This window comes from Klenkia terrae (assembly GCF_037083865.1).
GTDB classification, from domain to species: Bacteria; Actinomycetota; Actinomycetes; order Mycobacteriales; family Geodermatophilaceae; genus Klenkia; species Klenkia terrae.
In genome coordinates this window covers 1-56,983 of record NZ_JBAPLV010000007.1, presented here as the reverse complement: position 1 = coordinate 56,983, position 56,983 = coordinate 1, and the positions used below count along the sequence as shown (strand labels likewise).

Sequence of the window (56,983 nt, the reverse complement as noted above, 5' to 3'; positions counted from 1 at the left end):
GCTCGCCGGCGATCAGGTCGGCGGCGACCACGTGGCCGACCGAGCTGCGCCAGTCCGCGCCTGTGCCGACGACGACGGTGCTGCCGTCGGCGGCGGTGAGGTGCAGCTGGGCCAGCAGCGCCGTCCGGTCGCCCCACTGGTCGGTGGCCCGGGTGATGCCGACCTGTCCGCGGAACCAGCCGTCGGCGAGGACGACGGCCAACGCGTGCCGGCCCGGGGCCAGCGGGCCGACGTCGTGCGTCTGCACCTGCAGCCGGGCGTCGTACTGCGTGTAGCCCGGGGTCAGCTCGGCGTCGCCGACCCGGCCGCCGTCCAGGAACGCCTCGTAGAGCCCCTGCGCGGTGGCGTGCAGCCGGCCCACGACGACGGGTGCGTCGACGTCGAACTCCACCCTCAGCAGGGCCGCCGGCCGGTCGCCCGCCGGGCCGGTCGGCATGGTGCCCGGCTCGACCCAGACGGCCGACCAGTCCTCGGCCCAGAGCAGCCCGGTCTCGAACCACGCGGGTGCCGACGGCGGGCTCTCGCCCAGGTCGGTGCGGACCTGCACCTGCCAGGTCACCCGCTGCCCGGACACCAGTGGCGGCCCGGCGTAGGGCACCAGCAGCTGCCGGTCCGAGTCGACCCAGCCGGTGTCCCAGCCGCCGTCGGTGGTCAGCCGGTAGGCCTGCTGCCCGGTCGCGCCGGCCGGCAGCTGCCAGGACAGCCGGGGTGCGGTGGTCTGGACGCCGAGGGCGGTGCCCAGGTGCCCGGTGCGGAGGGTGTGCGGGGCGGTCACCGGACCAGCAGCTCCGCCGAGACGAGCTGGTCCCCGGCCGACGGGCCGCTGGACAGCACGACCGTGCCCGGGTCGACCGCCCAGCCGCCGGTGCCGACGTCCCAGTGCCGCAGCGCACGCGGACCGATCTCCACCGCGACGTCGACCACCTCGCCGGGGCCGGCGTGCACCACGGCGAACCCGGCCAGCCAGCGCACCGGCCGGTCCAGCGCGGAGTCCGGACGAGCGGCGTAGACCTGCACCACCTGCTTGCCGGCCCGCTCGCCGGTGTTGCGCAGCCGGACGGTCGCGGTCGAGCCCTCGACGGTCAGCTGCTCCCAGGCCCAGGTCGTGTAGCCCAGGCCGTGGCCGAACCAGTACGCCGGCGTCGTGCCCGCGCGCAGGTAGCCGCGGTGCCCGATGTGCAGGCCCTCCGGGTAGTCCAGCCGGCCGTCGGTGGGCACGACCTCGGTGACCGGCGCGTCGGCCAGCGCCGCCGGCCAGGTGGTCGGCAGCCGGCCACCGGGCTCGACCGCACCCAGCAGGACGTCGGCCAGCGCGGAGCCGGCCTGCATGCCGGGGAACCAGCACACCAGGACGGCGGACACCTCGTCGCGCCACGGCAGCTCGACCGGCGCGCCGGCGTTGACCACGACGACCGTCCGGCGGGCGACCGCGGCCACCGCGCGGACCAGCTCGTCCTGCCGGCCGGGCAGCCGCAGGTCGGTGCGGTCGGTGCCCTCGCTCTCCACCGCCTCCGAGGTGCCGACGACCACGACGGCGACCTCGGCGTCCCGCGCCAGGTCGACCGCGCGGGTCAGCTCGGCGTCGTCCCCGGCCCAGGGACCCTGCACGACCAGGCCGCCGAAGAGGATGAACGCCTGCGGGTCGGGCACCCAGTGCAGCGCCACCTCGACGTCCTCGCCGGCGCGCAGCGCGATGCCGGCCGACGCCTGCGCGGGCGAGCCGAACAGCAGGGCGGGGTCGCGGGGGGCGTCCAGGTGCGCGCGGTGCAGCAGCTCGGTGCCGGCCACGGTCAGCCGGTGCTCCCCGGCGCCGGAGACGCCCAGCTGCCACTCGCCGTCCTGGTCGGGCCGGAACCGGCAGGTCAGCTCCAGGGCGACCGCGCCGGCCGGGAACTCGGCGGTGATCCGAACCAGGTTCGCCGTCGCCGCGCCCTGCTCGGCGACCACGGCGCCGTCGGCGTCCAGCCAGCGCACGGTGACCTCGTCGACCAGCTCGTCGGGCCGCACCTGCCGCAGCCCCTCGGCCAGCAGGCAGCCCGGGGCGGTGACGACGTCGACCCCGGCGGCGCGCAGCCCGGCCAGTGGGGTCACCAGGTGCGGCGGGAAGACGATGGCCGAGCCACCGCCCAGCGCCCGGATGTCGGCGGCCCCGGGGCCGACCAGGGCGACCCGGCCGGCGCCGGTCAGCGGCAGCACGCCGTCGTTGGTCAGCAGCACCGACCCGGCCGCGGCGGCCTCCCGGGCCAGCGGACTCAGGTCCTCGACCCGCCCGGCCGTCGGGCGGTCCGGCGCCGGGGAGCCCTCGAGCGCCCCGGTGCGGGCGGCCAGCAGCAGCAGGCGGCGGACCGCGTCGTCGACCGCGGACCCCGGCACCCGGCCGGCCCGCACGGCGTCGGCCAGGCCGGCGTACCGCGGCTCGGGGCCGGGCATCGACAGGTCGGTGCCGGCGGTGACCGCGCGCTCGCCGTCGTAGACCGCGCCCCAGTCGCTGACCACCAGGCCGTCGAAGCCCCAGCTGCCCTTGAGCGGCTCGGCCAGCAGGTCGTTCTCGGTCATCGGGGCGCCGTCGACCCCGTTGTAGGCGGCCATGACCGTCCACGGCGCCGCGTCGGCCACCACGGTCTCGAACGGGGCCAGGTACAGCTCGTGCAGCGTGCGCTCGTCGACGAGGTTGTCCACCGACATGCGGTCGGTCTCGGCGTCGTTGGCCACGTAGTGCTTGGGGCAGGCGCCGATGCCGGCCTGCTGCAGACCGCGCACGTAGGCCGCGGCCAGCTCGCCGGTCAGGTGCGGGTCCTCGGCCATGCACTCGAAGTGCCGGCCGCCCAGCGGGGTGCGGTGCAGGTTGATTGTCGGCCCGAGGACGACGTCCACGCCCTTGCGCACCGCCTCGGCGGCCAGCGCGGCACCCAGCCGGTGCAGCAGCTCGACGTCCCAGCTGGCCGCGGTGGCCGAGCCGGACGGGAAGGCCGCCGAGGCCGCCCAGTCGTCCCGGCTGGTGCCGCGGACGCCGACCGGGCCGTCGGACACGCTGATCTCCCGCAGCCCGATCGCCGGGACGGCGGCCGTCGTCCAGGCACCTGAGCCCGACAGCAGCAAGATCTTGGTGTCCAGGTCGAGCTGGTCGAGCAGGTGGTCCAGGTTCACGCGGTGAGCTCCTCGGCGTGGTGGCACGCGGTCAGGCTCGCGCCGACCGGTCGCAGGGCGGGGCGCTCGGTCGAGCAGATGTCGGTGGCCAGCGGGCAGCGCGAGGCGAAGGGGCACCCGGTCGGCGACGGCGCGGCGGCCCCCGCCGTCCCGATGCCCAGCGCCTCGTGCGCGGCGCGGCGGGCGGCCTGCTCGGCCGGCCTGGGCACCGGCGCGGCCGAGGTCAGCGCCGCGGTGTAGGGGTGCCGGGGGTGCAGCGTCACGTCGTCCACCGGTCCGGTCTCCATGACCTGGCCCCGGTACAGGACCACGGTGCGCTGGGCCAGGAACCGGACCACGCCGAGGTCGTGGGCGACGAAGAGGAACGCCAGCCCGTGCTCGTCGCGCAGGTCCGCGAGCAGGTTGAGCACCTGGGCCTGGGTGGACAGGTCCAGCGCGGAGACCGGCTCGTCGAGCACGATCACCTGCGGCCGCACGACCAGCGAGCGGGCGATGGCGATCCGCTGCCGCTGGCCGCCGGAGAACTGGGTGGGGTACCGGTCCACGGCGTCGCCGGGCAGGCCGACGGACTCCAGCGCCTGCCGGGCCCGGGCCATCGCGTCGGCCGTACCGCGGGGCAGCGGCTCGACCAGGGTCTGGCCGATCGTGCGCGCCGGGTTCAGCGAGGAGTACGGGTCCTGGAACACCACCCGCAGGTCCGCGGCCAGGCCGCGGCGCTTGCGCAGCGGCAGGTCGGTGATGTCCCGGCCCTGCACCAGCACCCGGCCCGCGGACGGCGGCTGCAGACCCAGGATCGCCTTGCCGATCGTGGACTTGCCCGAGCCGGACTCCCCCACCAGCCCGAGGGTCTCGCCGGGGGCGACGGTGAAGCTGACCCCGTCGATCGCCGGGGTCGCCGCGCGAGCCTTGCGCCCCGAGCCGTACCGGACGACGAGGTCGCGGACCTCCAGCGCGGGGGTGGTGGTGGCCTGGTCCTCGCGGACGGGGGCGGCGGCGGTCATCGGGCTCCTCCGGCGGTGATCTCGGTCGGGACGACGTCGACGGCGGCGATCTCGGCGCCGGCCTCCTCGGGTGTCCAGCTGATCCGGTGCAGCGCCAGGTCCTCGACCCGGACGCAGCGGACCAGTCCCCCGCCGTGCGCAGGGACGGCGGGGAACGGCGTCCGGCAGTCATCGGTGGCGAACATGCAGCGGCCGGCGAACCGGCAGCCGGTGGGCCAGGTGCCCGGGGAGGGCACCGTGCCGGCGATCGAGGCCAGCCGCTCGGGGACCGGCTCGCCGTCGGGCACGTGCGGGTCGGCGCCCAGCAGCGCCATCGTGTACGGGTGCCGGGGCTGGTCGAGCACCGCGGCGGTGGAGCCGGCCTCGACGACCTCGCCGGCGTACATGACCGCGACGTCGTCGCAGAGGTCGGCGACCACGCCGAGGTCGTGGGTGACCAGCACGACCGACAGCCCGGTGTCGCGCACCAGGGCGCGCAGCAGGCTGAGGATCTCGGCCTGCACGGTGACGTCCAGGGCGGTGGTCGGCTCGTCGGCGACCAGCAGGTCCGGCTCGCCGGTCAGCGCGAGGGCGATGCAGACCCGTTGGGCCATGCCGCCGGACAGCTGGTGCGGGTAGCTGCCCAGGATCCGGTCGGCGTCCACGATGCCCACGTTGCGCAGCAGCTGCGCGGCGACGGTGCGGGCCTCGCCGCGCCCCACCCCGCGGTGCCGGCGGATCGGGCCGGTGAGCTGGGCGGCGACGGAGAAGGCCGGGTCCAGGGCGACCATCGGCTCCTGGGAGATCAGCGCGATCCGGCTGCCGCGGTAGCCGCGCAGCTCGCCCTCGGGCAGGCCGACCAGGTCGGTGCCCTGGAAGGTGATCGAGCCGCGGGAGACCTCGACGCCGTCGGGCAGCAGGCCCAGCAGCGACCGGGCGGTCATCGACTTGCCGCAGCCGGACTCGCCGACCAGGCCGAGCACGGTGCCGCGACGGACGGTCAGCGAGACCCCGGTGACCAGGTCGGGGCCGTCGACGACGCTGACCCGCAGGTCGCGGACGGCGAGCACGGCGTCCTCGGGCACCGGCGCGGGATCCGCAGCGGGGACCGCCGAGGGCGCCGGGGCGGGCGTCGTCGTCCGGGCCCGGCGGGAGCGGCGGTGGGCACCGGCGCCGCCGCGGGCGGCGAGGGCGTCGGCGAGCTCGTTGGCCGCGACGACGGTGAGCGCCAGGACCAGGCCGGAGGGCACCAGCAGCCACGGGCCGTCGAACAGGTACGAGGAGGCGTCGTTGATCATGAAGCCCCAGCTGGGGTCGGGCTCGCCCGGGCCGAAGCCGAGGAAGGCCAGCCCGGCGACGACCAGGATGCCGATGCCGAACAGCTGGGCGGCCTGCACCGCGATCACGGTGCCCATGGCCGGCAGCACGTGCCGGACGTTGACCCGGACCGAGCCCAGGCCGTCGACCCGGGCGGCGTCGACGTAGAGCCGCTGCCGGACCGACTGCGCGACGCCGAGCATCACCCGGTAGACCGCCGCGGACAGCAGCACGCCGAACACGGCCATGACCAGCGGGATGTCGTTGCCGACGATGCCGACGACGGCCAGCAGCAGCACGGTGGCCGGCAGCGCGAGCAGCACCTCGGTGGCCCGGCTGATGAGCCGCTCGGTGCGGCCCGGGCGCTCGGCGGCGACCAGCGCGAGCGGCAGGCCGATGCCGAACGCGACGACGAGCATGAGCGCCGAGGACAGCAGCGGCAGCGAGCCGGCGGTGGCGATCCGGGAGAGCAGGTCGCGGCCCAGCGGGTCGGTGCCCAGCAGGTGGTCGGCCGAGGGCAGCGAGAGCCGGTCGCCGAGGTCCTGGGCGGTGACGTCGTAGGGCACCCACAGCGGCGCGGTCAGCGAGGCGAGGACGACGACGACCAGCCAGGCCGCGCCCAGCGCGCCGCCGGGGCGGCGGAGGAACGCTGGCACCCCGCGCCGGCGGGGCGGCGGGGCGACCTCGGTGGCCGGCTCGTCCGGGGTCAGCAGGTCGGCGTCGGGCAGGGGCTGGGGAGCGCTCACGCGGCACGCACCTTGGGGTCGAGGGCTGCGGTCACCAGGTCCAGCAGGAGGTTGACCAGGACGACGACGACGGTGGCGACGACGACCACCCCGACCAGCGCCGGGAAGTCACCGGAGCTGGCCGCCGCCTGGCTGGCCTGGCCGAGCCCGGGCAGCGCGAAGAGGTTCTCGATGATCACCGAGCCGCCGAACAGCGCGATGAACTGGATGCCCAGCACCGCGACCACCGGGACGGCGGCCGAGCGCAGGGCGTGCACGTAGCGGATCCGCCACTCGGGGGTGCCGGTGGCCCGCAGCGTGCGGATGTGCTCGGCGCCCAGCACCTCGCGCATCGAGGCGGCCGAGGTGCGGGCCACGATGGCGGCCCCGCCGATGGTCAGCGCGAGCACCGGCAGCGCGACGCTCTGCAGCCAGCGGCCGGGGTCGGCGCTGAAGGGCACGTAGCCGGTGGCCGGCAGCAGGCCGGCCTGCAGGGAGAGCACGAAGACCAGCAGGACGCCGACCCAGAACTGCGGCAGCGAGAGGGCGATGCCGCTGCCGGTGGAGATGGCCTTGCCCAGCCGGCCGCCGCGCACCGCGGCGGTCACCCCGAGCAGGACGCCGACCACGCCGGACAGCAGCGTGGCCAGCACGGCGACCGACGCGGTGACCGGCAGCCGCGAGGCCAGGTCGGCCTCGATGTCGCGGCCGTCGATCAGCGAGGTGCCCAGGTCCAGGCGGACCAGCTGGGCCAGGTAGTCCCCGAACTGCTGCCAGAGCGGGTCGTCCCACCCCAGCCGGGCGTTCTCCGCGGCGATGTCGGCCGCGGTGGCCCCCGCCCCGAGCCGGACGGCGCCGGGGGTGGTGTCGCTGGCGTGCACCAGCAGGAAGCTGATCAGCACGGCGACGAGCACCGTGACGACGGCGAACGCCAGCCGGCGTGCGACGAAGGCGAGCATCGGGGGCTCCAGTCGGGAGGGGGTGGGTGCCGGTGGCCGGGCCTGCTGCGGCCCGGCCACCGGCGGTTGCGTCAGGCCGGCTGGATGGCCGAGAGCACCAGGTAGTTGTTCGTCCCGGCGAAGGAGGGCTCGCCCATCGAGTCGGCGTTGTAGCCGGCGTAGGTGAAGTCCTCGTAGACCGGCACGTACCAGCCGCGCTCGGTCAGCAGGGTGTTGAGCTGGGTGAGCGCCTGCGCCTGGGTGTCACCGGTGGTGCCCAGCGAGGCGCCCAGGGCCGCAGAGATGTCCGGGTCCTGCGCCTGCTGCAGGTTCATGAACCCGCCGACGACGACCCCGGCGACGAAGCCGGCCGGGTTGGCCCCGATGCCGAAGGGCCCGAACAGGATCGGGTCGGTGGAGACCGCGGCGAAGGCCTGGTCGGTCGACGTGGCCGTGACGAAGGTCAGCGTGATGCCGACCTCGGCCCACTGGGCCTGGATGGCGACGGCGTCCTCGTCGGGCTGGCCCAGCACGGTCAGGTTGACCTCGATGCCGTCCGGGTAGCCGGCGTCGGCCAGCAGCTGGCGGGCCTTGTCCGGGTCGTAGGCGTACTCGGTGTCGATGCCGGCGTCGAAGCCCTCGGTGCCCTCGGGGAACAGCTGCGAGGTGGCGCGGGCACCGGGGTGCAGGTCGTCGACCAGGGCCTGCCGGTCGGTGGCGTAGATCAGGGCCTGGCGGACCTCGACGCTCCCGAACGCCGGGTTGATCGCGCCGGTCTTGTCGGTGACCGGGAAGCCGACGATGGTGCCGCCGACGCTGACCGTCTTCTGCCGGGACTCGACCAGGTCGATGGTGGAGGGGTCGAGGATCGTGGCGACGTCGGCCTGGCCGGAGACGACCGCGTTGGCGAGGGCCTGGGCGTCGGTGATGACGGTGAAGACGATGGTGTCGTAGGACCAGCTGTCGGCGTCCCAGTTGTCGGCGTTCTTCGTCACCGTGTACGAGCTCGCCCGGGTGCTGGCGTCGGCGTCCAGGGTGTACGGGCCCGAGCCGTCGGGGGTGGTCTCCAGGGTGTCGGGATCGGCGACGCCGTCCGGGCCGACGATGGTGCCCTGGGTGTCGACCAGCGTGTTCTCCGGCGTGGCCTGCGGGGCGGCCCAGGTGACGACGACGGTCTGCGGGTCGGTGACCGCGACGTCGGTGATCTCGCTGGCGCCCCCGGCGGCGAAGGCGCCGTAGGCCGTGAGGTCGGCGTCGGTGCGCCGCTCGAGGTTGGCCTTGACCAGGTCGGCGTCCAGGCTCGAGCCGTCGGTGAAGGTGACGTCGTCGCGCAGGGTGATCGTGGTCTGCAGGTTGTCCGCGCTGTTGGTGTACCCGGTGGCCAGCGAGGGCTGGGAGACGCCGTCGGTGTCGGTCTCCCACAGCGCGTCGTACATCGAGCTGAAGAAGGTGAACTGGCCCTGCGAGTAGAGCAGCGGGTCGTAGCCGGTGGGCGCCGCGTCGGCGTCGAACGCCACGGTGAGCGTGCCCTCGGCGCTCTGGCTGCTGCTGCCCCCGCCGCTGCCGCCGCCGCAGGCGGTGAGGCCGAACGCGGCCACGGCGGCGAACGCCACCCCGGTCGTGGTCCTGGAACGATTCATAACGGGATTGGGCTCCTTCGCCGACGTCCTGCGGGGGTGACCGGGGTGGAACCCGGCTGGCGTCGACGATGGAGGTCCAGGTCACGTGACGTCAGGCACAATGCCGGTCAATGGCACACGAGATCCCGACCCCCGAGCCCCGGGTCCGCGGCAAGCGCCCTCCGCAGGGTGATCCCGTGGTCGACCGGGCCCTCGCCCTGCTGGGCGCCTTCGACGCCCGCCGACGCTCGCTGACCCTGGGTGAGCTGGCCCGGCGCAGCGGCATCCCGACCAGCTCCGCGCTGCGGCTGGCGGGTCGGTTGGTGGCCTGGGGCGCGCTCGAGCGGGATGCCGAGGGCCGGTTCTCCATCGGCCTGCGGCTGTGGGAGGTGGCCTCGCTGGCCCCGCGGGCGCAGGGGCTCAAGCAGGTGGCGATGCCCTACATGGGCGACCTGGAGGAGGTCACCCGCCAGCACGTGCTGCTGGCCGTGCGGGACGGCGACCAGGGGCTGCTGGTCGAGCGGCTGTCCTCGCACCTGGCGATGCCGGTGCTCTACCGGGTGGGCGGGCGACTGCCCCTGCACTCGACCGGCGTCGGGCTGGTGCTGCTGGCCCACGCCGACACCGACTTCCAGGAGGAGGTGCTGGCCCGGCCGCTGGTGCACGAGCCGGAGAAGGTCGCCGTCTCCCCCGCCGCGCTGCGCCGCACGCTGGCCGCGATCCGCCGCGAGGGCTCGCACACGCTGCGCCGACGCGCCCCGCAACCGCTGGTGAGCGTGGCCTGCCCGGTGTTCGGCGACGACGACCGGATCGCCGCGGCGCTGTCGGTGGTGGTGCCGATGGAGCACGCCGAGCCGCGGCTGCTGGTGCCCGCCGTGCGCACCGCTGCCCGGGCGATCTCCCGCGGTCTGGGCGCGCAGCGCTCGATCGGCCTGGTCCCCGCGCCCTGAAACCGTGCCGGTGGATGGCACCGGCCTGGGGTGTGCGCGGCCGGTGGTCCAAGGTCGGGGCCTGCACCCGTGGCGTGCGTCACGGGGCCGACCACCCAGGAGCTGCCGTGCCCGTCCACCCGTCCCAGGCCTCGCGGTTCGCCCTGCTCGACGGGCTGACGTCGTTCGAGGCGGCGATGGCCGACCCGGCGTCCCGGGCCCGGCTCGACGCGTTCATGTCCCTGGGCGAGGCACCGCCGGCCCCCGACGTGCACGTCCGGGACACCGTCGCCCCGGGCCCGCACGGCGACGTCCCGGTGCGGGTCTACTCCCCCGCCGCCGACGGCACCGGCCGGCCGGGCTTCGTGTGGATGCACGGCGGCGCCTTCCGCGCGGGTGACCTGGACATGCCCGAGGCCGACCGGACCGCCCGCGAGGTCTGCGCCCGCGCCGGTGCGGTGGTGGTGAGCGTGGACTACCGGCTTGCGGTGGACGGCGTCACCTACCCGGTCCCGCACGACGACGTGGTGGCCGCCGTCCGCTGGGTGCGCGACGAGGCCGCCGCGTTGGGCGTCGACCCGGCCCGGATCACCGTCGGCGGCGCCAGCGCCGGCGGCAACCTGGCCACCGGGGCGACCCTGCGGCTGCGCGACGACGAGGGGTGGCAGCCGGCCGCGCTGGTGCTCGCCTACACGACGACGCACGCCGTCCTGCCGCCTGCGTCGGCCGAGCTGACCGCCCTGATGGCCGAGGTGCCCGTCCTGCTGCGCTTCCCGCCGGCGGCCCGGGCCGGGATCACCCGCAACTACGTCGGCGGGGCCGAGAGCCGGGCCGACGGGTACGCGATGCCGGCCGGCGCCGTCCTGACCGGGCTGTGCCCGGTGGTCGCGCTGACCGCGGAGTACGACGACCTGCGGGTGTCCGCCGAGCACTTCACCGCGGCGCTCGCGGTGGCCGGGGTCGACGTCCGGCAGGTGCTGCTGCCGGGCATGCTGCACGGCTTCCTCAACCTGCCGGCCACGATCGGGCCGGTGGACCGGGCGCTCGCGCTGATGAGCGAGGTGGTCGCGTCGTGAACCCGGCCCTCCCGGGCTTCCACCCGGACCCGAGCATCGTGCGGGTCGACGGCACCTACTACCTGGTGACCTCGACGTTCGAGTACCTGCCCGGGCTGCCGGTGCACCGCAGCACCGACCTGGTGTCGTGGGAGCTCATCGGGCACGTCGCCGTGCGGCCCGAGCAGCTCGGGCTGGACGACGTCCCGACGCCGGGCGGCACGTGGGCGCCGACGATCCGGCACCGTGACGGCACGTTCTTCGTGGTGGTCACCGTGATGCTGGGCGGCCGCGGCTGCGTGGTCTTCTCGGCCACCGACCCGGCCGGGCCGTGGAGCGACGGGGTGCCGGTGCCGGCCGTCGAGGGCATCGACCCCGACCTCGCCTGGGACGACGACGGCACCGCGCTGATCACCTTCGCCGGCTTCCCGCACCCGATCCGCCAGGTGCCGGTCGACCTGTCGACCGGGCAGGCGCTGGGCCCGGTCCGGGAGATCTGGGCCGGCACCGGGGCCTTCGCACCGGAGGGCCCGCACCTGTACCGCCGCGGCGGGCACTGGTACCTGCTGGTCGCCGAGGGCGGCACCGACCGCGGCCACCGGGTGAGCATCGCCCGCGGCCCGTCCCCGTCGGGACCCTGGGCGGCCGCACCCGGCAACCCGGTGCTGACCGCGGTCGGCACCGAGCACGCGGTGCAGAACACCGGCCACGCCGACCTGGTCGACACCCCGGACGGCGGGACGGCGATGGTGCTGCTCGGGGTACGCCCGCTGGGTTTCGCGAACGCGTTCTCCCCGCTGGGCCGTGAGACCTTCCTGGTGCCGGTGACCTGGGTCGACGGCTGGCCGCAGGCGTCGCTGCCCGAGGCCACCGGCACCCCGGACGAGGACGTCGCCGGCGGGGACGACTGGATCGCCGTCCGGCGCACGCCGTCGTCCCTCCTCGGCGGGGACGGTCTGGTGCTGACCGGCGAGGGCACGACGCTGGCGGACCGGCGACCGGTCTTCGTGGGCCGACCGCAGCGGCACCTGGGCTGCACCGTCGACGTCGTGGTGGACGCCTCCGCCGGGCGTGGCGGCCTGGCCGCGCGGCACGACGAGCAGCACTGGTTCGGCCTGGAGGCGACCACGGACGGCGACCGGACCGTGGTCACCGCGCGGGCCGTGCTCGCCGGGCTGGAGAGCACCTGGACCGCGGCGTTCCCGGCCGGTCCGGTGCAGCTGCGCATCGAGCAGCAGCTGCCGCCGGGCGGGTTCGTGCCCGCGGCGATCGGCGGCGGGGTGGTGCGGCTGCTGGCCGCCTGGGCCGACGCCGACCCGGTGCTGCTGGCGGAGTTCGACGGCCGGTACTGGTCCTACGAGGTGGCGAAGTCCTTCACCGGCCGGGTGTGGGGCCTGTTCGCCGTCGACGGCACGGTGTCCTTCACCGACCTCCGCTACCGCGGCAGCGACTCGGCCTGACCGGCCCGGCAGACTCCCGTCGTCCAGGGGTGTTGTGCCCCTGCAGGGCGTGGCCATCCCTGCACGGCGGGAGTCTGCGGGTGGTCGGGTCAGCCGCTGGTGGTGTCGTAGCGGGAACGCAGGGCGGCCAGCAGCTCGGCGGTGGGTTCCTCGCCCGCGGCGACGGCGGCGTGCACGTCGCGGAAGTACTGCTCGTAGCCGGCCGGGGTGTACATGCACAGCGCCCGCACCGGGTCGGTGCCGCTGTCGTTGCGGTAGCCGTGCGCGGTGCCGCGCAGCGCGCCCGCGGTGTCCCCGGGGGCGAGGACGACGTCGTCCCCGGCGGTGCTCAGCGTGAGCTCCCCGGACAGGACCACGAAGTACTCGTCGTGCGAGCCGTGCACGTGCGGCCGGGCGCCGAGGGTGCGCGGCGGCAGCGTGAACTCCTCCAGCCCGAACCGGCCGCCGGTCTGCTCCCCGGTGAGCGCGAACAGGTGCGCGATGCCGCCGGCGTCGATCGCCTCGCCCCCACCCGCGCGGACGACGAGCGGCTGGTCCCCGGGTGCCGTGGTCACCGCCCGCACGCTAGCCGGAGCCCGGGGCCGACTGCGTCGGCAACTCCCGGGACGGGCCGGCCCATCGGCGCTACGGTGCGGCCGTGTCCGAACCGCCTGCCGTGACCCTCCGCGCGCGCACCGACGCCGACCTCGACGTGCTGTTCGAGATCGCCGCCGACCTGGACACCTGGGAGGAGCGGAACCCCTCGGCGCCGGCACCCCTCACCCGGGAGCGGTTCGACGCCCGGCATGCGGCCCGCACCGGGGGCGACGACGTGGAGTTCGTGGTCGACGTCGAGGGCCGGGCCGTGGGCACGGTCGCCCTGTTCGGGTTCGACGCCTTCGCCCGGCACGCCGAGGCCGGGATCAGCCTGCTGCCCGGGGCCCGCAGTCGCGGGATCGGCACGGCCGCGCTGGTCCAGCTGGTCGAGTTCGGGTTCACCCGGCGCAACCTGCACCGGATCCACCTGCAGGCCATCGCCTCCAACACCGGCGGCCTGCGCGCCTACGAGAAGGCGGGCTTCGTGCTCGAGGGACGGCTGCGCGAGCACGCCTGGGTCCGCGGCGGCTACGAGGACATCGTGCTCATGGGCATCCTGGCGCCCCGGCGATGACCGTCGTGGAGACGGACTACCTGGTCGTCGGCGCGGGAGCCACCGGGCTGGCCTTCGTCGACACCCTGCTGGACGAGACCGACGCGCACATCACGGTCGTCGACCGGCACGGCGCACCGGGCGGGCACTGGAACGACGCCTACCCCTTCGTCACCCTGCACCAGCCGTCGGCGTTCTACGGGGTCAACTCCCTGGAGCTCGGTACCCGGCGGCTGGACACCGCCGGGCTGAACCAGGGCCTGTACGAGCTGGCCTCTGGTGCGGAGATCACCGCCTACTACGACCGGCTCGTGCGCACCCGACTGCTGCCCAGCGGCCGGGTCGACCACCACCCGCTGAGCGAGTACGAGGCCACCCCGGACGGCGGTCACCGCTTCCGCAACCTGCTGTCCGGCGCCACCACCGAGGTCCGGGTGCGCCGCAAGGTCGTCGACGCCACCTACAGCAGCCCGTCGGTCCCCTCCACCCACCAGCCGCGGTTCGCCGTTACGGACGGCGTCGACCTGGTCCCGCCGAACGCGCTCCCGGGCCTCGCGCACCGCGCCCCGGCGCGGTTCGTCGTGCTCGGCGGCGGCAAGACCGCGATGGACACCTGCGTCTGGCTGGTCCAGCACGGCGCCGACCCGGACGCGATCACCTGGGTGGTGCCGCGGGACTCCTGGCTGATCAACCGGGTCACCACCCAACCCGGGCCCGAGTTCTTCCACGAGGCGATCGGTGGCCAGGCCGACCAGATGGAGGCCTTCGCGACCGCGACGGACACCGCGGACCTCTTCCGCCGGCTGGAGCGCTGCGGCGCGATCACCCGGGTCGACCGGGACCGCGCACCCGGCATGTTCCACCTGGCCACCGTGGCGCCCGGCGAGGTCGAGGTGCTCCGCGGGATCCACGACGTCGTCCGGCTCGGCCGGGTCCGGGAGCTGCAGCCCGACGCGATGGTGCTCGACGGCGGCACGGTGCCGGTCGCCCCCGGCACGGTGTTCGTCGACTGCACGGCCTCGGCCGTCGAGCGCCGGCCGGTGCAACCGGTCTTCCAGGGCGACCGGATCGTGCTGCAGCTGGTCCGGCTTCCGCAGCCCGCGTTCAGCGCCGCGCTCACCGCCTACGTCGAGGCGCGGTACGACGACGACGAGCACCGGAACCGGCTCTGCGGCACCGTGCCCTTCCCGTACGACCTGGACGACTACCCGGCGACGATGCTGGCCACGATGTGGAACCAGTTCCACTGGGGCCAGGACGCCGAGCTGCGCCGGTGGATCCGCGCCAGCCGGCTCGACGGCTTCGGGAAGCTGATGGCCGAGGCCGACCGGGACGACCCGGCGCAGCGCGACGTCCTCGCCCGGATCCGGGAGCACGCGCCCGGCGCCGTGGGCAACCTGACCCGCCTCGTCGAGGCCCGGAGCGCGTCGGCCTGACGTCCCTGGGAAGCCGTGCCGCTCAATGGCAGGGTGCTGCCCCGCGGTGACCGCCGTCACCGATGCTCAACGGAGTCGACGCCGACCCCGCGCCTGGAGGCAGCCATGAGCTTCGAGTACCTGATCGACCCCGCGAACGGTCCGCAGTGGCAGGGCCAGCTGCCCGGCAAGCCCGAGCCCTACGTGCTGCGCCGCGGCGAGGGCGAGCACGCCAAGCTGTTCGGCGACCTGTTCACCGTGCTGCTGTCCGGCGACGAGACCGAGAACCAGTTCGGCGTCATCGTGGCCGACTCCCCCGCCGGCGACGTCATCCCCACCCACAGCCACGACGCCACCCACGAGACGTTCTACGTGCTCGAGGGCAAGGTCCGGCTGTTCTTCGAGGACACCGAGGGCGCCCAGCAGACCCGCCTGCTCGCCCCCGGCGACTTCGGCTTCGTGCCCGCCGGCTACGCCCACGCCTACCAGGTGGTCGAGGCCAGCCGGATGATGGGCACGCTGTCCGGCGGCTTCGAGCGGTTCTTCCAGCACATGGGCACCCCGACCGACCACACCGGCGACCAGCCGCCGTTCATCCCGGACTTCCCGCGCATGCAGGCCGCGGCCCAGCAGCACCGCATGAAGTTCCTCCCCGAGCACCGCTGGGACGTCCAGGAGTGACGCTGCCACCCCCGGCGCACAGCGCTCCGCTCCCCCCGGCCCGGACGACGGCCGACGGCGTCCGGGTGCTCGCCGGCGTCCCCTACGCCGCCCTGCCCGGCGCCCGGCCGCTCGAGCTCGACCTGTACCTGCCCTCCGGCCCCGGCCCGGTGCCGGTCGTGGTCTTCCTGCACGGCGGCGGCTGGCGGCTGGGCAGCCGGCACTCCGCCGGCCCGCAGTTCACCGGCAGCGCCCCGTTCGAGCGGCTCGCGGAGGCCGGCATCGCCGTGGCGGCGCTGGACTACCGGCTCTCCGGCGAGGCGGTCTGGCCGGCCCAGCTGCACGACGCGAAGGCCGCCGTCCGGTGGCTGCGGTCGCGCGCCGACGAGCTGGACGTCGACCCCGACCGGGTCGCGGCCTGGGGCGAGTCGGCCGGCGGCCACCTGGCCGCGCTGCTCGGCCTGACCGGCCCGGACCTGGACGGAGACGTCGGGGTCACCGGGCCGTCCAGCACCGTCTGCGCCGTCGTCGCCTGGTACCCGCCGACCGACCTGGCCACCGTGCCGGCCGACCCGTCCGACGCGACCACCCGGGAGGCGCAGCTGCTCGGCGCCGCCCCGGCCGACGTCCCCGAGCTCGCCGCGCAGGCCAGCCCGGTCACCCACGCCGGACCCGCCGCGCCACCGTTCCTGCTGCTGCACGGGGACCCCGACCGCATGGTCGGCCACCGGCAGAGCGAGCTGCTGCACGCCGCGCTCACCGCCGCCGGCACCCCGGTCGAGCTGGTCACCCTGCCCGGCGCCGACCACATGTGGCTGGGCTCCCCCGACGCAGCCGCCACCGCACTCACCCGCACCACCGCGTTCCTGACCCGGCACCTCCTCGGGGACCACCAGTGACCGGCCCCCGCCCCACCGCGCCCCGGCACGTCCCGGTGCTGGTCGCCGGCGGTGGCCCCAGCGGTCTGGCGGCTGCGATCGAGCTGGGCCGGCGCGGCGTCCGGGTGCTGGTCGTGGAGCCCCGCGAGGTCCTCGACCCGCTGCGTGCCCGGGCCAAGACCACCAGCGTCCGCACCATGGAGCACCTGCGCCGCTGGGGCCTGGCCGACGAGCTGCGCCGCCGCGCGCCGCTGCCGGTCGCGCACGCGCAGGACGTCGTCTTCTGCACCTCGGTGTTCGGCCGCGAGCTCACCCGGTTCCCGCACGCCTTCGGGCTCTGGACGGAGCCCCGGGACATCGCCGCCGAGGCCGGCCAGCAGGTGCCCCAGCCGGTGGTCGAGCAGCTGCTGCGCGACGCCGTCGCCGAGCTGCCCTCGGTCACCCTGCTGCTGGGGTCCCGGGTGACCGAGGTGGTGGACGGCCCGGACGGCGTCCGCGCCGTGGTCGCCGGGCCCGACGGCACGACCACCGAGGTGCAGGCGGACTACCTGCTCGGCGCGGACGGCGGCGCCGGGGTGTCCCGCGCGGCCATCGGCGCCCGGTACGCCGGCTCGTCGGGCACCGCTCCCAACCTGTCGCTGGCCTTCCGCTCCCGCACCCTCGACCAGCGGCCAGCGTGCGCGCTGGGCGTGCACTGGTGGGTCGTCGGCGGCGAGCGCGGCGGGCTGATGGGCCGGCTGGACCTCGACGGCCTGTGGTGGGCGATCGTGCAGGGTGTCGACGTGTCCCGCGAGGACGTCGACCCGGTCGAGCTCGTCCGCGCCTTCGCCGGGGACCCCGAGTGCGACGTCGAGGTGCTGGTCACCGACCCCTGGTCGGCCCGGATGCTGCTGGTGGACCGCTACCGCGGCGAGCGGGTCTTCCTGGTCGGGGACGCCGCGCACCTCAACCCGCCGTGGGGCGGGCACGGGTTCAACACCTGCGTCGGCGACGCGGTGAACATCGGCTGGAAGCTGGCCGCCGTGCTGCAGGGCTGGGCACCGGAGTCGCTGCTGGACAGCTACGAGCCCGAGCGCCGGCCGGTCGCCGAGCGCACCATCGCCGCCGCCGGGGACCAGGAGGCCTTCACCGCCGCCCGCTTCGCCGGCCGGGACGCCACGGCGGCCGGACTCGAGGGCGACGCGGTGCGCGCCGAGCTCGCCGAGGCCCTGCAGGTCAAGGAGCCCGAGTTCCACAGCCTGGGCCTGGTGCTGGGCTACGACTACGCCGACTCCCCGGTCGTCGTCCCCGACGGGTCGGTGCCGCCGGCGCACGACGTCGTCGGGTTCGTCCCGTCCGCGCACCCCGGTGCCCGGCTGCCGCACGCCTGGCTCCGGCCGGGCCGCTCCGTCTACGACGAGCTGGGCGAGGGGTTCACCCTGCTCGTCACCGCCGGCGACCCCGACCCGCTGGTGGCCGAGGCCGCCCGGCGTGGGGTGCCGCTGTCGGTCACCGACCTGTCCGCCGCGCCCGCGCTCCGCGACCTGTGGGGAGCCGGCCTGGTGCTGGTCCGCCCCGACCAGCACGTCGCCTGGCGCGGGGACTCGGTCCCCGACCCCACCGTCCTGCTCGACGCCGTCACCGGCGCCCACACCCTGGAGACCGCATGACCGCCACCTTCCCGCCAGCCTTCCTCTGGGGCACCGCCACCGCCGCCCACCAGGTCGAGGGCGGCAACACCCAGAACCACTACTGGGCCTGGGAGCACGCCGAGCACTCCCCCTTCGCCGAGGTCAGCGGGGACGCCTGCGACAGCTACCACCGCTGGCGCGAGGACCTGGACCTGGTCGCCGGGTCGGGGCTGGGCGCCTACCGGTTCAGCCTGGAGTGGAGCCGGATCGAGCCGGAGGAGGGCGAGGTCTCCCGGGCCGGGCTCGACCACTACCGGCGGATGGTCGACGGCTGCCTGGAGCGCGGGCTGACCCCGATGGTCACGCTGATGCACTTCACCACCCCGCGGTGGTTCCACGAGGACGGCGCCTGGACGTCGGCGAAGGCCGCCGACCGGTTCGCCCGGTTCACCGAGACGGTGTTGCCGATCCTGGCCGACGTCCCGTACACGATCACGATCAACGAGCCCAACCTCGCCTCGGTGCTGCCGGTGCTGGGCGCGATGGCCGCCCGCGGCGAGCAGATCTCCGGGCTGCCCCGCCCGGACCAGCGGCTGGCCGACGCCTTCCTCGACGCGCACCGGGCCAGCGCGCAGGTGCTGCGCGGCGCCGGGGTGACCCACGGCCTCTCGCTGGTCGGCCAGGAGTGGATCGTCGAGGACGGCGGGGACGACGAGATGGTCGCCCACCGCGCGGCCATGGAGGACCAGTTCCTCGAGGTGGCCGGCGAGGGCGACTTCGTCGGCATGCAGATCTACAGCTGCGCCCGGATCGGCCCGGACGGCCCGGTCGCCGGCGACCCGGACCTGATGACGCTGGCGCACATGGAGTACCGGCCCGGCGCCCTGGGCGCGTCGGTCCGCCGGGTGGCGGAGGTGCTGCCGGACACCCCGATCGTGGTCACCGAGAACGGCATCGCGACCACCGACGACGCGCAGCGGATCGCCTTCACCGGCGAGGCGCTGGGGTCCCTGGCGCAGGCGATCGCCGACGGTGTCGACGTCCGCGGCTACGTGCACTGGTCGCTGCTGGACAACTTCGAGTGGTTCGCCGGCTACACGCCGACCTTCGGCCTGGTCGAGGTCGACCGGCAGACCTTCGTCCGGACGCCGAAGCCGAGCCTGGCCTGGCTGGGCGGGGTGGCGCAGGCGAACGCGGTCTGAGCCGGGCCGGGGGGTGGGCGTCCGTCGCCTATCCCCCGGCCCCGGTCCGGCCGAGGCGGTCGTACAGCGCGAGGTGGGCCGCGGCCGCGGTGTCCCAGTCGTGCCCGTCCGCCAGCGCCCGTCCCGCGGCGACGCGGCCGGCGTCCGGCTGCGCCGCGGCGGCCAGCAGGGCGTCGGCGAACCCGGCCGGGTCGGTGGCGAAGGCCGCCGTGGCGCCGAAGACCTCGCGCAGCACCGGCAGGTCCCGGGTCACCACCGGCACCCCGGCAGCCAGCGCCTCCATCGCGGCCAGCCCGAAGCCCTCCTGGGTCGAGGGGAAGGCGAACACCTGCGCCGCGGCGACCAGGGTGGGCAGCTCCGCGTGGTCCACCGGTCCCAGCACCACCGGCGCCACCCCGAGCTCGGCAGCCCGGGCGTCGACGTCGGCCCGGTAGGCGCGGTAGTCGAACAGCGTCTCGCCGCCGGCGACCACCAGCGCCAGGTCCGGCCGGGCGGCGCGCACCGTCGCCATGGCCTCGACCAGGTCCCGGGTGCCCTTGCGGGGCTCGATGCCGCCGACGGCCAGCACGTAGTCCCCCAGCCGGTCCCGCCACCGCCGGCGGCCCGCGGCGCCGTCCGGTCCGGCCGCCGCGGCGAACCGGTCGGCCTCGACCCCGTTGGGGATGACGGTCGCCGTCCGGCCCCAGCCCGCTGCGACCTCGGCGGCGACGGCGGCCGACACGCACACCAGGGCGTGCGGGGTCCGCAGCGCCCGCTCGTGGCAGGCCGCCAGCTCCGGGGTGGTGAACCGGTCGAGGTGGTGGACGGTGCGCACGCAGTCGGGCACCGCGTTGGCCGAGATGCAGTCCTGGGCGTGCACCACGTCGTAGGCCTCGTCGGCGAAGGCGGCCCCCAGGACGGCGATCGACCGCAGGATGCGGGCGCCGACGTCCTCCCCGGCGACGTCGGGGAACGGCACCAGCCGCAGCGTCACCGCCGGGTCGACCGGCCGGAAGAACGCCTGGTCCCCGCCCCGGCCCAGCGACCAGACGTGCACGTCGTGCCCGGCCCGGGCCATCGCCTCGGCCAGCGCCAGGGTGTGCACCACCCCGCCGCGCGGCTTGGTCGAGTACGTGAGCAGCGCGACCCTCACGAGTACGCCTCCGGACGACGCTCGGCCAGGTGGGACAGCACCGTGCGGGACCGGGCGACCTCGCCGGCCACGTCCAGCTCGGCGACCGCCAGCCCGGCCTTGGCCCAGGTGCGGGCCAGCACGTCACCACCGGGGCCGACCACCTTGGACTGGCCCAGGAACCGCAGCCGGCCCATCGTGCCGGTCTGGTTGGCCGACACCACCACGACCTGGTTCTCCGCGGCCCGGGCGCAGTCGTAGAGGTCGAACAGCCGGGACTGCCGGTCCTGCAGCAGCCGCGGCGCCCGGTTGGTCAGCGAGGCCGGCCACGCCGACAGGCAGGCGAGCAGGTGCGCGCCGTCCCCGGCCAGGGTGCGGGCGGCCTCGGGGAAGGTCTTGTCGTAGTCGATGAGCATGCCCAGCCGGCCGACCGGGGTGTCGAAGGCGGTGAACGCGTCCCCGGCCGCGTAGGCGGCGACTTCCCCGGCGGGCTGGTGCACCTTGCGGTGCCGGCCCAGCACGCCGTCCCCGGTGAGGGCGACGGCGCTGTTGTGGAACCGGCCGCCGGCGGACTCCCGGTAGCCCAGGCAGACCACCACCGGCCCGGCCGCCGCGGCGACCCGGTCGAACACCGCGTCGTCGGCGGGGAAGGCCGGGGGGAGACCGGTGTCGTGCACCGGGTCGAACCCGCCGAGATAGCCACCGATCGTGGCGTCCGGGAAGACCAGCAGGTCCACCCCCTGCGCCCGGGCGTCGGCGGTGATCGCCTCCACCTTGGCCACGCAGGGCTCGACCTCCCGGCCGAAGTGCGCCGAGACCGCCGCGACCCTCACGCCGTCCGGGAGGCCGACGACGCCGCGCCCGCCGCCAGCGCGCTGCTCAGCCCGGTGCGGGTGCCCGCCGCGCTCAGCTCGGTGATCGCGTCGGCCACGAACTCGGCGTCCCGGGCGATGCCGGCGAACCGGCCCGAGCCCCAGGTGTGCAGCCACGGCAGGCCCAGCACGAACAGCCCCGGCGCCGCGGTCACGCCGCGGTGGTGGGTGGGGTAGCCGGTGCCGTCGAACACCGGCACCTTCACCCACGACCAGTCCGCCCGGAACCCGATCGCCCACACCACCGCGGTGATCCCGGAGCCCTCGAGCTCCAGCTCGGTCGGGTCCTGCTCCGGCGCCCACACCGGGACGTAGCGGTCCTCGGTCGGGGCGTCGATGCCGGCCGCGGCGATGTGCCGGTCGATGACGTCCTTGGCGCCGTCGTCGACGGCGTCCGCGCGGTCCAGGTGGGCGGTCAGGTTCGGCGCGAAGGTCAGCGCGGAGCCGGCCAACCCGGTGAGCGTGCCGTAGAGCCGCATGCCCTGGACGGCGAAGGTGCGCAGGTCGATGTCGTGGCCGCCGTCCCGGCCGGTGACGTAGTGGTTGGTGCCGACCCGCGCGGCCTCGCCGTCCCGGTGCTGCTCGACGGGCAGGTCGTAGTGGCCGAGGTCGTCCAGCCACGCGACGACGTCGCGGCCGCGGTACCGGCGGGCGATCCGCGGCGCGCTGCCCACGGCCAGGTGCACCCGGCGGCCGGCCAGGTGCAGGTCCTCGGCGATCTGCGCGCCGGACTGCCCGGTGCCGACCACCAGCACCTCGCCCTCGGGCAGCTGCTCGGGGTTGCGGTAGGCCTGGGAGTGCAGCTGGGTGATGCCGGCGGGCAGCGCCGAGGCGTACGACGGGACGACGGGCAGGTGGTAGCCGCCGACGGCGAGCACCACCTGGTCGGCGTGCACCTCGCCTGCGCTCGTGGTCAGCAGGTAGCCGCCCCCGGCGGCGGGGGCGAGCCGGGTGACCGCGACGCCCTCGTGCACCGGCGGGTCGAAGGACGCCGCGTAGGACCGGACGTAGTCGACGATCTCGTCGCGGAGCATGAAGCCCTCCGGGTCGTCGCCGGCGTAGGGCCAGCCGGGCAGCCGGCACTGCCAGTTCGGGGTGACCAGGCAGAAGGTGTCCCAGCGGGCGTCGACCCACTCGTGCGCGACGCTCTCCCGCTCCAGCACGACGTGCTCGACGCCGCGCTGGACCAGGTGCCAGGAGATCGACAGCCCGGCCTGCCCGCCGCCGACGACGGCGACCGGCACGTGCGCGGGCAGCCCGGTGCGGGTGGGCGCCGCCTCGGTGAGCGTCACGCGACCGCCCCCACGCCGTAGGTCTCCGGACGGCGGTCCCGCAGGTGCCCCATCGACCGCCGCGCCCCGGCGAGGACCTCGCCCACGTCGACGGTGGCCACCGCGGTGCCCGGCGCGACGCCGGTGGTGGCCAGCACGTCGCCGCCCGGGCCGACGACCTTGGCGCTGCACACGAACCGCAGCGCGCCGAAGGTGCCCGACTGGTTGGCCGACACCCAGACGATCTGGTTCTCCAGCGCCCGGGCCTGGTCGAACAGGTCGAACCGGCGGGTCCAGCGGTCCTCGGCCAGGTCGGCCGCGGCGCCGGTCCGCGAGCCCGGCCAGGCCGACATGCAGACGACGACCTCGGCGCCGTCGACGGCCAGCGTGCGGGCCGCCTCCGGGAAGGCCTTGTCGTAGCAGATCATCATGCCGATCCGGCCGACCGGCGTCTCGAAGGCGCGGAACCCGTCGCCGGCCGCGTAGGAGTTCGACTCCCCCAGCGGCTGGTGCACCTTGCGGTGCACGCCGAGCACGCCGTCCCCGGTGACGGCGACCGCGGTGTTGTACCGCCGGGCGCCGTCGGACTCGCAGAACCCGGCGGTCACCACCATGTCGCCGGCGATCCGGGCCAGCCGGGCGACCTCCGGGCCGTCGACGTCCAGGGCGGGGGGCAGCGCGTGCTCGGGCAGCACCTCGGACACCCCGTGGTCGCCGAGGGAGGCCAGGTAGCCGCCGAGGGTGGCCTCGGGCAGGGCGAGCAATTCGACGCCGCGGGCCCGGGCGTCGGCGACGAGCCCCTCGATCCGGGCGAAGGAGGCGTCGAGGTCACGGCCGAACGGAGCGGCGACGGCGGCGAAGGTGGTCACGGGTTCTCCTCGGGTGTGCGGGAGGCGCCGAGGCCGGTCACCGGACCGGCCAGGGCGGGGGTGGTCGAGCCGTCGGGCCAGCGCAGCCGCACGCCGGAGCCGGGCACCAGCTCGCCGCAGGTGGCCGTGGTGGCCGGTCCCGCGGGTGCGACGGAGCGGTCGGCGCCGTCGGTGGTGAGGAAGGCCGAGCCGGGGAAGCAGGTGAACCAGTCCCCGACGGTCGCCGACGTCGGCCGGGGCACCGCCGCGACGTCCAGGACGGCGCCGCAGCCGCTGGCCTCGGCGAGCATCCCCAGCGTGCCGACCAGGCCGGCCATCGAGACGTCCTTGGCCGCGGCCGGTGCCGTGCGCGCGACGACCGAGCCCATCAGCTGCAGCTCGGCCGTCGTCCGGCCGGTGGTGGAGTCCCACTGCCGGCCGGTGGCGCCGGGCCGCCAGTCCCCGCCCAGGTCGGCGGTCAGCCGGACGTGCTGGCCCGGCCGCCCGCCCGAGGCCGGGACCGGCCGGTCGGTGCGGCCCAGCGCGGTCACGCTGAGCGCCGCGGGCACGCCGAGCTGGGTGTGCCCGCCGAGCACCGGCACGCCCCAGGCCTGCGACCCGGCGCGCAGGCCGGCGACGACCCGGGCGGCGAACGAGGCATCCCGGGCGCCGATCGAGTCCAGCAGGCCGAGCGGGGCGGCGCCCATCGCGGACAGGTCGTTGACGTTGACCAGCACCCCGCACCAGCCGGCCCAGCCGGGGTCGCGCTCGACCATCGAGGGCAGGATCGCGTCGCAGGCGGCGACGACGTCGGTGCCCGGCACCGGGGCGCCGTCGTCGCCGACGAAGCCCGGACCGCCCAGGTGAAACCCCGCCAGCAACCCACCGAGCGGGGACTTGGTGGCCTGCGCGAGGGCGGCGAGGCGGCCGATCGGCCAGGTCATCGCGGTGTGCGGCCGGCCGCCGATGTCCGCGGTCCCGGTGGCCGCCCAGCCCAGCCGGGTGAACATCGCGGCGTAGCGGTCCTGCACGGTGGCGTCGAAGCGCAGCGCGCCGGCCTGCTCGGCCCGCGCGCAGGCGGCGGCGACCAGGGCGGGGCCGATGCCGGGCGTGCTGCCGGGCGCGACGACCAGCCGGGACCCGGTCCACCAGCCGACGTCGACCCCGACCGGGGCGAGCCGCACACCGCCGAGCACCTCCCCGGCCACCCCCCGGGCGACCAGGACGACGGTGGCCGGGTCGTCGTCGGCGTCGTCGAGGTCGGAGCCGGCGAACAGGCCCTGGTCCTCGACGAACGCCTGCTGCCGCAGCTGCCGGTGGGCGCGGACACCGGCCGGGTCGGCCTCCTCGAGCTGCCAGCCGGGCCTGGCCACGGGCAGCCGGTGGTCGACCAGCAGCACGTTGCGCTCCCAGGCCATCTGCTCGGTCATGCGCCGGCCGCCTGGAGTGCGCTGCACGCACCGCACGCCGCGCAACCGGCGCCCTGGTCGGCACCGCGCATGCCCAGCGCCCGCAGCCCGGCAGCGACCCGGGTGGTGACGTCCTCGAGCACCGCGGGGTCCGGGGCGCCGACGCCGTCGGCCATCGCCAGCGTGCCGGCGAGCGGCCGGTACGGGACGACGAAGGGGTAGACGCCCCGCCCGGCGAGGTCCAGCGCGCCGGCGACCAGCTCGTCCGCGTCCTCCCCCAGCCCGACCAGCAGGTAGGTCGACACCTTGTTGCGGCCGAACACCCGCACCGCCTCGGCCCAGGCGGCGTCGTACTGGCTCACCGGCACGGTGGCCTTGCCGGGCATCCAGCGGGCCCGCACGTCGTCGTCCAGGGACTCGACGTGGATGCCGATCGCGGTGGCCCCGGCGTCCTTGAGCTCCTGGATCGCGTCCAGGTCCTGCGGGGCCGGCGGCTCGCACTGCACCTGGATCGGCAGCCCCGGCACGGCAGCGGTGACCGCCCGGACGCAGCGGGCCAGGTGCCGGGCGCCGCGGTCCCGGCCGTTGGTGGTGCCGGTGGTCATCACCATCTGCCGCACGCCGTCCAGCCGGACGGCGGCCTCGGCCACCTCGGCCAGCTGCGCCGGGCTCTTGACCGCAGTGGTCGACCCGGCGGCGAGGCTGGCCTCGATGGCGCAGAACCGGCAGCGGTCGGCCTCGTCGTACCGGATGCAGGTCTGCACCACGGTGGTGGCCAGCACGTCCTTGCCGTGCAGCCGCGCGAGCTTCTCGTAGGGGACGCCGTCGGCGGTGCTCAGGTCGTAGAAACGGGGGCGCTCGATCGCCTCGGCGTCCAGCCCGAGGTCGGCACCGTCCAGCAGCAGGCGGCCGCCGCTGATCGAGTACGGGCTGTCGGCGTTCAGCGGCAGCGCCGTCCCCATGCCGCCCAGCAGCACGTGCCCGTCGTCGCTGGGGCCCGCCCCGGCCCGTCTCCGGACCGGGGCGTCGACCCGGACGCCGAGGATCGCGACGTCCACGCGGGTGCTCGGTCGCATCGGTGTCCGGGTCACGGCCGGCGACTCAGAGGTTGTAGGTGCTGTTGATGATCGCGCCCTTGCGGGCGTAGTGGATCAGCGCGTCCTGCACGTCGAGCGGGTGGCAGGGGATGCAGCCGGCGATCAGGTCCTCCTCGCGGAGACCGTGCAGGGAGAGCCCGAAGCGGCAGACGTAGACCGTGCCGCCCTCCTCGATGAACTTCTCGATCTGCGAGTTGATGTTCTGCTCGCCCGGGAACGCGGAGTCCCCGGTGGTCGGGAAGCCGCGGGTGGCCATGGCGTTCATCGCGGCCGGGCCGTAGAAGTAGAGGACCGACTCGTAGCCCTTGCGCAGGGCGCGCAGCGCCTGCAGGCAGGCCACGAAGCTGACCGACGACTCGTGCGCGATGCCGTGCACCAGGGTCAGGTAGCTCTCGCCCTCGCCGGCCTGGTAGTCCGGGAAGATCTTGGTCGAGCCGTACAGGTTGCTGCCCTTGGGCAGCGAGGGGTGCGGGATCTCGGCGAGGCTGGCCTCCGCGTTGGCCTTGATCTCCTCGGGTGATGCGAGCGGGGTGGTCACAGGGTTCCTCCGTGGGGTTGGGCGGTGCGGGTCAGGTCAGGCGGTGGAGCTGCTCGAAGTTGCGGCGGAAGACCAGGTCGGCGAGCTCGCCGTCCCCGGTGGCCGCCGCGAGGCGGGCGTGCTCGCCCGCGAAGTCGCCCCAGGGCTGGTCGGAGGCGAAGAGGACCCGGTCGTGGCCGATGCCGTGCCGCTCGATCTCGGCGGCGAACCAGCGCGGCGCGAAGCCGATGGCCCAGCTGGTGTCGGTGTAGACCCGCTTGCCCTCGGCGACCCAGGCGAAGAACTTCTGGCCGATCAGCTTGATGTGGCCGCTCATGCCGCCGCCCATGTGCACCAGGTGGACGGCGACGTCGTCGGCGTACCGGTCGACCAGCAGGCCGACCTCGTCGAGGTCGCTGGCCGCGCCCGGGCTGGTGTGCACGTGGACGACCAGGTCGTGCTCCCGCGCGGCGGCGAAGATCGCGTCGAGCTGCGGGCGGCAGGCCTCGTCGGTGGCCCGCCCGCCGAGCAGGAAGGACAGCTTGAGCGCGCTGACGCCCTGCTCACCGGCCAGCGCGAGGGCCGCGCTCGTCGCGACGGCGTCCTGCGGGCGGGGGCTGGTCCACAGCCCGGCCCGGATCCGCTCGTCGGTCTGCGCGGCCTCGACCACCAGCTCGTTGAGCGCGAAGGACGCCGTCGGGTCGGGCACCCCGTAGTTGGGGATGACCAGGGCGAACTCGGTGCCCTCGTCGTCCAGGTCGGCCTGCAGCTCGGCGATGGTGGCTCGGGCCGTGGTGTCCGGGTTGACCGGCGGACCGCCGTAGAAGGGGAACGCGGGCAGCACGCCGAGGTGCCGGTGCGCGTCGTGCACCCGCTGCCGGGCCCCCGTGGTCATGCCGAGAACGGTCGTCCCGGGGTGTGTCGCCGTGGTGACGTCCGGAACGAGATGCCGTTACGTCTGGGGCCCGATCAGCGGCTCCCGCGTCGCCGCCGTTTCCGACTCCGCACCGCCCTGGGATCAGCCCCGGGGCAGCAGGCGGTGCAGCTGGGTGACGTGCCGGGGCTCGAGCTCGGCGATCGAGCTGACGCCCAGCAGCCGCATGGTGCGCACGATCTCCGACCGGAGGATCTCGATCGTGCGGTCGACCCCCTCGCGCCCGCCGGCCATGAGGCCGTACAGGTAGGCCCGGCCGATCAGGGTGAACGAGGCGCCCAGGGCCATCGCGGCCACCACGTCGGCACCGTTCATGATCCCGGTGTCGACCATGACGCAGGCGTCGTCGCCGACCTCCTTGCGCACCGCCGGCAGCAGGTGGAAGGGCACCGGGGCGCGGTCGAGCTGCCGGCCGCCGTGGTTGGACAGGACGAGGCCGTCCACCCCGGCGTCCAGCAGCTTGGTGGCGTCGGCCACCGACTGCACACCCTTGACCACGAGCTTGCCCGGCCACATGCCGCGGATGACGTCGAGGTCCTCGTAGCTGATCGTCGGGTCCATGGCCATGTCCAGCAGGTCACCCACCGTGCCGCCGGTGGTCGACAGCGAGGCGAACTCCAGCTTCGGGGTGGTCAGGAAGTCCCACCACCACCACGGCCGGACGGCGGCGTTGAGCACCGTGCCCGCGGTCAGCTGCGGCGGGATGGAGAACCCGTTGCGCTTGTCCCGCAGCCGGGCCCCGGCGATCGGGGTGTCCACGGTGAACTGCAGCGTGTCGAACCCGGCCGCCGCGGCCCGCTCGACCAGGCCGTAGGAGATCGACCGGTCGCGCATGACGTAGAGCTGGAACCAGTTGCGGCCGAGCGGGTTGGCCGCCTTCACGTCCTCGATCGTCGTCGTGCCCAGGGTGGACAGCGTGAACGGGATGCCCGCCGCGGCCGCGGCACCCGCCCCGGCGCTCTCGCCCTCGGTCTGCATGAGCCGGGTGAACCCGGTGGGCGCGATCCCGAAGGGCAGCGCGCTCGGCCCGCCCAGGACCTCGACGGAGGTGTCGACGTCGACGGCCGGGCGCAGCACGTCGGGGTGGAACTCCACGTCGGCGAAGGCCTGCCGGGCCCGGGCCAGCGACAGCTCGCCCTCGGCGGCGCCGTCGGTGTAGTCGAAGGCCGCCCGCGGGGTGCGCCGCTTGGCGATCGCGCGCAGGTCGGCGATGGTCAGCGCCGACTCCAGCCGGCGGCGCTTGCCGTTGAGGTCGGGCTTCTTGAACGACACCAGCTCGAGCAGCTCGGCCGGACGGGGCGCCTGACGGCGGGTGCGAGTCATCGGGAGGTCCTCGGGTCGGTCGGGACGGGGTCGGGGGTCAGGGCTGGTGCACTCACGCGGTCCGGTCCGCCCGCGAGGAGGTCCGGCGGGTCATCGAGGACTCCCGGACCACCAGGACCGGCTCGAAGACGATCTGCTCGTGGACGTGGCCCTCGGCCGACTCGTCGAGCAGCAGCTCCGCGGCCCGGCGGCCGAGCTCCCGGCGCGGCTTGCGGACGGAGGTCAGCGGGACCGCGGCCGCGGCGGCGAAGTCGATGTCGTCGTAGCCGACGATGGCGCACTCCTCGGGCACCCGCACGCCGTGCCGGGTCATCTCCTGCAGCACCCCGAGGGCCAGCAGGTCGTTGGCGCAGATGACCGCGGTGGGGCGCTGCGCGGCCGGCATGCCGACGATCTGCGCGGCGGCCTGGCGACCGGTCTCCACGGTGAGCACGGACGGCGCGAAGACCGTCAGCGCCTCCTCGTCCCCCCACCGCTCCCGGACCGCGGCGACCACGCCGGCGTGCCGCTCCTGGATCTGGGGCAGCCCGGAGCTCCCGCCCACGAACGCCAGCCTGCGGTGGCCGCGCTCGATGAGGTGGTCGGCCGCCAGCCTGCCGCCGAGGACGTCGTCGACGGCGACCGAGCACTGCCCCGGCCCGGACGCGCGGCGGTCCACCAGCACCACCGGGGTGCCGCGACGGCGCATCGACTCCAGGTTCGGCGACAGGTCCGCGGTGGGGGTGATGAGCACCCCCTGCACGCGCTGCTCGGCGAGCAGGTCCAGGTAGGCCGACTCCTTGGCGGGGCGGTCGTCGGAGTTGCACAGGATCACGGCGAGGCCGGCGTCGTTGGCCACGTCCTCTACGCCCCGGGCCACGTCGGTGAAGAAGGGGTTGGCGATGTCCAGCACCACCAGGCCCAGGGTGCGACTGGTCCCGGCCCGCAGCTGGCGGGCCGACTCGTTGCGCACGAACCCCAGGTCGCCGATCGCCTGCAGCACTCGCTCCCGGGTGCCCTCGGCGACCTGGTCGGGCCGGTTCAGCACGTTGCTGACGGTGCCCAGCGACACGCCGGCCCGGAGGGCGACGTCGCGGATGCTGACCGGCACACGGGCTCCTGGGGACGACGGGCGGGGACGACCCGGGCGGGCAACGGGTGTCGCCGGTCACGCCATGGTGGCACGGATCTGAAACGTGTCAACCTCGGATCAGGCCGCTCGCGGAGCCGATCCGACACCACGGCGGTGACGCTTGACACCCGTCACAGCCGCCTCCTATGGTCTGCGCCACACACCGGATGAACCGTTTCACAGCGGTGCCGTCCATCCCATCTCGACGAGGAGGTCCCGTGGCCGGAGCGCCCCCCGCGGCACCACCCGGGCCCGCCGACGGCCCGGCCCCGGTGCTCGCCCTGCGCGACGTCACCAAGTCCTTCGGCGCCGTCGCCGCGCTGCGCGATGCCCGGCTGGAGCTGCGCGCCGGCTCGGCGCACGCCCTGGTCGGGGAGAACGGCGCCGGCAAGTCCACGCTGGTGAAGATCCTCGCCGGGGTGCACGGCCCCAGCTCGGGCCAGGTGCTGCTGGACGGCGAGCCGGTCACCCTGGACGGTCCGGCCGCTGCCCGGGCAGCCGGCATCGCGGTCATCTACCAGGAGCCGACCCTCTTCCCCGACCTGTCCGTCGCGGAGAACATCTTCATGGGCCGCCAGCCCCTCGGCGCCGGCCGCCGGATCGACAAGGCCCGGCTGCACGCCGACTGCGCCGCCCTCTTCGAGCGCCTCGGTGTCGCCCTCGACCCGGCGCGACCGGCCCGCGGGCTGTCCATCGCCGACCAGCAGATGGTCGAGATCGCCAAGGCCATCTCCTTCGAGGCCCGGGTGCTGGTGATGGACGAGCCGACCGCGGCGCTGTCCGGCGTCGAGGTCGAGCGGCTGTTCGCCGTCGCCCGTGCGCTGCGCGACGGCGGCGCCGCGGTGCTGTTCATCTCCCACCGCTTCGACGAGGTCTTCGACCTCTGCGACACGATCACCGTGATGCGCGACGGCGCCTGGGTCGCCACGTCCCCGACGTCTGAGCTCACCGTGGACCAGGTCATCCGGATGATGGTCGGCCGCGACGTCGCCGAGCTGTTCCCCAAGCAGGACGTCGTCCCGGGCGAGGTCGTGCTGCAGGTCGAGGGGCTGGGCAGCACCGGCGTCTTCACCGACGTGTCCTTCGAGGTGCGGGCGGGCGAGATCGTCGCCCTCGCCGGGCTGGTGGGCGCCGGGCGCAGCGAGGTGGTGCGGGCCGTCTTCGGCGTCGACGCCTACGACGCCGGGTCGGTCACCGTCGCCGGCACCCGGCTCAAGGGCGGCAGCCCGGCCGCGGCGATGGCCGCCGGCATCGCGCTGGTCCCCGAGGACCGTCGTCAGCAGGGCCTGGTGATGGAGCTGTCCGTCGAGCGGAACGCCACGCTGACCCGCCGCTGGGCGCTGTCCCGGTTCGGCTGGCTGACCGGCCGCGCCGAGCGGGCCACCGCGGCCGACTGGACGCAGCGGATGCAGGTCAAGGCCGCCCGGCTCAGCGACCCGGTCGCCACGCTCTCCGGCGGCAACCAGCAGAAGGTCGTGCTGGCCAAGTGGCTCTCGACGGAGCCCCGGGTGCTGATCGTGGACGAGCCGACCCGGGGCATCGACGTCGGCACCAAGTCCGAGGTGCACCGCCTGATGTCCTCCCTCGCCGCCGAGGGCCTGGCCGTCGTCATGGTCTCCAGCGAGCTCCCCGAGGTCCTCGGCATGGCCGACCGCGTGCTCGTCATGCACGAGGGCCGCCTCGTCGCCGACATCCCCCGCTCCCGCGCCGACGAGGACTCCGTCATGCTCGCCGCCACCGGTCAGGCAGGTGCGGCATGACCGCCACCACGACCACGCCGACCCGGACCCCGCCGCCGGAGCGGTCCGGACGCCGCGGCGCCGCCCTCCTGCAGCGGCTGGTCGTCGTCCGGGAACTCGGCATCCTGGCCGCGCTGGTCCTGCTGATCGGGATCACCCTGATCGCCAACCCGCGCTTCCTGTCCGGGCAGAACGTCCGCGACCTGATGCTCTCCGCGGCGATCCTCGTGGTGCTGGCCGCCGGCCAGACGATGGTGATCATCACCCGCAACGTCGACCTGTCGGTCGGCTCGGTGCTGGGCCTGTCGGCCTACGCCACGGGCACCCTGCTGGCGAACATGCCGGGCACCCCGGTCGTCGTGGCCGTCCTGGCCGGCATGGCCGTCGGTGCGCTGTGCGGCCTGCTCAACGGCGTGATCGTCGCGGTGGCCAAGGTGCCCTCGCTGGTGGTCACCCTCGGCACGCTCTACGCGATCCGCGGGCTGGACTCGCTGTGGGGCAGCACCAGCGGACGGCTGCAGATCAACGCGACCGACCTGCCCGCCGGGTTCAAGGACTTCGGCGGCGCCCGGGTGCTGGGCATCCCGGTGCTGTTCCTGGTCGCGATCGCCGTGGTCGTCGTCGTCGGCATCCACCTGCGCTCCTACCGCAGCGGCCGCGAGCTGTTCGGGATCGGCTCGGCGCCGGAGGCGGCCCGCCTGTCCGGGATCCCGGTCGGCCGCCGCGTCCTGGTGGCCTTCGTGGTCAACGGGGCCCTGGCCGGCCTCGCCGGGGTGCTCTACGCCGCCCGGTTCCAGACCCTGGACACCACGGCCGGCACCGGGCTGGAGCTCAACGTGGTCGCCGCCGCCGTCGTCGGCGGCGTGGCCATCGCCGGCGGCACCGGGTCGGCCTGGGGCGCGGCCCTGGGCGCCCTGCTGCTCACCACGATCGGCACCTCGCTCCCCCAGCTCGGGCTGGACCCGTTCTGGCGGGACGCCGCGGTCGGCGCCCTGATCATCGCCGCCATCGCGCTGGACAAGTCGCTCACCGACCGGCTCGCCGCACGTCTCCGAGGGAGGAACCTCCGTGGCCGTTGACACCTCGGCCGGTCCGGCCGCACCGGCCCGCCCGTCCCGCGCCCCCCGGACCCTGCCCTCGGGCAGCGTCATCACCACGTTCCTCGTGGTCTTCCTGGTCGTCGCCGGGTTCGCCGTCGACGGGTTCGCCTCCAGCCGCAACGCCGGGTTCCTCCTGCTGGACGTCGCGGTCGTCGCCCTGATCGCGCTGCCCCTGACGCTCATCGTGGTCACCGGCGAGATCGACCTGTCGGTGGCCAGCACGGTCGGGCTGTCCAGCTCGGTGATGGGCTGGCTGTGGTTCCAGGGGCTGCCCCTGGAGCTGATCGTCCCGCTCGTGCTCGTGCTGGGTGCCGTCCTGGGCGCGGTGAACGGCCTGCTCGTCACCCGGCTCGGGCTGCCCTCGCTGGCGGTCACCATCGGCACCCTGGCCCTCTACCGCGGTCTGGCGTTCGTCGTCCTCGGCGACCAGGCGGTCGCGGACTTCCCCCGGTCGTGGACCACCTGGGCGATCAGCTCGATCGGCGGCACCGGCATCCCGAACGTGGTCCTGCCGCTGCTGGTGCTGGTCGCCGTCACCGCGGTCGTCCTGCACGCCACGCCGATCGGCCGCTCGCTCTACGCGATGGGCAACAGCGAGGACGCCGCCCGCTTCAGCGGCATCGACGTCGGCCGCACCAAGCTGTGGCTCTTCGTCGCCGCCGGCGTGGTCAGCGCCCTCGGCGGGGTCTACTGGACCCTGCGCTACGGCAGCGCCCGGGCCGACAACGCCACCGGCGTCGAGCTGCAGGTCATCGCGGCGATCCTGCTCGGCGGGGTGTCCATCTTCGGCGGCTCCGGCGGATTGCTCGGCGTCATGGCCGGCGCCCTCCTGCTGGCCTCGGTCCGCAACGCCCTGCAGCTGGTCAACGTGCCCAGCGACGTGCTCAACATCGTGACCGGCGTGCTGCTGATCGTCGCCGTCGTCGCCCCCCAGGTCACCGGTTGGGCCCGCGGTCGCCTCGCGTCCCGGCCACCGGGCTGACCCTCCCGTCCCCACCCGCGCGACCCCGCACCACCCCGCACCACCCACAGACCGGCCACCGACGGCCGGCCGCCCAGAGAGGGAACCCATGACCAGCTTCCTGACCGCCCGCCCCGTGCGCCGGGCGATCACCGGCACCGCCGTCGCCGCGGTGCTGCTGTCGGCCGCGGCCTGCGGCGGCACCACCCGTGGCGACGACGACTCCGCCGGTGGCGGCTCCGGGTCGACCGCGGAGGCCGACCCCGACGCCGAGATCCCCTCCGGCCTGTCGGTCGCCTTCCTGCCCAAGCAGCTGAACAACCCCTACTTCTCCGTGGCCGACGGCGGCGGCGAGCAGGCGGTCGGCGAGTTCGACGGCGAGTACAGCGAGGTCGGCCCGTCCGAGGCCAGCGCCTCCTCCCAGGTCAGCTACATCAACACGCTGACCCAGCAGGGCGCCGACGTCATCGTCACCTCGGCCAACGACCCCAACGCCATCTGCTCCGCGCTGGACCAGGCCCGGGCCGCGGGCGCCAGCGTCGTCACCTTCGACTCCGACACCGACCCCGAGTGCCGCGACGTCTTCATCAACCAGGCCACCGCGGAGGGCATCGCGGAGACCCAGATCGACGAGATGGCCGACCAGATCGGCGGGACCGGCCAGGTCGCCATCCTGTCGGCCACGGCCAACGCGACGAACCAGAACACCTGGATCGAGCTCATGACCGAGTACGCGGCCTCCGAGTACCCGGACATGGAGATCGTCACCACCGTCTACGGCGACGACGAGGACGAGAAGTCCTTCCAGGAGACCCAGGGTCTGCTGCAGACCTACCCCGACCTGGCCGGGATCATCTCCCCGACCACCGTCGGCATCGCCGCGGCGGCCCGCTACCTGTCCGGCTCGGAGTACAAGGGCCAGGTCGCGCTGACCGGCCTGGGCACCCCGAACCAGATGCGCGAGTTCGTCGAGGACGGCACCGTCACCTCCTTCGCGCTGTGGAACCCCGAGGACCTGGGCTACCTCGCCGCCTGGGCCGGCGCTGCCCTGGCCGCCGGCCAGATCACCGGTGAGGAAGGCCAGACCTTCACCGCCGGCGACCTCGGCGAGTACACGGTCGGCGCGGACGGCGAGATCGTCCTCGGCGACCCGACGGTCTTCAACGCCGACAACATCGCCGACTTCGACTTCTGAGCCGGCTCCCCTGCCCGCGGCCGCCGGCGCTCGTCGCCGGCGGCCGCGGGGCACCACCCGCCCCGCTCCCCGAGAGGTCCCCCGCGTGCCCCGCATCTGCTTCACCCTGCAGGTCCGCCCCGACCGCATCGAGGACTACCGCGCCGCGCACGCCGCCGTCTGGCCGGACATGCTGCGCGCGCTGGCCGACGCCGGCTGGCGGGACTACCAGCTCTTCCTGCGCCCGGACGGCCTGCTCGTCGGCACCGCCGACGTGGCCGACCTCGCCGCCGCCCAGGCCGCCGTCGCCGCCACCGAGGTCAGCGCCCGGTGGGAGGCCGCCATGGCCCCGCTGTTCGTCCCCGGCACCGGGGACGGCACCAGGAAGCCCCAGCTCGACCTGGTGTTCGACCTCGACGCGCAGCTCGCTGCGCTCTGACGGTCCACCCCACCGCTCCCCCACCCCGCCCCCTCCGAGGAGTTCCCGTGACCAGCCCCGACCGCCGTGCCCGCGCCCTCGACGCGCTGCGCGCCCAGACCATCGAGCTGCCGTCCTGGGCGTTCGGCAACTCCGGCACCCGGTTCAAGGTCTTCGGCGCCCCCGGCGTCGCCCGCGACCCCTGGGAGAAGATCGCCGACGCCGCCCAGGTGCACCGGTACACCGGCGTCGCCCCCCGCGTCTCCCTGCACATCCCGTGGGACCGGGTCGAGGACTACGCCGCACTGGGCGCCTTCGCCGCCGAGCAGGGCGTGGCCATCGGCGCGATCAACTCCAACCTGTTCCAGGACGACGAGTACCGGCTGGGCTCCCTCACCCACGCCGACCGGGCGGTCCGCGACCGGGCGATCGCCCACCACGCCGAGTGCGTCGAGGTCATGCGGGCCACCGGTTCCACCGACCTCAAGCTCTGGCTCCCCGACGGCACCAACTACGCCGGCCAGGACGACCTGCGCGCGCGGCAGGACCGGCTCGCCGACTCCCTGCAGCAGATCTACGCGCTGCTGGACCCCGAGCACCGGCTGCTCGTCGAGTACAAGATCTACGAGCCGTACTTCTACGCGATGGACATCCCCGACTGGGGCACCTCGCTGGTGCACTGCCTGGCCCTCGGCGACCAGGCGCAGGTCGTGCTGGACACCGGCCACCACGCGCCCAGCACCAACATCGAGTTCATCGTCATGCAGCTGCTGCGGGTGGGCCGGCTGGGCGCCTTCGACTTCAACAGCCGCAACTACGGCGACGACGACCTCATCGTCGGCGCGGCCGACCCGTTCCAGCTGTTCCGGATCATGAACGAGATCGTCGAGGCCGACGCCCTGGGGCGGGCGGGGGACGGCACGGCCGGCGTGAACTTCATGTTGGACCAGTGCCACAACATCGAGCCCAAGATCCCCGGCCAGATCCGCTCGGTCACCAACGTGCAGGAGGCCACGGCCAAGGCGCTGCTGGTCGACCGGGACGCGCTGCACACCGCCCAGCAGGCCGGTGACGTGCTCGGCGCGCACGCCGCGCTCACCGACGCCTTCGCCACCGACGTGCGCCCGCTGCTCGCCGAGCTCCGCGAGTCCGCCGGCCTGCACCCCGACCCCAACGCCGCCTACGCCGCCTCCGGTCACCAGGACCAGCTCGCCGCCGACCGGGTCGGCGGCACGCAGGCCTCCTGGGGCGCCTGAACCCCAGCCGGTCCAGCCCCCACCCCCCACCTACCTGAGGACGACGACGTGACGAACCCCGTGGTCAACGAGCTGCTGCAGCGCTCCAACGCACTCGGCGCCGACCCCCGCACCACCAACTACGCCGGCGGCAACACCTCCGCCGTCGGCACCGACACCGACCCGGTCACCGGGCAGCCCGTCGAGCTGCTGTGGGTCAAGGGCTCCGGCGGCGACCTGGGCACCCTCACCGAGCCCGGCCTCGCCGTCCTGCGGCTGGACCGGCTCCGGGCACTGGTCGACGTCTACCCCGGCGTCGACCGCGAGGACGAGATGGTCGCCGCCTTCGACCACTGCCTGCACGGCCGGGGCGGGGCGGCGCCGTCCATCGACACCGCCATGCACGGGCTGGTGCGCGCCGCGCACGTGGACCACCTGCACCCCGACTCCGGCATCGCGCTGGCCACCGCCGCGGACGGCGAGGAGCTGACCCGCCGCTGCTTCGGCGACCGCGTGGTGTGGGTGCCGTGGCGCCGTCCGGGCTTCCAGCTGGGCCTGGACATCGCCGCGCTCGCCGAGGCCAACCCGCAGGCGATCGGCGCGGTGCTCGGCGGGCACGGCATCACCGCCTGGGCCGACACCTCCGCGCAGTGCGAGGCGAACAGCCTGGAGATCATCCGCACCGCCGGGGCGTTCCTGGCCGAGCACGGCCGGCCGGACCCGTTCGGGACGCGCATCCCGGAGCTCGAGCCGCTGCCCGAGACCGAGCGCCGGGCCCGGGCCGCCGCGCTGTTCCCGCTGCTGCGCGGGCTGGCCTCGACCGACAAGCCGCAGGTCGGCCACCTCACCGACGCCGATGTCGTCCTGGACTTCCTCGCGTCCGCGGAGCACCCCCGGCTGGCCGCGCTGGGCACCTCCTGCCCGGACCACTTCCTGCGCACCAAGGTCCGCCCGATGGTGCTGGACCTGCCGCCCACCGCGCCGCTGGAGCAGGTCACCGCCCGGCTCCGCGAGCTGCACGAGGCCTACCGCGCCGACTACGCCGCCTACTACGAGCGCAACGCCTCGCCGGACAGCCCCGCGATGCGCGGGGCCGACCCGGCGGTCGTGCTGGTGCCCGGCGTGGGCATGTTCAGCTTCGGGGCCACCAAGCAGACCGCCCGGGTGGCAGGCGAGTTCTACGTCAACGCCATCAACGTGATGCGCGGCGCCGAGTCGGTGTCGGCCTACGCCCCCATCGACGAGGTCGAGAAGTTCCGGATCGAGTACTGGTCCCTCGAGGAGGCCAAGCTCGCCCGGATGCCGAAGCCCAAGCCGCTGGCCTCCCGGGTCGCGCTGGTCACCGGCGCCGCCTCGGGCATCGGCAAGGCCATCGCGCAGCGGCTGGCCGCCGAGGGCGCCTGCGTCGTCGTCGCCGACCTGGACCTGGCCAAGGCGCAGGAGGCCGCCGCCGGGATCGGCTCGACCGACGTCGCGGTCGGGGTGGCCGCGGACGTGTCCGACGGCGAAGCCGTGGCCGCCGCGTTCGCCGCCGCGGCGCTGGCCTTCGGCGGGGTGGACCTGGTGGTCAACAACGCCGGCCTGTCGATCTCCAAGCCGCTGCTGGAGACCACCGAGCGGGACTGGGACCTGCAGCACGACGTGATGGCCAAGGGCAGCTTCCTGGTCTCCCGCGAGGCCGCCCGGGTGATGGTCGAGCAGGGCCTCGGCGGGGACGTCGTCTACATCTCCTCGAAGAACTCGGTGTTCGCCGGGCCGAACAACATCGCCTACTCCGCGGTCAAGGCCGACCAGGCGCACCAGGTCCGGCTGCTGGCCGCTGAGCTCGGCGAGCACGGCATCCGGGTCAACGGGATCAACCCCGACGGCGTCGTCCGCGGGTCGGGCATCTTCGCCGGCGGCTGGGGCGCGAAGCGGGCCGCGGTCTACGGCGTCCCCGAGGAGGAGCTGGGTGCCTACTACGCCCAGCGCACGCTGCTCAAGCGCGAGGTGCTGCCCGAGCACGTCGCCGACGCGGTCTTCGCGCTGACCGGCGGCGAGCTCACCCGCACCACCGGGCTGCACGTGCCGGTGGACTCCGGCGTGGCCGCCGCCTTCCTGCGGTGAGGCTGACCGCGGTCGACCTCGGCGCCTCCAGCGGGCGGGTGATGGTCGGCGAGGTCGGACCGGGCCGGCTGGAGCTGACCGAGGTCAACCGCTTCGCCAACCGCCCGGTGCAGCTGGGCGACCGGCTGCACTGGGACGTGCTCGCGCTGTTCACCGGCGTGCTCGACGGCCTCCGGGCCGCCGGGCGCGGCGGCCCGGTCGACGGCGTCGGCATCGACAGCTGGGCGGTCGACGTCGGCCTGCTGGACGCCGACGGCGCCCTGCTGGGCAACCCGCTGCACCACCGCGACGCCGGGCACGCCCGGGGCGTCGACCAGGTGCACGCCGTCGCCGACGCCGACCGCCTCTACCAGGTCAACGGGCTGCAGCACCTGCCGTTCACCACGGTGTTCCAGCTGGCCGCCCGGCGCGGCACGGCGCAGCTGACCGCCGCCCGCACCGCGCTGCTGGTGCCCGACCTGCTGGCCCACTGGCTCACCGGCGCGGTGTCCGCCGAGGTCACCAACGCCTCGACGACCGGGCTGCTGGACGCCACCACCCGGCAGTGGTCCTGGCCGCTGCTGGACGCCCTGGGCCTGCCGCGCGACCTGCTGCCGCCGCTGGTCTCCCCCGGCGACCCGCTCGGCGTCCTCACCCCCGAGGTGCTGGCGCAGACCGGGCTCACCGGCCCGGTGCCGCTGACCGCGGTGGGCTCGCACGACACCGCCTCGGCCGTCGTCGGCGTGCCGGCGGCGACCGACCGGTTCGCCTACGTCTCCTGCGGCACCTGGTCGCTGGTCGGGGTCGAGCTGCCGGCCCCGGTGCTCACCGGGCCCAGCCGCGCGGCCGGGTTCACCAACGAGCTCGGGGTGGACGGCACGGTCCGCTACCTCCGCAACGTCATGGGCCTGTGGCTGCTGTCGGAGTCCCTGCGGACCTGGGCCGACGCCGGGCTGCCCGCCGACCTCGGCGAGCTGCTGTCCGCGGCGGCCCGGGTGCCGGCGTTCACCGCCGTCGTCGACTGCGACGACCCGCGGTTCCTGCCGCCGGGCGACATGCCGGCCCGGATCGCCGCGCTGTGCGCGGAGACCGGCCAGACCCCGCCGCAGAGCCAGGCCCAGACGGTGCGCTGCATCCTGGACAGCCTGGCGCTGGCCTACCGGCGGGCGGTGCGGACGGCGACCGAGCTGTCGGGCACCGACGTCGAGGTGGTGCACGTGGTGGGCGGCGGGGCACGCAACACGCTGCTCATGCAGCTCACCGCCGACGCCTGCGGGCTGCGCGTCCTCGCCGGGCCGGTGGAGGCAGCGGCGCTGGGCAACGTGCTGGTCCAGGCCCGTGCGCTGGGAGCGGTCTCCGGCGGCCTGGCCGAGCTGCGGGCGCTGGTCCGCAGCACCCAGGACGTCGTCCGGTACGAGCCCCGAACGGGGTCCGAGGTGGCCTGGGCAGCTATCGAGGCCAGGCTGCCGGCGCGCTGACCGCGTCGCCCGGGGTTGCGCGGACCGGCCGGAGCTGCATGGATGGAGGTGGGTGCAGCCGGCCGCTCGGACCTCCGTCGAGGAGACGACGCCATGACCACCCCCGGCCCGTCCCGCCGCACCGGCCCGCTGACCGGCGCGACGTCCCTGCTCACCACCGGCTCCTGGCGGCGCGCCGCCGCCGAGTCCACCTCGGCTGCCCACCGGGCCGACGGGCAGCCCACCGACGCCGGCCCGTTCCTGGCCCTGGCCGTCGGGCGGTTGCAGGCCCGGCGCGGGGTCTCCGGGCAGCAGGCCGAGGAGCTCCTGCGGCAGACCGCCGCCCAGCAGGGCCTCACCGTCCGTGACACGGCGCGCGCCGTCGTGCTGCTGGGCGATCTCCCGGCTGATCCGGTCTGACCGCGGGCCAGCAGTCCGCCCGGGACGACGACGGTCCCCGACCCGGGCAGGTCGGGGGCCGTCGTGCTGGCTCCCCCGTCCGGACTCGAACCAGAAACCGTTCGACCTGGTCTTGGATGCGTTGATCATGCGCGACTGATGATGACTCCGTACCATGACCTGCTCATGCGCGTTGGTCGCGATCGACAGCATGCATCTGCATGAGCACGTTCTAGATGAGTGAACGATGCCTGTCAGCGCCTGCGGACGGGACCCGTCCTCCAGCACCCACGGTCCAGAGCTCGCGGAACGCCCCGCGGCAGGCCTCGGCGTGCGGATCGTGAGCGATGCAGTCACAGGATGGTTGTGCGCCGCTCGATGAGGACGGTGTCTCTCCATTGGCCGGCGACCGGGCCGTAGGTCATGCGTGCCATGCGCTCGCGGACCCCGACGGTGCGGAAGCCGGCCCGCTGGTGGATCGCCAGGCTGGTCGTGTTCTCCGGGAAGACGGAGGACTGGATGGTCCAGATCCCGGCCGCCTCGGTGCTGGCGATCAGCTCATCGAGCAGGAGCCGGCCGATGCCTCTGCCTCGAGCGTGTGGGGCGACGTAGACCGAGTGCTCGACGACCCCGGCGTACACCTCACACGTCGAGACCGGGGACACCGCGGCCCAGCCGAGGACGGCGCCGTCGCGCGGTCCCCCGCCCTGGAGGGCGACCAGTCGGTGACCGGTTGACCTGCTGGCGTCGAAGGCCTCCCAGGTCGGTGGGGCCGACTCGAAGGTGGCGTGGCCGGTGTCGATGCCGGCCCGGTAGATGGCCTGGACCTGCGGCCAGTCCTCCGCGGTCATGGGCACGCAGACGAGGTCGGCGGGGCCCAGCTGTTCGCGGGGGCTCAAGCCGGGCTCAGCTCCGCGACGCCGGGCACGCCGGCCACCGCCCGCTGCAGGGCTCCCGGGACCAGGGAGTACCAAGCCCACACGCCGCGCTTGTCCCGGTCCAGGAACCCGGCGTCCACGAGCACCTTGAGGTGGTGGGACACCGTGGGCTGGGACAGCCCCAGGGGCTCGGTGAGGTCGCAGGCGCAGGCCGCGGCGGTGGGGCTGTCGGCGATCAGGGACAGCAGCCGCAACCGAGCGGGATCGGCCAGGGCCTTCAGCACCCGGGCGAGCTCGGTCGCGTCGGCGGCGGTCATGCCGCCGGTGAGCGGACCCGCCGAGCAGCTCCCCTCGGGCAGCACGGTGAGCTCGGTGTGCGCCGGCGGGGTCGTTGGGCTGCTGTTCACCTGTCCATCGTCGCGCACTGATTGACGCCTGTCGATGCCTGCTGCACAGTGGCTCCAGCATCGACAGACGTCGATGCTCGTCGTGTGGAGGACCTGCAGCATGAGTGACCCCGTCACCGAGACCGCCCGCCCGGGCACCGACCTGGACACCCCGGTGATGGCCCGGCTGTCCACGCTGGACCGGTTCCTCCCGGTGTGGATCGTGGCCGCGATGGCCCTGGGCCTGCTGCTGGGCCGCTCCGTGCCCGGGCTGGACACCGCACTGGAGGCGGTGAAGGTCGGCGATGTCAGCCTGCCGATCGCCATCGGCCTGCTGCTGATGATGTACCCGGTGCTCGCGAAGGTCCGCTACAACCAGCTGGACCGGGTCACCGGGGACCGCAAGCTGCTGCTGGCCTCACTCGGGCTGAACTGGATCCTCGGGCCGGCGCTGATGTTAGCCTTGGCCTGGCTGCTGCTGCCCGACCTGCCGGAGTACCGGACCGGGCTGATCATCGTCGGGCTGGCCCGCTGCATCGCCATGGTGCTCATCTGGAACGACCTGTCCTGCGGCGACCGCGAAGCCGCAGCCGTCCTGGTGGCGATCAACTCCGTCTTCCAGATCGTCGCCTTCGCAGCACTGGGCTGGTTCTACCTGCAAGTCCTGCCCAGCTGGCTGGGCCTGTCCACGACGTCGGCGGAGTTCAGCGTCTGGGCCATCGTGGTGTCGGTGCTGGTGTTCCTCGGCATCCCACTGGTCGCCGGGTTCCTGACCCGCACCATCGGGGAGCGGACCCGCGGCCGCGACTGGTACGAGGGCCGGTTCCTGCCGAAGATCGGCCCGGTCGCTCTCTACGGGCTGCTGTTCACCATCGTGATGCTCTTCGCGCTGCAGGGCGACGCCATCACCTCCAAGCCCTGGGACGTCGTCCGGATCGCACTGCCGCTGCTGGCCTACTTCGCGCTGATGTTCGGCGGGTCCTTCCTGCTGGGCATGCGCCTGCGGCTCGGGTACGCCAAGACCGCGACCCTGGCGTTCACCGCCGCGGGCAACAACTTCGAGCTCGCCATCGCCGTGGCCATCGGCACCTTCGGGGTCACCTCCGGCCAGGCCCTTGCCGGGGTCGTCGGCCCGCTGATCGAGGTACCGGTGCTCGTCGCGCTGGTCTACGTGTCCCTGTGGGCGGCGCGCAAGTACTTCCCCGGCGACCCCACGGTTCCGGCGTCCGCCACCCCGTCCTCCACCAGGAGTGCCACGTCATGAGCCAGCCGTTGACCGGGTTGGTGACGCCCGAGGCCGCGTTGCACCGCATCGCCGACCAGCTCGCCGACCGCTTCACCGGCGTCTTCGCCCGGGAGACCGTGGACCGGTACGTCTTCGAGTCCTACACCGCACTGGCCCGCACGTCCCGGGTGCAGACGCACCTGACCGCGCTGACCGGCCGGTTCGCCACCGACCGGCTCACCGCGCTGGCCCAGGCCAAGGGGGCGCTGGCCAAGCCTGTGCCCGAGGTGCTCTTCGTGTGCGTGCAGAACGCCGGCCGCTCCCAGATGGCCGCAGCCCTCCTGGCCCACCACGCAGCAGGGCGGGTGCACGTCCGCTCGGCGGGATCTCAGCCCGGGGACGAGATCGACCCGGCCGTGGTCGCCGCGATGGCCGAGGTCGGCTCGGACCTGGGCACCGAGTACCCCAAGCCGCTCACCGACGACGTCGTCCGCGCCGCCGACGTGGTCGTCACGATGGGCTGCGGGGACTCCTGCCCGGTGTACCCGGGCAAGCGCTACGCCGACTGGGCCGTCCGCGACCCCGCCGGCCTCAGCGTGGGTGAGGTCCGGTCGATCCGCGCGGACATCGACTTCCGCGCGCAAGCCCTCCTCGCTGACCTCGCACCCGCCCCCGTACCGAGCTGAGAGGCCGACCCGTGTCCGAGATCCCCAGCGTGCTGTTCGTCTGCGTGCACAACGCCGGCCGCTCCCAGATGGCCGCCGGCTGGCTCACCCACCTGGCCGGTGACGCCGTGGAGGTCCGCTCCGCCGGGTCGCTGCCCGGGGACGAGGTCAACCCCTCCGCGGTCGCGGCGATGGCCGAGGTCGGCATCGACATCTCCACCGCCACCCCCGAGGTGCTGACCACCGAGGCGGTGCAGGCCTCCGACGTCGTCATCACCATGGGCTGCGGCGACGCCTGCCCGGTGTTCCCCGGCAAGCGCTACCTGGACTGGGAGCTGGAGGACCCGGCCGGGCAGGGCGTGGAGGCGGTCCGGCCGATCCGCGACGACATCGAGGGCCGCATCCGCGGGCTGCTCGCCGAACTCGGGGGCACCCCGGCCGCCACGGCGCCGGCATGACCGCCGTGCTGTTCGTGTGCGCCCGCAACGGCGGCAAGTCCCAGATGGCCGCCGGCCTGGTGCGCGCCGCCGCCCCCGACATCGCAGTGGACTCCGCGGGCACCGACCCGGGCACGAAGCTGAACGCGCAGTCGGTGGCATCGCTGGCCGAGGTCGGCGTCGACATCTCCGGCGGCGCCCCGAAACCGGTCACCGCTGACCTGCTGGCCGCCGCCGACGTCGTGGTCACCCTGGGCAGCGAGGCCCGCATCGACGCCGACCTGGTCGCCGCAGCGCCGGGCACGGTGTTCGAGACGTGGGAGACCGACGAACCGTCGGCCCGCGGCATCGAGGGCATGGAGCGGATGCGCCTGGTCCGCGACGACATCGCCGCCCGCGTCACGGATCTGGCCGGTCGCCTGCCCCGCTGAGGGACCCGGCAGCGGCGGACTGGCGGGGTGTCCCTGCCCAGGCCGCGATCCCGCCGGCAGCGATGACCCCGGCCAGGACGGCGAACGCCGCCGGGTAGCCGCCCACCCAAGTGGCGATCAGCGTCCCGCCGAAGGGGGCCAGTGCGGAGGCGGCGGTGATCGGGGCGGCGAACCAGCCGGCCAACGACCCGTACCGCTCAGTCCCCCACCGGTCGGCGACCACGGTGGCCTGCAGCAACGTGCCCGCCCCGCGCACCGCGCCGGCCAGCACCGCCAGGATCACCAGCAACCACGCCGGGCCCGGGACGGTGGCCAGCAGGGCGACGGCGACCGCGGAGCCGGCCACGACCAGCACCGTGCGGGCGGCCGGGGTGGTACGGGCGGTCAACGGCGCCCAGCCGACCCGGCCCAGCAGTTGGCCGGCGCCCAGCAGGCCCAGGGTGACCGCGGCCAGGCCGGCGCTCAGGTCACGGGCGGTGAGCAGCGGGATGAGGGTGAGGCTGGCGGCATACAGACCGAACGCCGTCAGCGTCAGCGCGGTCGCCAGCAGCAGGAACGGGCGGCTGGTGACCACCGCCCGCACGTCCACCCGGCCACCGCGCCCTGGGTCTGCCGCAGCCGGAAGCCAGGGCCGGGTGAGGCCCGCGGCGTGCAGCGGGATGGTCACCGCCGCCAGGACCCCGGCGAGCACCAGGTAGGTGGCGCGCCAGTCCAGGTGACCCAGCAGCACGCTGGTCAGCGGGGCGAAGACCGTGCTGGCCAGCCCCGCCGCCAGGGTCAGCACGGTCAGCGCCCGCACCCGGGCGGGCCCGTACCAGCGGGTCAGCGCAGCGAAGGCGGCTTGATAGAACACCGCGGCCATCGCAACCCCGGCGACCAGCCACGCCGCGGCGAACCACAGCAGGGTGGGGGCGGTGGCGATGCCGACCGTGGCCGCGACGGCGAGGACCGACCCGGCGGTCATCACCGGCCGGGGCCCGATCCGGTCCAGCCAGCGGCCGACCGGTACCCCAGCGACGGCGGACACCACCAGCCCGACCGAGAACGCAGCGGTCGTCGACGTGGTTGACCAGCCGGTGTCGGTGGTGATCGAGGCCAGTGCGACCGGGAAGGCGTAGTACAGGACGCCCCAGCTGACGACCTCGGTCACGCACAGCACCGCCAGTGGCCACCAGGACACCGCGCCCCGGTGGCCGCCGACGGCGGAGATGTGCCCGGTCAGCTGCGGGCGCCGGCTTGCGCGGTCTCGGGCTGGGCCGGAGCGGTGCCGCAGCACGAGGCCGCAGGCACCTGGACCTCGAGTTCGTCGCCGGAGCGGCCGTGCTCGGTGCCGGTGGCGAAGCCGAGCTCGGCGTCGACCCGCTCCCCCAGATCCGTCGAGCACACCCCGGTCGAGGGCAGGTGCAGCTGCACGTCATCGGCGCCGGCGGTGTCCCCGGCCAGCGCGGCGGCGATGGAGCGCACCTGCTCGTAGCCGGTGGCCAGCAGGAACGTCGGGGCCCGGCCGTAGGACTTCATCCCGGCCAGGAAGAACCCGTCATCAGGGTGGGTCAGCTCGCGGTACCCGTGCGGGGGCACCGTGCCGCAGGAGTGGAAGTCCGGGTCGATCAACGGCGCCAACCGGGACGAGGACTCCACCCCGGGATCCAGGTCCAGCCGCAGCTCCCGCAGCATCCCCAGGTCGGGCCGGAAACCGGTCGCAGCAGCTACCGCGTCCACCGTCAGTGCCAGCGGCGCCTGGTCCCGGCCGATGCCGCGCACGACGACCTGGTCCCCGGCCGGGGTCAGTTCGGTGATCGTGACCTCCCGGTGCAGGGTGATCGCGCCGGTCGCCACGGCCGCCTTCAGGTCCGAGCCCAGCAGACCGCGGGCGGGCAGGCCATCGGAGTCCCCACCCCCGTACAACCGGGCCGGCGACCGGCCCCGGATCGCCCAGCTGATCTCCGTCCCCGGCTCCTCACCCTGCAGCCGGGTCAGGGCCAGCAGCGTGTTCGCCGCCGAGTGCCCCATCCCGACGACCAGGGTGTGCCGGCCGGCGAACCGGGCCCGGTCCCGGCCCAGCACGTCGGGCAGCGGCCCGACCAACCACCGCTCGGCCGCCGACTCCCCCACCGCCGGCAGCCCGGAGGCACCCAGCGGGTTGCGCTGACCCCACGTACCCGAGGTGTCGATGACCGCCCGGGCGGTCAGGTCGACGACGATCCCGTCGCGGACCGTGCGAACCAGGTAGGGCCGGCCCTCCCGGCCCAGGCCGCGGGTCTTGTCCACCCCGACCCGGGACACCGCCTCCACGCGCACGCCCGTGCGGATCCGCGGCGCCAGCTCCGGGGTGGCTGCCAGCGGGGCCAGGTAGTTCTCGACCAGCTCGGCGCCGGTGGGCAGCTCATCGGCGGCCGGGGACTCCCACCCGGTGCGCTCCAGCAGCCGGGCCGCGGCGGCATCCACGTCGTACTCCCACGGGGAGAACAACCGCACGTGCCCCCACCGCGCCACCGCCGCTCCCGGCCGGTCACCGGCTTCCAGCACCAGCGGCTCCAGGCCGCGCTCGAGCAGGTGCGCGGCGGCGGCCAGCCCGACCGGGCCGGCACCGATGACGACGACAGGGAGGTCTGCGGTGGTGGGTGCGCTCATGAACCGAACGTAACAGCGGATGCTGTTGACAACAACAGGTGCAATACTCGGTGCGTGACCCAGGACCTGGACGTGCGCCTGCTCGGTGTCGACGAGCTCACCTCACCCGCCGACCGCGCACGCCTGCTCGCCCCCCAGCTCAAGGCCCTGGGCGACCCCAACCGACTGCACCTGGTCCTCCTGCTCGCCGAAGGGCCGGCCACCGTCCGCGAACTCACCGACGCCAGCGGCATGGGCCAGACCCTCGTCAGCCACCACCTCGCCCCCCTCCGCGAGGAAGGCCTGGTCACCGTCACCCCCCGCGGCCGCAGCAACGTCTACGCCCTGTGCTGCGAAGCCCTCGCCGGCCCCGTCAAGACCCTCGCCACCCTCGCCGCCCTCACACCCGAAGGCGCCGACGCCTGCTGCCGCTGACCCCCGGGGCAGGTCCGGTGCTGAGCAGTGCACCGGGCTCGGCGAGTCCGATCTCAAGGGTTGCGACCTCAGTGAAGTCGGTGTGGACGACCGGGGTGCCACCGAGCCCGACATGCAGCCTCATCCCTCGAGCAGCTGACCCGCTCGCTCCGTGGCCCGACGGGGCCTGACCAACCTGCTGAGCACGTATCTGCACAACCGTTCGAGCAGCACCCGGGCCCTGTCCGGGTGGTGGCGGGTGTGGTGTGCTGTGGTGACCACGACGGCAGTGGAGGAAGCCCGGTGCGATCCCGGCGCGGTCCCGCCACTGTGTCCGGGGAGTCCGTCCCCACGCTCGACCACTGGCCCTGGGCCGGGAAGGTCGGGGACGGGTGCCGATCCGGGAGCCAGGAGACTCCAGCCGTCGTCCCTGCGATTCCGGGCGTGGACACCCGGGAGAGGACCGACCCCGTGCTGACTCCTGCCCTGCTCGCCCCGGCTGTGGTGCTCCGTGCACATCGCTGAGGGCTTCCTGCCCCCTGCCCACGCGATCGGCTGGACCATCGCCGCGGCGCCCTTCGTCGTCCACGGGGCACGCGCCGTGGTCAAGGAGGTGAGGGAGAACCCGGAGTCCACGCTGCTGCTGGGCGCCGCGGGTGCCTTCACGTTCGTGCTCAGCGCGATCAAGCTGCCCTCGGTGACGGGCTCGTCGTCGCACCCCACCGGCACCGGGGTGGGCGCGATCCTCTTCCGGCCACCGGTGATGGCCTTGCTGGGCACGGTGGTGCTGCTGTTCCAGGCCCTCCTGCTGGCCCACGGCGGACTCACCACCCTGGGGGCCAACGCCTTCTCCATGGCCGTCGTCGGACCGTGGGCGGGGTACGGCACCTATCGGCTGGCCCGCCGCGCCTCGGGCAACCTGCTGGTCGGGGTGTTCGCGGGCATGATGATCGCGGACCTGTCGACCTACGTGACGACCTCGCTGCAGCTCGCACTGGCCTTCCCCGACGCCGAGAGCGGCTTCCTCGGTGCCGCGGTGAAGTTCCTCGGGGTCTTCGCCGTCACCCAGGTGCCGCTGGCCGTCGCCGAGGGGTTCCTGGGCGTGCTGCTGTTCCGTGTGCTGACCGTCAACGCCCGCCCGGAGCTGGAGCGGCTGGGTGTCCTGCGGCCGCAGCCCACCGACGAGGCGACCCGATGACCCGGCGTACGTGGGTCACCCTCGCCCTGGTCGCGTCCGTCGTGGCGCTGTTCGCCCTGCCGCTGGTGTTGGGCGCCCCCAGCGACTACGCCGGGACCGACAGCGTGGCCACCGCGGAGATCCAGGCCAGCAACCCGGGCTACGAGCCGTGGTTCGACTCCGTCTTCTCCCCCGGTTCCAGCGAGGTCGAGTCCGGGCTGTTCGCCCTGCAGGCCGCGCTCGGCGGCGGCGTCCTGGGGTATGTGCTGGGCCGGTTGCGCGGGCGGCGGTCCCGAGCGACGGCCGAGGCACCGACCAGCGGGCCCGCCGACACCACCCCGTGACCGGCCTGGCCGTCGACGACGCAGCCTGGGCCAGCACCTGGCGGCCCCGGGCGGTCGGGGACAAGCTGCTGCTGACCCTGGGGTTGGTGCTGTGCGCCCTGGTGCTCCCGGTCTGGCCGGGCTCCCTGCTGGTCGGGCTCACAGCTGTCGGCCTGGCCCTGGGCCCGGCGCGGGTCCCGGCCCGGGTGTTCGCGCGGGCGGTGCGCCTGCCGCTGGCCTTCGTCGCCGTCGGCGCCGTCACCGCGGTCGTGCAGGTGTCCACCGACGGCATCGGCTGGGCGCCGGATGCAGCGGCGACCGGAGGTGCGCTGGTCGGGCATGCGCTGGCCGGCGGCGCCGCGGTCATGCTGCTGGCCACCACCACCCCGGTGTCGGACCTGCTGCCGGCGCTGCGCCGGGCCCGGGTGCCCGCCGCGGTCGTGGAGGTGGCGTCGATGATCTACCGACTGCTGTTCGTCCTCCTGATCAGCATGCGCACGATCCGCGAGGCGCAGACGTCCCGACTCGGGTACTCCACGGCCCGGCGCAGCTACCGGTCCTCCGGCCTCCTGGCCGCCGCCGTGCTCACCCGCTCCTGGGACCGGGCTCGCCGGCTGCAGGGAGGCCTGGCCGGCCGCGGCATGACCACCGACCTGCGCGTGCTGCCCGAGGTGCTGCCGTCCTCCCGGTCGTTCCTGGCCGGCACCGTGCTCGGGCTGACCGTCCTGTGCGGGCTCACCGTGGTCCTGTCGTGAGCGGCGGACGGCTGGCGGCGACCGACGTGGTGGTCGGCTACTCCCGGGGCAGCAGGGTGCTGGACCGGGCGTCGCTGGCCGTGCCGGAGGGGCGACGGCTGGCGGTGCTGGGTGCCAACGGCTCGGGCAAGACCACCCTGCTGCGCTGCCTGTCCGGCGCCCTCGTCCCGGCCTCGGGCCGGATCAGCCTGGACGACGCAGCCCTGGAGCACACCCGCCGCGGACTGCAGGCACACCGCCAGCAGGTCCAGCTGGTGCTGCAGGACCCCGACGACCAGCTCTTCAGCGCCTCGGTCGCGCAGGACGTCTCCTTCGGCCCGCTGAACATGGACCTGGCCGAGGACGAGGTCCGTGCGCGGGTCGTCGAGGCCCTCGAGCTGCTCGCCGTCACGGGGCTGGCTGCTCGGCCCACCCACCAACTGTCCTACGGGGAACGCAAGCGGGTGGCCATCGCCGGTGCGGTGGCGATGCGCCCACGGGTGCTGCTGCTCGACGAGCCCACCGCCGGGTTGGACCCCTCCGCGGTGACCGAGGCCCTCGCCGCCCTCGACCGCCTGCAGCGCCGGGGCTCGACGGTGGTGATGAGCACGCACGACGTCGACCTGGCGCTGGGGTGGGCCGACGAGGTCGCGGTGGTCGTGGACGGCCGGGTGGTGCAGGGCGAGCCCGAGCCCGTCCTCGGCGACGACGCCCTGCTCGCCCGGGCCCGCTTGGACCGACCGTGGGCGCTCTCCGTCGGTGCCCGGCTGCATCAGCTCGGGCTGCTCCCCGAGGGGCCGCTGCCCCGGGACACCGAAGCTCTGCTCGCGGCGCTCCCCACCGGTACCGCGCCGACCACCCCCGGACGCTCATGACCTGGCGCCAGGTGGTGGCTCACTGCCGTGCGGTCAGCTCCGCACGGCGTCCGGGCTCAGGCGGAGCGCACACTCGGACTGGCAGTGCGCCTGAGAATCCGGGCAGCGGGCGAGCGCGTCGTCGGCGGCGGCCAGCCGTCGGGCGAGTCGGTCGAGCCGGTCCTGTTTGGCCTGCAGTTGGCGTAGCCGATCGGCCAGCAGTGGCCGCAGGTCGTCACGGACCTGGGTGCACGACCGGGTCTGCAGCGTGTCCAGGTGCCCGGCGATGGCGTGCAGGGGCAGGCCCAGTTCCTTGCTGGCCTCGATGAGGTCCAGCCGGGTCAGCACACCGTCGTCGAAGTCGCGGTAGCCGTTGGCCGCCCGGGCGGCGGTGATCAGGCCGAGGGTCTCGTAGTACCGCAGCGCTGTCGCCGGAACGCCGCTGCGGCGGGCGACCTCGGAGATCCTCACGACCTGGACGGTAGGCGCCCCGGCGGGCTTGACCTCCCAGCGACTCGAACCTCTACCGTCGCACGACGTGCTCACCCTTGCCCCCGCCCCCCGTCGACGACTCTCTGCCGGTTCCGTTCTCGGCCGGCTGCGCTGATGGCCGATGGAGGTGCGGTGGCGTGGCTGGAGCGCCGGCAGATCGGCCTCTACCTGGCCGCGATCGCCGCCGGCGGGTCCGTCGGGGTGGTCGTGCCGGGCACCTCGCTCCTGGAGGTGGCCATCTACCCGGTGCTCGGCTTGCTGCTGTACGCGACGTTCCTCGGGGTGCCGTTCGCCTCGGTCGGGGCGGCACTGCGCGACGTGCGGTTCCTGCTGGCGGTGCTGGTGGTCAACTTCGTGTTCGTGCCGGCGGTGGCGTTCGGGCTGTCCCGGTTCGTCGCCGGGGAGCCAGCGCTGCTGTTCGGGGTGTTGTTGGTGCTGCTGACCCCGTGCATCGACTACGTCATCGTGTTCAGCGGGCTGGCCGGCGGAGCCTCGGACCGGCTGCTGGCCGCCGCCCCGCTGCTGATGGTCACCCAGGTACTGCTGCTGCCGGTCTACCTGTGGCTCATCCTCGGCCGCGACGGGGTCGCGGCGGTCGACGTCGGCCCGTTCGTCGAGGCGTTCGTCGTCCTGATCGTGATCCCGCTGGCCGCCGCGGCCGGCACCCAGGCGTTGGCTGCCCGCTACCGGGGCGGTCGTCGGCTGCAGGCCGGGGTGCTGGGTGCGATGGTGCCGCTGATGATGGCGACCTTGTTCGTCGTGGTCGCCTCCCAGGCCGCCGCCGTCCGGTCCCAGGCGGCGCAACTGGTCATCCTGCTGCCGCTCTACGCGGGGTATCTCCTCCTCGCGACCGCGCTGGGGTGGTTCGTGGGCACGTCGTTCGGCCTGGACGTGGCGTCCCGGCGCGCAGTGGTGTTCAGCGGAGCGACCCGCAACTCCCTGGTCGTCTTGCCGCTGGCTCTGGCTCTGCCACCAGAACTGGCGCTGGCGCCGGTCGTCGTCGTCACCCAGACCCTGGTCGAGCTGATCGGCATGGTGGTCCTGGTGCGCCTGGTCCCGGCACTGGTGCCGCATGCGGTGCGCGAGAGACCGGGGACCTGACCCGGCGTGGGCGTCGGGCGACCGGAGGAGCCCGGCGGATCGCCGATCGTCACTGACCACTGGATCGACCAGCTCGCCCCGGCCCCCGGGCAGGACCGATCGGGCCGGGTTGTCGTCGTCGTCCTCGGTCGTGGACGGGGGCCTCGTGGGCGCGGTGCACCGAGGACTCGAGCCGGGAGGTGCAGTGCTCCGTGTCGACGTGCTCCCCCAGACACCCACCCCAGGCGTCGAGCACTCGTCCTCCGTGGCTGTCGGCCAGCACTGCTTCCTCCACGACGACTGGGCGGACAGCGCGTGAGACCGTGACGGTGGTGGCCAGGACCATCACCAGGCGGCGCCGGTGGCCGGGCGAGACCGCGTGGCCCCGAGGGGCTGGTGCGTGGCTGTGGTCGTGGCCCATGACGTCCACCTCACATGTGCAGCGCTGTGGGCGGCCGCGGGTCGACCAGGTCGAGACCACGGCCGGCAGCACGCTGGCCAGGCCGGCCAGGGGCGTGGACCCCCGAGCCGTCGGGGTGGCCACCGTGAGTCCGAGCACGGCAGCCGGCGTCAGCCGTTCGACGCCCGGTCATCCACAGCGGCCACCCAGCGTGATCCCGCGCTGGGCGAGCCAGGGCGACGGGTCGGTCCTGGTGGCGTACAGGCCACCCACGTGGGTCTCGATGTGCAGGTGCGGGCCGGTGGACTGCCCGCGGTTGCCGACCTCGGCGATCAGGTCTCCGGCCTGGACGGCTTCGCCTGCGGTGACGAAGAACTGGTTGATGTGCCCGTAGACGGTGATGGTGCCGTCGGGATGCTGGATGTAGACCGCCAGGCCGAAACCGTTGGCGGGGCCGGCGTCCAGGACGACGCCCCCGTCCGGGGCGTAGATGGGTGTGCCGATCGGTGCGGCGATGTCGATGCCGTTGTGGTTGGTGCCCCCGCGGGGCCCGTAGCAGGACGTCACGCGGCCGGCGACCAGATCGCCGCCGGAGCCTGCGACGGCGGCCTGCTGCGCGGCCACGACGGCCGCGGGGTCATCGATGCCCTGCTCGGTCAGGGCGTCGATCTGCGCGGCCTGGAGTTGCTGCTGCAGCGTGTCGAGCTCGCCGGCGGCCCGGGTGTAGCTCTGCTGGGCAGAGTCCAGCTGGGCGGCGGCTTGGGCATCGGCCGCCTGCGCTGCAGCCAGCGCGTCCTGCTGTCGCTGCACCGCCTGCCGGGCGGTGAGGTCAGCGGCTTCCTGTTGGTCCTGCACCTGCTCGAGTGCGTCGAGGTCCTCGGCGCGGTGGTCGGCCAGCACCGCGAGGGTGGTGGCGCGGGACAGCAGGTCGTCGGGGTCATCGGCCTGCAGGAGCAGGCCGGCCTGCGCCAGGTCCCCCGAGCCCATGAAGGCGGCGCGGCCGGCCGCGGCCACCTCGGTCTGGGCTTGACCGGTCCGGGCCTGGGCGGCCTGGACCGCGGCAGCAGCGGCGGTGGCCGCGGCGTTGGCCGCGTCCAGCTCGAGGGTCGCCAGGCGGGTGAGCTCGACGGTGGCTTCGGCTTCGACGGTCGCCTGGTCCACCTCGGCCTGAGCTGCATCGACCAGGCTCTGCAGTCGTGCTGCCTCCTCGAGGGCGGTCTCCTCCTCTGGCGGGGCAGGGACGGCCGACGAGGACTGGGAGGTACTGCCCGAGGGGTCCGGTGGCGCCGCTGACGCATGGCCCGGACCGGCCACGAGGGTCAGCGCGAACACCGTCCCGATGGTCGCTGCGGTCATCGGGGACCGTCTCGTGCTCAGCAGACGGGCGCCGGTGCCGAGGGGGTTCAACCGGTACCGCAGTGGGTTGTCGCGCAGGGTCGCCACAGTGGGGCGGGCTCCGTTCTTCCATCCCGCCTACCGAGTTAGCTGACGGGTTCGGGCCGGAAGGAGCCCTACTGCGAGCGCAGATTCACCCCAGGAACTCGTGGGTCCCCGGTCCGCCGGCCGCGTGGCCGGTGGTTCGGCGGGTCTGCCCGGGGACCCAGGAAGGGTGCGCGGCCCACGCAGACCCCACACAAGCTACTACCTCATCTAGTAGACGTCACGGTGCGATCTCGCCCGTCGGGGGAAGACCGGGCGCGGGCCGCGGCCGGGGTCAGGGCAACTGGTCTCCGTCGGCACGCTCCAGCCGGTCGGCGGCCGGTCGGGCACCCGGGGCCGCCGGGGGCCGGGGCGCTCCCGCCCGCCGCGCCAGGGCGATCGCGGCGAGTGCAGCGCCCAGTCCACCGAGGAGGGCCAGGACCGCAGCTGCCCGTTGATCGCCGAGCTCTGGGCCTCGCCACGCGGGGTCGATCTCGGCCCACCAGGACGGTGCGAGGACACCGGGCCACAGCAGCAAGGCGGTCGAGGCCGCCAGGTGGACGACGGCCCAGGTCAGGACGCCGCGCACCCGAACCGCACGGCGCAGTCCGGAGTCGAGCCAGGATCGAACGAGGACGACTCCCGCGGCGGTGGTGATCAGGACCGATACCACGTGGGCGCCGTGGGACCGCAGCGTCAGCTCCAGGACCGGCCCGGCCGCTCCCAGGTAGACCACGACGGCGAACACCACCAGGGCCGGGCCAGGCCGGCGGAGGGCCTGGGCGACCTGGCTGCCGGTGAGCGCCTCCACCCATTCAGCAGGGCCGCGGTGGTCATCGCCCCGGGGCGTCGAGGTGTGCGCTGGGGCGCCGAGATGCTCGGTGAGCAACCTCCCCGGTCCGGCCAGGACCAGCAGGGCCGGCCCGAGCAGGGCCAGCAGGGAGTACTGCGCCACGTGCGCGGGCATCCAGACCTGCGCGTAGCGGGCCAGCCCGCTGGTGGTGGCCAGCAGCAGCACCGCGGCGGCGGCGAGGAAGCTGACGGTGCGCCGCACCGGCCAGGGCGCACCGTGACGGATGCGGTGCCGGACCGCCCACAGGTAGGTCACGACGGCGGCTGCGACCAGGAGCGGGAACAGCGGGTCGGGGTAGGGCTCCCACAGCTGGGGCCACCACCGTCCGCGACCTGGGTCCGGGGGGAGGGCGAAACCGAGGGTGTCGAAGCTGCTGCCTTCTTCCTGCCCTGGCTGGTCGGTGGGCCGCGGGGTGGGGGTGCGCGACAGGGAGACCGCGACCCCGATCGTGGTCGCGAAGCCGAGCACTTCACCTGCGGCCAGCCGCCGGAACGCTGTTGGCTTGCCGTCCGCCAGCGCCGGGAGGGTGCGACGTCGGTGTTCCCACCCGATGACCCCGAGCACGATCAGTGCCACGGTCTTGGCCAGGACTTGGCGGCCGTAGTCGGTCCCGGTGAGATCGGACGGGCCCGACAGCCGGGTCGAGGCGGTGAGGACCCCGCTGACCGCGATCAGGGCGACCAGGAACGGCGCGGCCGCGCTGAACCGGGTGGCCGCGGCCTGCAGGGTGCCTGCGGGCACTCGGCGGATCAACAGGAGGGCGAGGACCCCCCCGGCCCAGGCCAGGACCCCGATGACGTGCAGGGCAAGGCCGGAGACCGCGGCTTGGTGACTGCCTGATCCGGCCGCGTGTCCGGTGAACACCGGCGGGAGGCCGGCCAGCAACGCCAGCAGCAGCAGCGCCAGGCTCCCGCCGGTGGTCAGCACTCTGCGGGCCCCGATCGCCACCGCCGCGGTGAGGACCGCGACGAGTGCCTGGGCTTGTCCCTGGGGGATGGTGGTCAGGAAGGACCACAGTCCTCGGCCGCTGACGACCTGCAGGTCGGTACCCAGGAAGTCTGCGAGCTGCACCGGGGCCGAGGCAGCCGCGCTCACCGCCCACAGTGCGGCCGGCCACGCCGACATCCGGGTCCATCGGTGACCGGCCACGCTCATCCGCCGATGGCCGGGGGCCAGCAAGGCTGCAGCGAGCAGGCAACCGACGGTCGCCACCGCGGCCAGGTCGGCGATGACCTTGACGGCGGGGATGGCCCACGTCACGGCGGCCGAGGCAGTCGACAGACCGGGCAGCGCGACCGACGAGAGCGACCCGGACGACGCCAGGAGCAGCAGGGTGACACCGACGCCCAGCACCGCAGCCGCGGCCAGGAGCACGGCAGTCGCTGCGGGGCCGGTGACGGCGGCGGATCCCGGTCGGTCGGCCCCGGTGGGCGTGTGGGACCTCCTCGGTGCGACCGGCGACGGGTCCGGTCCGGCGTCGGCTGCCGGGCGGGCGGGACCGCCGGTTGCCGGTGCGGTCGGGCTGGGCTCGTGGGGTGCTGGTGTCACGCCTGGCGACGGCGGAGGAGGACGGGGCCGCCGATCCCCAGCAGGGCGATCAGCGCGACGAGCCCGGCCACCACGCCACCGGAGATCCCGCCGTCGTCCTGAGCAGCTGCGGTCTCCACCGCCGGCTCGGTGTCCGTTCCCTCAACCCCGCCGGACGGTGCGGCACTCGTGGGGGCTGCCGGGCCCTCGGAGGTGGTCGCGCTGCTCTCGCTGCTGGGCGCCGCTGCGGGTGCGTAGGTGAACCCGTAGGTGCCCTGGATCGTGTGCCCGTCGGCGGACACGATCCGGTAGGAGACCCCGTAGTCGCCGGCCGCGGTCATCGCCACCGGTTGGGAGACGACATCACCGTCCACGGTGGGGTCGGCGGTGACGACGTCGGCACCGGCGGCATCCAGGACGGCGATCTGGGCGAACCCGGGCTGCACTCCGTCGGAGAACGTGAGCTCGAGGGTGTCGGGCAGCTGGGTGACCGTGCCGTCGACGGCCGGGGTGGCCGATTCCAGGTCGCTGTGCGCCTGGGCGGGACCGCCGGTGAGCACTGCTGCGACCGCTGCTGCGGCGATCACCAGCACGCGGTGCCGCAGTGGGCTGCCCATCGGCGTGCGGCGGGACCTCTGCCGGTGACGACGGGCATGTGGGGCGGTGGGGCTCGGGTACACGGAGGAACTCCTGAGTGGGTGACTGCGCACGGCTGGGAGCGCGCCGAGCTGTGCGTCTTCCACCATGGTGGTCGTCGGTGGCGCCGGTGTGGTTCCCAGCTGCTCAGGTGGGGTCGGGGTCGTTGGGGCCGGCGCGCTTGCCGGTGCCCTCGAGGACTTCGCTGGCGTAGGTGCCGTGCTTCCCGCCGGCGTGGGCCTCGCGGTCCAGGCGGTCCCGCAGGTGGGGGTAGTGCAGCTCGAAGGCGGGGCGTTCGGAGCGGATGCGGGGGATCT

General features: G+C 74.6%; 53 protein-coding genes and 2 riboswitches (1 of these 55 cut by a window edge). Of the genes, 28 read left to right on the top strand and 25 right to left on the bottom strand.

The features are described from left to right. The 6 genes from UXQ13_RS08365 to UXQ13_RS08340 all read right to left on the bottom strand — a co-directional run. Positions 1-775: the beginning of a family 78 glycoside hydrolase catalytic domain gene (locus UXQ13_RS08365; RefSeq protein WP_336392184.1), read on the bottom strand. The gene continues 1,859 nt to the left of window position 1, outside the view; only the first 775 of its 2,634 coding nucleotides appear in the window; it begins with the start codon at positions 773-775; its stop codon lies off the left edge, out of view. After that, on the bottom strand, positions 772-3,147 hold the full coding sequence (locus UXQ13_RS08360; RefSeq protein ID WP_336392183.1) for a glycoside hydrolase family 3 C-terminal domain-containing protein: 2,376 nt from the start codon (positions 3,145-3,147) through the stop codon (positions 772-774). Before UXQ13_RS08360 ends, UXQ13_RS08365 begins: the two co-directional genes overlap by 4 nt. After that, positions 3,144-4,148, bottom strand: a complete 1,005-nt coding sequence (locus UXQ13_RS08355) for an ABC transporter ATP-binding protein (protein ID WP_336392182.1) — start codon at positions 4,146-4,148, stop codon at positions 3,144-3,146. Before UXQ13_RS08355 ends, UXQ13_RS08360 begins: the two co-directional genes overlap by 4 nt. Then, the gene (locus tag UXQ13_RS08350) at positions 4,145-6,190 is read right to left on the bottom strand and encodes a dipeptide/oligopeptide/nickel ABC transporter permease/ATP-binding protein (protein WP_336392181.1); all 2,046 of its coding nucleotides are present in this window, start codon (positions 6,188-6,190) and stop codon (positions 4,145-4,147) included. The genes UXQ13_RS08355 and UXQ13_RS08350 overlap by 4 nt, the downstream gene beginning before the upstream one ends. After that, positions 6,187-7,128, bottom strand: a complete 942-nt coding sequence (locus UXQ13_RS08345; protein ID WP_336392180.1) for an ABC transporter permease — start codon at positions 7,126-7,128, stop codon at positions 6,187-6,189. The genes UXQ13_RS08350 and UXQ13_RS08345 overlap by 4 nt, the downstream gene beginning before the upstream one ends. Before the next feature lie 71 nt (positions 7,129-7,199). After that, positions 7,200-8,747, bottom strand: a complete 1,548-nt coding sequence (locus tag UXQ13_RS08340) for an ABC transporter substrate-binding protein (protein ID WP_336392179.1) — start codon at positions 8,745-8,747, stop codon at positions 7,200-7,202. A 176-nt stretch (positions 8,748-8,923) separates the two neighbouring features. Between UXQ13_RS08340 and UXQ13_RS08335 the strand changes: the two genes are divergently transcribed. The 3 genes from UXQ13_RS08335 (at position 8,924) to UXQ13_RS08325 (ending at position 12,170) form a co-directional block, all read left to right on the top strand. After that, entirely contained in the window at positions 8,924-9,676 is a 753-nt protein-coding gene (locus tag UXQ13_RS08335; RefSeq protein WP_336392178.1) for an IclR family transcriptional regulator, read from the top strand. Positions 9,677-9,783: 107 nt separating this feature from the next. Continuing rightward, positions 9,784-10,731, top strand: a complete 948-nt coding sequence (locus UXQ13_RS08330; protein ID WP_225232206.1) for an alpha/beta hydrolase — start codon at positions 9,784-9,786, stop codon at positions 10,729-10,731. Continuing rightward, entirely contained in the window at positions 10,728-12,170 is a 1,443-nt protein-coding gene (locus UXQ13_RS08325) for a glycoside hydrolase family 43 protein (protein ID WP_336392177.1), read from the top strand. Before UXQ13_RS08330 ends, UXQ13_RS08325 begins: the two co-directional genes overlap by 4 nt. Before the next feature lie 89 nt (positions 12,171-12,259). On the opposite strand, the gene UXQ13_RS08320 is transcribed toward UXQ13_RS08325, so the two are convergent. Beyond that, entirely contained in the window at positions 12,260-12,724 is a 465-nt protein-coding gene (locus UXQ13_RS08320) for a cupin domain-containing protein (RefSeq protein WP_336392176.1), read from the bottom strand. Positions 12,725-12,807: 83 nt separating this feature from the next. On the opposite strand from UXQ13_RS08320, the gene UXQ13_RS08315 reads away from it, so the two are divergent. The 6 genes from UXQ13_RS08315 to UXQ13_RS08290 all read left to right on the top strand — a co-directional run bounded on the left by UXQ13_RS08315 (position 12,808) and on the right by UXQ13_RS08290 (position 19,064). Then, entirely contained in the window at positions 12,808-13,320 is a 513-nt protein-coding gene (locus tag UXQ13_RS08315; RefSeq protein ID WP_336392175.1) for a GNAT family N-acetyltransferase, read from the top strand. Then, on the top strand, positions 13,317-14,735 hold the full coding sequence (locus UXQ13_RS08310; protein ID WP_336392174.1) for an NAD(P)-binding protein: 1,419 nt from the start codon (positions 13,317-13,319) through the stop codon (positions 14,733-14,735). Before UXQ13_RS08315 ends, UXQ13_RS08310 begins: the two co-directional genes overlap by 4 nt. A 105-nt stretch (positions 14,736-14,840) precedes the next feature. Next, entirely contained in the window at positions 14,841-15,395 is a 555-nt protein-coding gene (locus UXQ13_RS08305; RefSeq protein ID WP_225232211.1) for a quercetin 2,3-dioxygenase, read from the top strand. After that, entirely contained in the window at positions 15,392-16,273 is an 882-nt protein-coding gene (locus UXQ13_RS08300; protein WP_336392173.1) for an alpha/beta hydrolase, read from the top strand. The genes UXQ13_RS08305 and UXQ13_RS08300 overlap by 4 nt, the downstream gene beginning before the upstream one ends. Further along, positions 16,270-17,901, top strand: coding sequence for an FAD-dependent monooxygenase (locus UXQ13_RS08295; RefSeq protein ID WP_336392172.1), 1,632 nt, complete (start codon positions 16,270-16,272; stop codon positions 17,899-17,901). The genes UXQ13_RS08300 and UXQ13_RS08295 overlap by 4 nt, the downstream gene beginning before the upstream one ends. Beyond that, positions 17,898-19,064, top strand: a complete 1,167-nt coding sequence (locus UXQ13_RS08290) for a glycoside hydrolase family 1 protein (protein ID WP_336392171.1) — start codon at positions 17,898-17,900, stop codon at positions 19,062-19,064. The genes UXQ13_RS08295 and UXQ13_RS08290 overlap by 4 nt, the downstream gene beginning before the upstream one ends. 28 nt (positions 19,065-19,092) lie before the next feature. Here the strand turns inward: UXQ13_RS08290 and UXQ13_RS08285 are convergent, their stop codons facing one another. The 10 genes from UXQ13_RS08285 to UXQ13_RS08240 form a co-directional block, all read right to left on the bottom strand. After that, positions 19,093-20,196, bottom strand: a complete 1,104-nt coding sequence (locus UXQ13_RS08285; RefSeq protein ID WP_336392170.1) for an MSMEG_0565 family glycosyltransferase — start codon at positions 20,194-20,196, stop codon at positions 19,093-19,095. Continuing rightward, positions 20,193-21,008: a carbon-nitrogen hydrolase family protein gene (locus UXQ13_RS08280; RefSeq protein WP_225232217.1), complete on the bottom strand. Its 816-nt coding sequence runs from the start codon at positions 21,006-21,008 to the stop codon at positions 20,193-20,195. Before UXQ13_RS08280 ends, UXQ13_RS08285 begins: the two co-directional genes overlap by 4 nt. After that, positions 21,005-22,339: an MSMEG_0569 family flavin-dependent oxidoreductase gene (locus tag UXQ13_RS08275; RefSeq protein WP_336392169.1), complete on the bottom strand. Its 1,335-nt coding sequence runs from the start codon at positions 22,337-22,339 to the stop codon at positions 21,005-21,007. The genes UXQ13_RS08280 and UXQ13_RS08275 overlap by 4 nt, the downstream gene beginning before the upstream one ends. Next, the gene (locus UXQ13_RS08270; protein WP_336392168.1) at positions 22,336-23,187 is read right to left on the bottom strand and encodes a carbon-nitrogen hydrolase family protein; all 852 of its coding nucleotides are present in this window, start codon (positions 23,185-23,187) and stop codon (positions 22,336-22,338) included. Before UXQ13_RS08270 ends, UXQ13_RS08275 begins: the two co-directional genes overlap by 4 nt. Next, the gene (locus tag UXQ13_RS08265) at positions 23,184-24,596 is read right to left on the bottom strand and encodes an MSMEG_0567/sll0787 family protein (protein ID WP_336392167.1); all 1,413 of its coding nucleotides are present in this window, start codon (positions 24,594-24,596) and stop codon (positions 23,184-23,186) included. The genes UXQ13_RS08270 and UXQ13_RS08265 overlap by 4 nt, the downstream gene beginning before the upstream one ends. Beyond that, on the bottom strand, positions 24,593-25,633 hold the full coding sequence (locus tag UXQ13_RS08260; RefSeq protein WP_336392166.1) for an MSMEG_0568 family radical SAM protein: 1,041 nt from the start codon (positions 25,631-25,633) through the stop codon (positions 24,593-24,595). The genes UXQ13_RS08265 and UXQ13_RS08260 overlap by 4 nt, the downstream gene beginning before the upstream one ends. 43 nt (positions 25,634-25,676) lie before the next feature. Then, positions 25,677-26,210 carry an MSMEG_0572/Sll0783 family nitrogen starvation response protein gene (locus tag UXQ13_RS08255; protein WP_225232222.1) on the bottom strand — a complete coding sequence of 178 codons (534 nt, stop codon included), beginning with the start codon at positions 26,208-26,210 and terminating at the stop codon, positions 25,677-25,679. A 31-nt stretch (positions 26,211-26,241) separates the two neighbouring features. After that, entirely contained in the window at positions 26,242-27,084 is an 843-nt protein-coding gene (locus tag UXQ13_RS08250; RefSeq protein ID WP_225232223.1) for an amidohydrolase family protein, read from the bottom strand. 123 nt (positions 27,085-27,207) lie between these two features. Continuing rightward, positions 27,208-28,446, bottom strand: a complete 1,239-nt coding sequence (locus tag UXQ13_RS08245) for an alpha-hydroxy acid oxidase (RefSeq protein WP_336392165.1) — start codon at positions 28,444-28,446, stop codon at positions 27,208-27,210. A gap of 52 nt (positions 28,447-28,498) precedes the next feature. Beyond that, a complete protein-coding gene (locus tag UXQ13_RS08240) occupies positions 28,499-29,536 on the bottom strand; it encodes a LacI family DNA-binding transcriptional regulator (RefSeq protein WP_336392164.1) in 1,038 nt (345 codons plus the stop codon). 239 nt (positions 29,537-29,775) lie between these two features. On the opposite strand from UXQ13_RS08240, the gene UXQ13_RS08235 reads away from it, so the two are divergent. The 9 genes from UXQ13_RS08235 (at position 29,776) to UXQ13_RS08195 (ending at position 40,146) form a co-directional block, all read left to right on the top strand. Beyond that, positions 29,776-31,317, top strand: coding sequence for a sugar ABC transporter ATP-binding protein (locus UXQ13_RS08235; protein ID WP_225232226.1), 1,542 nt, complete (start codon positions 29,776-29,778; stop codon positions 31,315-31,317). Then, positions 31,314-32,375 carry an ABC transporter permease gene (locus UXQ13_RS08230; protein ID WP_336392163.1) on the top strand — a complete coding sequence of 354 codons (1,062 nt, stop codon included), beginning with the start codon at positions 31,314-31,316 and terminating at the stop codon, positions 32,373-32,375. Before UXQ13_RS08235 ends, UXQ13_RS08230 begins: the two co-directional genes overlap by 4 nt. Further along, on the top strand, positions 32,365-33,378 hold the full coding sequence (locus UXQ13_RS08225; RefSeq protein ID WP_225232228.1) for an ABC transporter permease: 1,014 nt from the start codon (positions 32,365-32,367) through the stop codon (positions 33,376-33,378). The genes UXQ13_RS08230 and UXQ13_RS08225 overlap by 11 nt, the downstream gene beginning before the upstream one ends. Before the next feature lie 88 nt (positions 33,379-33,466). Continuing rightward, positions 33,467-34,552: a rhamnose ABC transporter substrate-binding protein gene (gene rhaS, locus UXQ13_RS08220; RefSeq protein ID WP_225236167.1), complete on the top strand. Its 1,086-nt coding sequence runs from the start codon at positions 33,467-33,469 to the stop codon at positions 34,550-34,552. Positions 34,553-34,637: 85 nt separating this feature from the next. Next, complete coding sequence (locus UXQ13_RS08215; protein WP_336392162.1) at positions 34,638-34,970, top strand: L-rhamnose mutarotase; 333 nt, start codon at positions 34,638-34,640, stop codon at positions 34,968-34,970. 47 nt (positions 34,971-35,017) lie between these two features. Next, the gene (gene rhaI / locus UXQ13_RS08210) at positions 35,018-36,205 is read left to right on the top strand and encodes an L-rhamnose isomerase (protein WP_336392161.1); all 1,188 of its coding nucleotides are present in this window, start codon (positions 35,018-35,020) and stop codon (positions 36,203-36,205) included. A 48-nt stretch (positions 36,206-36,253) separates the two neighbouring features. After that, positions 36,254-38,290 (top strand): bifunctional aldolase/short-chain dehydrogenase, encoded by a 2,037-nt coding sequence (locus UXQ13_RS08205; protein WP_336392160.1) that lies wholly within the window; start codon positions 36,254-36,256, stop codon positions 38,288-38,290. Continuing rightward, complete coding sequence (locus UXQ13_RS08200; RefSeq protein ID WP_336392159.1) at positions 38,287-39,747, top strand: rhamnulokinase; 1,461 nt, start codon at positions 38,287-38,289, stop codon at positions 39,745-39,747. Before UXQ13_RS08205 ends, UXQ13_RS08200 begins: the two co-directional genes overlap by 4 nt. 93 nt (positions 39,748-39,840) lie before the next feature. Further along, positions 39,841-40,146, top strand: coding sequence for an ANTAR domain-containing protein (locus UXQ13_RS08195; RefSeq protein ID WP_336392158.1), 306 nt, complete (start codon positions 39,841-39,843; stop codon positions 40,144-40,146). Positions 40,147-40,478: 332 nt separating this feature from the next. On the opposite strand, the gene UXQ13_RS08190 is transcribed toward UXQ13_RS08195, so the two are convergent. After that, positions 40,479-41,024, bottom strand: coding sequence for a GNAT family N-acetyltransferase (locus UXQ13_RS08190; RefSeq protein WP_336392157.1), 546 nt, complete (start codon positions 41,022-41,024; stop codon positions 40,479-40,481). Next, positions 41,021-41,410: an ArsR/SmtB family transcription factor gene (locus UXQ13_RS08185; protein ID WP_336392156.1), complete on the bottom strand. Its 390-nt coding sequence runs from the start codon at positions 41,408-41,410 to the stop codon at positions 41,021-41,023. The genes UXQ13_RS08190 and UXQ13_RS08185 overlap by 4 nt, the downstream gene beginning before the upstream one ends. 100 nt (positions 41,411-41,510) lie before the next feature. Between UXQ13_RS08185 and arsB the strand changes: the two genes are divergently transcribed. Genes arsB through UXQ13_RS08165 form a run of 4 tightly spaced genes read left to right on the top strand, consistent with a single transcriptional unit; the run spans position 41,511 to position 44,147 of the window. Continuing rightward, the gene (gene arsB / locus UXQ13_RS08180) at positions 41,511-42,653 is read left to right on the top strand and encodes an ACR3 family arsenite efflux transporter (RefSeq protein WP_336392155.1); all 1,143 of its coding nucleotides are present in this window, start codon (positions 41,511-41,513) and stop codon (positions 42,651-42,653) included. Further along, positions 42,650-43,300, top strand: coding sequence for an arsenate reductase/protein-tyrosine-phosphatase family protein (locus UXQ13_RS08175; RefSeq protein ID WP_336392154.1), 651 nt, complete (start codon positions 42,650-42,652; stop codon positions 43,298-43,300). Before arsB ends, UXQ13_RS08175 begins: the two co-directional genes overlap by 4 nt. Before the next feature lie 11 nt (positions 43,301-43,311). After that, positions 43,312-43,737: an arsenate reductase ArsC gene (locus tag UXQ13_RS08170; protein ID WP_336392153.1), complete on the top strand. Its 426-nt coding sequence runs from the start codon at positions 43,312-43,314 to the stop codon at positions 43,735-43,737. Then, positions 43,734-44,147 carry an arsenate-mycothiol transferase ArsC gene (locus tag UXQ13_RS08165; protein ID WP_336392152.1) on the top strand — a complete coding sequence of 138 codons (414 nt, stop codon included), beginning with the start codon at positions 43,734-43,736 and terminating at the stop codon, positions 44,145-44,147. Before UXQ13_RS08170 ends, UXQ13_RS08165 begins: the two co-directional genes overlap by 4 nt. On the opposite strand, the gene UXQ13_RS08160 is transcribed toward UXQ13_RS08165, so the two are convergent. Together UXQ13_RS08160 and UXQ13_RS08155 are read right to left on the bottom strand one after the other, a co-directional pair. After that, positions 44,116-45,297 (bottom strand): MFS transporter, encoded by a 1,182-nt coding sequence (locus UXQ13_RS08160; RefSeq protein WP_336392151.1) that lies wholly within the window; start codon positions 45,295-45,297, stop codon positions 44,116-44,118. The two genes, UXQ13_RS08165 and UXQ13_RS08160, sit on opposite strands and share 32 nt — an antisense overlap. Before the next feature lie 68 nt (positions 45,298-45,365). Beyond that, positions 45,366-46,778, bottom strand: a complete 1,413-nt coding sequence (locus UXQ13_RS08155) for an FAD-dependent oxidoreductase (protein ID WP_336392150.1) — start codon at positions 46,776-46,778, stop codon at positions 45,366-45,368. Between the two features lie 54 nt (positions 46,779-46,832). Here UXQ13_RS08155 and UXQ13_RS08150 point away from each other — a divergent pair, with 54 nt between their 5' ends. From UXQ13_RS08150 to UXQ13_RS08130, 5 genes are all read left to right on the top strand, one after another. Continuing rightward, positions 46,833-47,192 (top strand): ArsR/SmtB family transcription factor, encoded by a 360-nt coding sequence (locus UXQ13_RS08150; protein ID WP_225232241.1) that lies wholly within the window; start codon positions 46,833-46,835, stop codon positions 47,190-47,192. 246 nt (positions 47,193-47,438) lie between these two features. After that, positions 47,439-47,611: riboswitch (cobalamin riboswitch) on the top strand. A 71-nt stretch (positions 47,612-47,682) separates the two neighbouring features. After that, on the top strand, positions 47,683-48,369 hold the full coding sequence (locus UXQ13_RS08145) for an energy-coupling factor ABC transporter permease (protein ID WP_225232242.1): 687 nt from the start codon (positions 47,683-47,685) through the stop codon (positions 48,367-48,369). Then, a complete protein-coding gene (locus tag UXQ13_RS08140; RefSeq protein ID WP_225232243.1) occupies positions 48,366-48,692 on the top strand; it encodes an energy-coupling factor ABC transporter substrate-binding protein in 327 nt (108 codons plus the stop codon). The genes UXQ13_RS08145 and UXQ13_RS08140 overlap by 4 nt, the downstream gene beginning before the upstream one ends. Further along, entirely contained in the window at positions 48,689-49,426 is a 738-nt protein-coding gene (gene cbiQ, locus UXQ13_RS08135) for a cobalt ECF transporter T component CbiQ (RefSeq protein WP_336392149.1), read from the top strand. Before UXQ13_RS08140 ends, cbiQ begins: the two co-directional genes overlap by 4 nt. Continuing rightward, a complete protein-coding gene (locus tag UXQ13_RS08130) occupies positions 49,423-50,280 on the top strand; it encodes an energy-coupling factor ABC transporter ATP-binding protein (protein WP_336392148.1) in 858 nt (285 codons plus the stop codon). Before cbiQ ends, UXQ13_RS08130 begins: the two co-directional genes overlap by 4 nt. Before the next feature lie 33 nt (positions 50,281-50,313). Here UXQ13_RS08130 and UXQ13_RS08125 read toward each other — a convergent pair whose 3' ends face one another. Further along, on the bottom strand, positions 50,314-50,730 hold the full coding sequence (locus UXQ13_RS08125; RefSeq protein ID WP_336392147.1) for a MerR family transcriptional regulator: 417 nt from the start codon (positions 50,728-50,730) through the stop codon (positions 50,314-50,316). Positions 50,731-50,883: 153 nt separating this feature from the next. Here UXQ13_RS08125 and UXQ13_RS08120 point away from each other — a divergent pair, with 153 nt between their 5' ends. After that, positions 50,884-51,852 carry an arsenic resistance protein gene (locus UXQ13_RS08120; protein WP_336392146.1) on the top strand — a complete coding sequence of 323 codons (969 nt, stop codon included), beginning with the start codon at positions 50,884-50,886 and terminating at the stop codon, positions 51,850-51,852. A 568-nt stretch (positions 51,853-52,420) separates the two neighbouring features. On the opposite strand, the gene UXQ13_RS08115 is transcribed toward UXQ13_RS08120, so the two are convergent. The 3 genes from UXQ13_RS08115 to UXQ13_RS08105 all read right to left on the bottom strand — a co-directional run bounded on the left by UXQ13_RS08115 (position 52,421) and on the right by UXQ13_RS08105 (position 56,647). Next, positions 52,421-53,587, bottom strand: coding sequence for a M23 family metallopeptidase (locus UXQ13_RS08115; RefSeq protein WP_336392145.1), 1,167 nt, complete (start codon positions 53,585-53,587; stop codon positions 52,421-52,423). A gap of 100 nt (positions 53,588-53,687) precedes the next feature. After that, positions 53,688-53,826, bottom strand: a riboswitch (cyclic di-AMP (ydaO/yuaA leader). 119 nt (positions 53,827-53,945) lie between these two features. Further along, a complete protein-coding gene (locus UXQ13_RS08110; RefSeq protein ID WP_336392144.1) occupies positions 53,946-55,877 on the bottom strand; it encodes a cytochrome c oxidase assembly protein in 1,932 nt (643 codons plus the stop codon). A gap of 170 nt (positions 55,878-56,047) precedes the next feature. Next, positions 56,048-56,647, bottom strand: a complete 600-nt coding sequence (locus UXQ13_RS08105) for a copper resistance CopC family protein (protein WP_336392143.1) — start codon at positions 56,645-56,647, stop codon at positions 56,048-56,050. Positions 56,648-56,983: the final 336 nt, after the last annotated feature.

Coding starts and splice junctions, on each gene's coding strand:
- UXQ13_RS08230 (WP_336392163.1), top strand. CDS start 31,314: ATGACCGCCACCACGACCACGCCGACCCGGACCCCGCCGCCGGAGCGG.
- UXQ13_RS08115 (WP_336392145.1), bottom strand. CDS start 53,587: ATGACCGCAGCGACCATCGGGACGGTGTTCGCGCTGACCCTCGTGGCC.
- UXQ13_RS08175 (WP_336392154.1), top strand. CDS start 42,650: ATGAGCCAGCCGTTGACCGGGTTGGTGACGCCCGAGGCCGCGTTGCAC.
- UXQ13_RS08250 (WP_225232223.1), bottom strand. CDS start 27,084: ATGACCACGGGGGCCCGGCAGCGGGTGCACGACGCGCACCGGCACCTC.
- UXQ13_RS08165 (WP_336392152.1), top strand. CDS start 43,734: ATGACCGCCGTGCTGTTCGTGTGCGCCCGCAACGGCGGCAAGTCCCAG.
- UXQ13_RS08265 (WP_336392167.1), bottom strand. CDS start 24,596: ATGACCGAGCAGATGGCCTGGGAGCGCAACGTGCTGCTGGTCGACCAC.
- UXQ13_RS08345 (WP_336392180.1), bottom strand. CDS start 7,128: ATGCTCGCCTTCGTCGCACGCCGGCTGGCGTTCGCCGTCGTCACGGTG.
- UXQ13_RS08355 (WP_336392182.1), bottom strand. CDS start 4,148: ATGACCGCCGCCGCCCCCGTCCGCGAGGACCAGGCCACCACCACCCCC.
- UXQ13_RS08105 (WP_336392143.1), bottom strand. CDS start 56,647: ATGGGCAGCCCACTGCGGCACCGCGTGCTGGTGATCGCCGCAGCAGCG.
- arsB (WP_336392155.1), top strand. CDS start 41,511: ATGAGTGACCCCGTCACCGAGACCGCCCGCCCGGGCACCGACCTGGAC.
- UXQ13_RS08195 (WP_336392158.1), top strand. CDS start 39,841: ATGACCACCCCCGGCCCGTCCCGCCGCACCGGCCCGCTGACCGGCGCG.
- UXQ13_RS08245 (WP_336392165.1), bottom strand. CDS start 28,446: ATGACTCGCACCCGCCGTCAGGCGCCCCGTCCGGCCGAGCTGCTCGAG.
- UXQ13_RS08290 (WP_336392171.1), top strand. CDS start 17,898: ATGACCGCCACCTTCCCGCCAGCCTTCCTCTGGGGCACCGCCACCGCC.
- rhaS (WP_225236167.1), top strand. CDS start 33,467: ATGACCAGCTTCCTGACCGCCCGCCCCGTGCGCCGGGCGATCACCGGC.
- UXQ13_RS08140 (WP_225232243.1), top strand. CDS start 48,366: ATGACCCGGCGTACGTGGGTCACCCTCGCCCTGGTCGCGTCCGTCGTG.
- UXQ13_RS08155 (WP_336392150.1), bottom strand. CDS start 46,778: ATGAGCGCACCCACCACCGCAGACCTCCCTGTCGTCGTCATCGGTGCC.
- UXQ13_RS08305 (WP_225232211.1), top strand. CDS start 14,841: ATGAGCTTCGAGTACCTGATCGACCCCGCGAACGGTCCGCAGTGGCAG.
- UXQ13_RS08340 (WP_336392179.1), bottom strand. CDS start 8,747: ATGAATCGTTCCAGGACCACGACCGGGGTGGCGTTCGCCGCCGTGGCC.
- UXQ13_RS08310 (WP_336392174.1), top strand. CDS start 13,317: ATGACCGTCGTGGAGACGGACTACCTGGTCGTCGGCGCGGGAGCCACC.